The sequence below is a fragment of the Terribacillus halophilus genome (assembly GCF_900101385.1).
Taxonomy (GTDB): Bacteria; Bacillota; Bacilli; order Bacillales; family Amphibacillaceae; genus Terribacillus; species Terribacillus halophilus.
In genome coordinates this window covers 1-54062 of the sequence record NZ_FMZB01000017.1, presented here as the reverse complement: position 1 = coordinate 54062, position 54062 = coordinate 1, and the positions used below count along the sequence as shown (strand labels likewise).

The 54062-nt window shown below is 45.6% G+C and carries 61 protein-coding genes, 1 tRNA gene and 1 rRNA gene; 7 read left to right on the top strand and 56 right to left on the bottom strand.

Going from position 1 to position 54062, the window contains the following annotated elements; translation table 11 throughout:
• Positions 1–370 precede the first annotated feature (370 nt).
• From lysS to spoIIE, 13 genes are all read right to left on the bottom strand, one after another.
• Positions 371–1855 carry a lysine--tRNA ligase gene (gene lysS, locus BLQ53_RS18345; RefSeq protein WP_093728757.1) on the bottom strand — a complete coding sequence of 495 codons (1485 nt, stop codon included), beginning with the start codon at positions 1853–1855 and terminating at the stop codon, positions 371–373.
• Between the two features lie 163 nt (positions 1856–2018).
• Positions 2019–3008: a tRNA dihydrouridine synthase DusB gene (dusB, locus tag BLQ53_RS18340; RefSeq protein ID WP_093728756.1), complete on the bottom strand. Its 990-nt coding sequence runs from the start codon at positions 3006–3008 to the stop codon at positions 2019–2021.
• Between the two features lie 21 nt (positions 3009–3029).
• A complete protein-coding gene (gene folK, locus BLQ53_RS18335; protein ID WP_093728755.1) occupies positions 3030–3527 on the bottom strand; it encodes a 2-amino-4-hydroxy-6-hydroxymethyldihydropteridine diphosphokinase in 498 nt (165 codons plus the stop codon).
• The gene (gene folB / locus BLQ53_RS18330; RefSeq protein ID WP_093728763.1) at positions 3524–3886 is read right to left on the bottom strand and encodes a dihydroneopterin aldolase; all 363 of its coding nucleotides are present in this window, start codon (positions 3884–3886) and stop codon (positions 3524–3526) included. The genes folK and folB overlap by 4 nt, the downstream gene beginning before the upstream one ends.
• A gap of 3 nt (positions 3887–3889) precedes the next feature.
• On the bottom strand, positions 3890–4705 hold the full coding sequence (folP, locus tag BLQ53_RS18325; protein ID WP_093728754.1) for a dihydropteroate synthase: 816 nt from the start codon (positions 4703–4705) through the stop codon (positions 3890–3892).
• A gap of 101 nt (positions 4706–4806) precedes the next feature.
• The gene (cysK, locus tag BLQ53_RS18320; RefSeq protein ID WP_170829773.1) at positions 4807–5730 is read right to left on the bottom strand and encodes a cysteine synthase A; all 924 of its coding nucleotides are present in this window, start codon (positions 5728–5730) and stop codon (positions 4807–4809) included.
• An 85-nt stretch (positions 5731–5815) separates the two neighbouring features.
• Positions 5816–6685, bottom strand: a complete 870-nt coding sequence (hslO, locus tag BLQ53_RS18315) for an Hsp33 family molecular chaperone HslO (protein ID WP_093728752.1) — start codon at positions 6683–6685, stop codon at positions 5816–5818.
• A gap of 153 nt (positions 6686–6838) precedes the next feature.
• Positions 6839–8860, bottom strand: a complete 2022-nt coding sequence (ftsH, locus tag BLQ53_RS18310; protein WP_425288322.1) for an ATP-dependent zinc metalloprotease FtsH — start codon at positions 8858–8860, stop codon at positions 6839–6841.
• A 143-nt stretch (positions 8861–9003) separates the two neighbouring features.
• Positions 9004–9555, bottom strand: coding sequence for a hypoxanthine phosphoribosyltransferase (hpt, locus tag BLQ53_RS18305; RefSeq protein WP_093728750.1), 552 nt, complete (start codon positions 9553–9555; stop codon positions 9004–9006).
• A complete protein-coding gene (gene tilS, locus BLQ53_RS18300; protein WP_093728749.1) occupies positions 9548–10966 on the bottom strand; it encodes a tRNA lysidine(34) synthetase TilS in 1419 nt (472 codons plus the stop codon). The genes hpt and tilS overlap by 8 nt, the downstream gene beginning before the upstream one ends.
• A 62-nt stretch (positions 10967–11028) precedes the next feature.
• On the bottom strand, positions 11029–11943 hold the full coding sequence (locus BLQ53_RS18295) for a protein kinase domain-containing protein (protein WP_093728748.1): 915 nt from the start codon (positions 11941–11943) through the stop codon (positions 11029–11031).
• Positions 11924–12664 carry a VWA domain-containing protein gene (locus BLQ53_RS18290; RefSeq protein WP_093728747.1) on the bottom strand — a complete coding sequence of 247 codons (741 nt, stop codon included), beginning with the start codon at positions 12662–12664 and terminating at the stop codon, positions 11924–11926. Before BLQ53_RS18290 ends, BLQ53_RS18295 begins: the two co-directional genes overlap by 20 nt.
• A gap of 64 nt (positions 12665–12728) precedes the next feature.
• Positions 12729–15188 carry a stage II sporulation protein E gene (gene spoIIE / locus BLQ53_RS18285; RefSeq protein ID WP_093728746.1) on the bottom strand — a complete coding sequence of 820 codons (2460 nt, stop codon included), beginning with the start codon at positions 15186–15188 and terminating at the stop codon, positions 12729–12731.
• 391 nt (positions 15189–15579) lie between these two features.
• On the opposite strand from spoIIE, the gene BLQ53_RS18280 reads away from it, so the two are divergent.
• Both BLQ53_RS18280 and BLQ53_RS18275 read left to right on the top strand, forming a co-directional pair.
• Positions 15580–16026, top strand: coding sequence for a MarR family winged helix-turn-helix transcriptional regulator (locus tag BLQ53_RS18280; RefSeq protein ID WP_170829772.1), 447 nt, complete (start codon positions 15580–15582; stop codon positions 16024–16026).
• Positions 16023–17525 carry a DHA2 family efflux MFS transporter permease subunit gene (locus BLQ53_RS18275; RefSeq protein WP_093728744.1) on the top strand — a complete coding sequence of 501 codons (1503 nt, stop codon included), beginning with the start codon at positions 16023–16025 and terminating at the stop codon, positions 17523–17525. Before BLQ53_RS18280 ends, BLQ53_RS18275 begins: the two co-directional genes overlap by 4 nt.
• 36 nt (positions 17526–17561) lie before the next feature.
• Here the strand turns inward: BLQ53_RS18275 and BLQ53_RS18270 are convergent, their stop codons facing one another.
• Entirely contained in the window at positions 17562–18137 is a 576-nt protein-coding gene (locus tag BLQ53_RS18270; RefSeq protein WP_093728743.1) for a histidine phosphatase family protein, read from the bottom strand.
• 127 nt (positions 18138–18264) lie between these two features.
• On the opposite strand from BLQ53_RS18270, the gene BLQ53_RS18265 reads away from it, so the two are divergent.
• A tRNA-Met gene (locus BLQ53_RS18265) sits at positions 18265–18338 on the top strand.
• Positions 18339–18471: 133 nt separating this feature from the next.
• On the opposite strand, the gene BLQ53_RS18260 is transcribed toward BLQ53_RS18265, so the two are convergent.
• The 30 genes from BLQ53_RS18260 to metG all read right to left on the bottom strand — a co-directional run bounded on the left by BLQ53_RS18260 (position 18472) and on the right by metG (position 44448).
• The gene (locus BLQ53_RS18260; protein ID WP_093728742.1) at positions 18472–18885 is read right to left on the bottom strand and encodes a S1 domain-containing RNA-binding protein; all 414 of its coding nucleotides are present in this window, start codon (positions 18883–18885) and stop codon (positions 18472–18474) included.
• 74 nt (positions 18886–18959) lie between these two features.
• Complete coding sequence (locus BLQ53_RS18255) at positions 18960–19340, bottom strand: FtsB family cell division protein (protein ID WP_093728741.1); 381 nt, start codon at positions 19338–19340, stop codon at positions 18960–18962.
• Between the two features lie 7 nt (positions 19341–19347).
• On the bottom strand, positions 19348–19947 hold the full coding sequence (gene yabQ, locus BLQ53_RS18250; protein WP_093728740.1) for a spore cortex biosynthesis protein YabQ: 600 nt from the start codon (positions 19945–19947) through the stop codon (positions 19348–19350).
• Entirely contained in the window at positions 19944–20228 is a 285-nt protein-coding gene (gene yabP, locus BLQ53_RS18245) for a sporulation protein YabP (RefSeq protein ID WP_093728739.1), read from the bottom strand. Before yabP ends, yabQ begins: the two co-directional genes overlap by 4 nt.
• A gap of 61 nt (positions 20229–20289) precedes the next feature.
• The gene (locus BLQ53_RS18240) at positions 20290–20547 is read right to left on the bottom strand and encodes an RNA-binding S4 domain-containing protein (protein ID WP_093728738.1); all 258 of its coding nucleotides are present in this window, start codon (positions 20545–20547) and stop codon (positions 20290–20292) included.
• Position 20548: 1 nt separating this feature from the next.
• Entirely contained in the window at positions 20549–21865 is a 1317-nt protein-coding gene (gene yabN / locus BLQ53_RS18235; RefSeq protein WP_093728737.1) for a bifunctional methyltransferase/pyrophosphohydrolase YabN, read from the bottom strand.
• Positions 21862–23442 carry a putative polysaccharide biosynthesis protein gene (locus BLQ53_RS18230; RefSeq protein ID WP_093728736.1) on the bottom strand — a complete coding sequence of 527 codons (1581 nt, stop codon included), beginning with the start codon at positions 23440–23442 and terminating at the stop codon, positions 21862–21864. The genes yabN and BLQ53_RS18230 overlap by 4 nt, the downstream gene beginning before the upstream one ends.
• Positions 23443–23613: 171 nt before the next feature.
• Positions 23614–24063 carry an AraC family ligand binding domain-containing protein gene (locus BLQ53_RS18225; RefSeq protein ID WP_093728735.1) on the bottom strand — a complete coding sequence of 150 codons (450 nt, stop codon included), beginning with the start codon at positions 24061–24063 and terminating at the stop codon, positions 23614–23616.
• Positions 24064–24138: 75 nt separating this feature from the next.
• Positions 24139–24675, bottom strand: coding sequence for a stage V sporulation protein T (spoVT, locus tag BLQ53_RS18220; RefSeq protein WP_093728734.1), 537 nt, complete (start codon positions 24673–24675; stop codon positions 24139–24141).
• 153 nt (positions 24676–24828) lie between these two features.
• Complete coding sequence (gene mfd / locus BLQ53_RS18215) at positions 24829–28359, bottom strand: transcription-repair coupling factor (RefSeq protein ID WP_093728733.1); 3531 nt, start codon at positions 28357–28359, stop codon at positions 24829–24831.
• A gap of 91 nt (positions 28360–28450) precedes the next feature.
• Positions 28451–28678: an anti-sigma-F factor Fin gene (locus BLQ53_RS18210; protein ID WP_093728732.1), complete on the bottom strand. Its 228-nt coding sequence runs from the start codon at positions 28676–28678 to the stop codon at positions 28451–28453.
• A gap of 86 nt (positions 28679–28764) precedes the next feature.
• Positions 28765–29325, bottom strand: a complete 561-nt coding sequence (gene pth, locus BLQ53_RS18205) for an aminoacyl-tRNA hydrolase (RefSeq protein WP_093728762.1) — start codon at positions 29323–29325, stop codon at positions 28765–28767.
• 681 nt (positions 29326–30006) lie between these two features.
• On the bottom strand, positions 30007–30783 hold the full coding sequence (locus BLQ53_RS18195; RefSeq protein ID WP_093728730.1) for an ABC transporter permease: 777 nt from the start codon (positions 30781–30783) through the stop codon (positions 30007–30009).
• Entirely contained in the window at positions 30780–31667 is an 888-nt protein-coding gene (locus BLQ53_RS18190; protein ID WP_093728729.1) for an ABC transporter ATP-binding protein, read from the bottom strand. Before BLQ53_RS18190 ends, BLQ53_RS18195 begins: the two co-directional genes overlap by 4 nt.
• On the bottom strand, positions 31664–31861 hold the full coding sequence (locus BLQ53_RS18185) for a PLD nuclease N-terminal domain-containing protein (protein ID WP_093728728.1): 198 nt from the start codon (positions 31859–31861) through the stop codon (positions 31664–31666). Before BLQ53_RS18185 ends, BLQ53_RS18190 begins: the two co-directional genes overlap by 4 nt.
• Before the next feature lie 197 nt (positions 31862–32058).
• A complete protein-coding gene (locus tag BLQ53_RS18175) occupies positions 32059–32361 on the bottom strand; it encodes a YxlC family protein (protein WP_093728727.1) in 303 nt (100 codons plus the stop codon).
• Complete coding sequence (gene sigY, locus BLQ53_RS18170; RefSeq protein WP_093728726.1) at positions 32348–32887, bottom strand: RNA polymerase sigma factor SigY; 540 nt, start codon at positions 32885–32887, stop codon at positions 32348–32350. The genes BLQ53_RS18175 and sigY overlap by 14 nt, the downstream gene beginning before the upstream one ends.
• 109 nt (positions 32888–32996) lie before the next feature.
• The gene (locus BLQ53_RS18165; protein WP_093728725.1) at positions 32997–33632 is read right to left on the bottom strand and encodes a 50S ribosomal protein L25/general stress protein Ctc; all 636 of its coding nucleotides are present in this window, start codon (positions 33630–33632) and stop codon (positions 32997–32999) included.
• Positions 33633–33705: 73 nt separating this feature from the next.
• Positions 33706–34653: a ribose-phosphate diphosphokinase gene (locus BLQ53_RS18160; protein WP_093728724.1), complete on the bottom strand. Its 948-nt coding sequence runs from the start codon at positions 34651–34653 to the stop codon at positions 33706–33708.
• A 19-nt stretch (positions 34654–34672) separates the two neighbouring features.
• The gene (gene glmU, locus BLQ53_RS18155) at positions 34673–36034 is read right to left on the bottom strand and encodes a bifunctional UDP-N-acetylglucosamine diphosphorylase/glucosamine-1-phosphate N-acetyltransferase GlmU (protein ID WP_093728723.1); all 1362 of its coding nucleotides are present in this window, start codon (positions 36032–36034) and stop codon (positions 34673–34675) included.
• 212 nt (positions 36035–36246) lie between these two features.
• Positions 36247–36543 (bottom strand): septation regulator SpoVG, encoded by a 297-nt coding sequence (gene spoVG / locus BLQ53_RS18150; protein ID WP_093728722.1) that lies wholly within the window; start codon positions 36541–36543, stop codon positions 36247–36249.
• Positions 36544–36663: 120 nt separating this feature from the next.
• A complete protein-coding gene (gene purR, locus BLQ53_RS18145; RefSeq protein ID WP_093728721.1) occupies positions 36664–37476 on the bottom strand; it encodes a pur operon repressor in 813 nt (270 codons plus the stop codon).
• A gap of 54 nt (positions 37477–37530) precedes the next feature.
• Positions 37531–38400: a 4-(cytidine 5'-diphospho)-2-C-methyl-D-erythritol kinase gene (gene ispE, locus BLQ53_RS18140; RefSeq protein WP_093728720.1), complete on the bottom strand. Its 870-nt coding sequence runs from the start codon at positions 38398–38400 to the stop codon at positions 37531–37533.
• 115 nt (positions 38401–38515) lie between these two features.
• On the bottom strand, positions 38516–38692 hold the full coding sequence (locus tag BLQ53_RS18135) for a small, acid-soluble spore protein, alpha/beta type (RefSeq protein WP_038562461.1): 177 nt from the start codon (positions 38690–38692) through the stop codon (positions 38516–38518).
• Positions 38693–38827: 135 nt separating this feature from the next.
• Entirely contained in the window at positions 38828–39088 is a 261-nt protein-coding gene (veg, locus tag BLQ53_RS18130) for a biofilm formation stimulator Veg (protein ID WP_038562465.1), read from the bottom strand.
• A 184-nt stretch (positions 39089–39272) separates the two neighbouring features.
• Positions 39273–40151, bottom strand: a complete 879-nt coding sequence (yabG, locus tag BLQ53_RS18125; RefSeq protein ID WP_093728760.1) for a sporulation peptidase YabG — start codon at positions 40149–40151, stop codon at positions 39273–39275.
• 60 nt (positions 40152–40211) lie between these two features.
• Positions 40212–41087: a 16S rRNA (adenine(1518)-N(6)/adenine(1519)-N(6))-dimethyltransferase RsmA gene (rsmA, locus tag BLQ53_RS18120; protein ID WP_093728719.1), complete on the bottom strand. Its 876-nt coding sequence runs from the start codon at positions 41085–41087 to the stop codon at positions 40212–40214.
• Complete coding sequence (gene rnmV / locus BLQ53_RS18115; RefSeq protein WP_093728718.1) at positions 41077–41640, bottom strand: ribonuclease M5; 564 nt, start codon at positions 41638–41640, stop codon at positions 41077–41079. The genes rsmA and rnmV overlap by 11 nt, the downstream gene beginning before the upstream one ends.
• A 10-nt stretch (positions 41641–41650) precedes the next feature.
• Complete coding sequence (locus tag BLQ53_RS18110) at positions 41651–42421, bottom strand: TatD family hydrolase (RefSeq protein ID WP_093728717.1); 771 nt, start codon at positions 42419–42421, stop codon at positions 41651–41653.
• A 68-nt stretch (positions 42422–42489) separates the two neighbouring features.
• A complete protein-coding gene (metG, locus tag BLQ53_RS18105) occupies positions 42490–44448 on the bottom strand; it encodes a methionine--tRNA ligase (protein ID WP_093728716.1) in 1959 nt (652 codons plus the stop codon).
• Positions 44449–44909: 461 nt separating this feature from the next.
• Here metG and BLQ53_RS18100 point away from each other — a divergent pair, with 461 nt between their 5' ends.
• Complete coding sequence (locus BLQ53_RS18100) at positions 44910–45188, top strand: transition state genes transcriptional regulator AbrB (RefSeq protein WP_038562480.1); 279 nt, start codon at positions 44910–44912, stop codon at positions 45186–45188.
• 37 nt (positions 45189–45225) lie between these two features.
• Here the strand turns inward: BLQ53_RS18100 and rsmI are convergent, their stop codons facing one another.
• The 11 genes from rsmI to BLQ53_RS18045 form a co-directional block, all read right to left on the bottom strand.
• Positions 45226–46101, bottom strand: coding sequence for a 16S rRNA (cytidine(1402)-2'-O)-methyltransferase (gene rsmI / locus BLQ53_RS18095; protein ID WP_093728715.1), 876 nt, complete (start codon positions 46099–46101; stop codon positions 45226–45228).
• The gene (locus tag BLQ53_RS18090; protein ID WP_093728714.1) at positions 46079–46363 is read right to left on the bottom strand and encodes a GIY-YIG nuclease family protein; all 285 of its coding nucleotides are present in this window, start codon (positions 46361–46363) and stop codon (positions 46079–46081) included. Before BLQ53_RS18090 ends, rsmI begins: the two co-directional genes overlap by 23 nt.
• On the bottom strand, positions 46350–47093 hold the full coding sequence (locus tag BLQ53_RS18085) for a tRNA1(Val) (adenine(37)-N6)-methyltransferase (protein WP_093728759.1): 744 nt from the start codon (positions 47091–47093) through the stop codon (positions 46350–46352). The genes BLQ53_RS18090 and BLQ53_RS18085 overlap by 14 nt, the downstream gene beginning before the upstream one ends.
• A 72-nt stretch (positions 47094–47165) precedes the next feature.
• Complete coding sequence (gene yabA / locus BLQ53_RS18080; protein WP_093728713.1) at positions 47166–47516, bottom strand: DNA replication initiation control protein YabA; 351 nt, start codon at positions 47514–47516, stop codon at positions 47166–47168.
• 15 nt (positions 47517–47531) lie between these two features.
• Positions 47532–48356: a PSP1 domain-containing protein gene (locus tag BLQ53_RS18075; RefSeq protein ID WP_093728712.1), complete on the bottom strand. Its 825-nt coding sequence runs from the start codon at positions 48354–48356 to the stop codon at positions 47532–47534.
• A gap of 8 nt (positions 48357–48364) precedes the next feature.
• On the bottom strand, positions 48365–49351 hold the full coding sequence (holB, locus tag BLQ53_RS18070; protein ID WP_093728711.1) for a DNA polymerase III subunit delta': 987 nt from the start codon (positions 49349–49351) through the stop codon (positions 48365–48367).
• A gap of 24 nt (positions 49352–49375) precedes the next feature.
• Positions 49376–49813 (bottom strand): YaaR family protein, encoded by a 438-nt coding sequence (locus BLQ53_RS18065; RefSeq protein WP_093728710.1) that lies wholly within the window; start codon positions 49811–49813, stop codon positions 49376–49378.
• 18 nt (positions 49814–49831) lie between these two features.
• Entirely contained in the window at positions 49832–50161 is a 330-nt protein-coding gene (locus BLQ53_RS18060) for a cyclic-di-AMP receptor (protein WP_093728709.1), read from the bottom strand.
• 27 nt (positions 50162–50188) lie between these two features.
• Positions 50189–50833: a dTMP kinase gene (gene tmk, locus BLQ53_RS18055; RefSeq protein ID WP_170829771.1), complete on the bottom strand. Its 645-nt coding sequence runs from the start codon at positions 50831–50833 to the stop codon at positions 50189–50191.
• Positions 50830–52251 carry an aminotransferase class I/II-fold pyridoxal phosphate-dependent enzyme gene (locus tag BLQ53_RS18050; RefSeq protein ID WP_093728708.1) on the bottom strand — a complete coding sequence of 474 codons (1422 nt, stop codon included), beginning with the start codon at positions 52249–52251 and terminating at the stop codon, positions 50830–50832. Before BLQ53_RS18050 ends, tmk begins: the two co-directional genes overlap by 4 nt.
• A gap of 71 nt (positions 52252–52322) precedes the next feature.
• The gene (locus BLQ53_RS18045; protein WP_244499398.1) at positions 52323–52502 is read right to left on the bottom strand and encodes a sigma factor G inhibitor Gin; all 180 of its coding nucleotides are present in this window, start codon (positions 52500–52502) and stop codon (positions 52323–52325) included.
• 316 nt (positions 52503–52818) lie between these two features.
• Here BLQ53_RS18045 and BLQ53_RS18040 point away from each other — a divergent pair, with 316 nt between their 5' ends.
• The 3 genes from BLQ53_RS18040 to BLQ53_RS18030 are packed head-to-tail and all read left to right on the top strand — an operon-like array spanning position 52819 to position 53766.
• Positions 52819–53376: a sigma-70 family RNA polymerase sigma factor gene (locus BLQ53_RS18040; RefSeq protein WP_093728706.1), complete on the top strand. Its 558-nt coding sequence runs from the start codon at positions 52819–52821 to the stop codon at positions 53374–53376.
• Positions 53373–53525 (top strand): YvrJ family protein, encoded by a 153-nt coding sequence (locus tag BLQ53_RS18035; protein WP_093728705.1) that lies wholly within the window; start codon positions 53373–53375, stop codon positions 53523–53525. The genes BLQ53_RS18040 and BLQ53_RS18035 overlap by 4 nt, the downstream gene beginning before the upstream one ends.
• A 1-nt stretch (position 53526) precedes the next feature.
• Positions 53527–53766: a helix-turn-helix domain-containing protein gene (locus BLQ53_RS18030; RefSeq protein ID WP_093728704.1), complete on the top strand. Its 240-nt coding sequence runs from the start codon at positions 53527–53529 to the stop codon at positions 53764–53766.
• A gap of 39 nt (positions 53767–53805) precedes the next feature.
• Here the strand turns inward: BLQ53_RS18030 and rrf are convergent.
• A 5S ribosomal RNA gene (rrf, locus tag BLQ53_RS18025) occupies positions 53806–53919 on the bottom strand.
• Positions 53920–54062: the final 143 nt, after the last annotated feature.

Sequence of the window (54062 nt, the reverse complement as noted above, 5' to 3'; positions counted from 1 at the left end):
GCTTTTGCTCGTTAGAGCTGACGTTGATCTTAATGATCATGTCGTTTAGTTCGTAATTGGTTGTTTTGTTCAGTTTTCAAAGATCAATTTCGTTCCGTCACTCATTTGGCGACTAGAACATCTTATCATGTTTCAACTTGCGTTGTCAAGATGTTTTTTATTTGGTTTCTTGCGTTTGCTGCTCCGTTCGAAGCAACTCTAATAATTTACCACGGATGTAATAGCATTGCAATAGTTTTTTTAAATAAATGTTATATTTTCTTACAAGCCGTTACAGAGCATTATCCCGCATTCGTTTGCATTCTATGCAAACGCCTATATAAAGGTGAAAGGAGAAGGACCGAATAGTCCTTCTCCTTTCTAATTCTAATCAGGAACGATTGCGCATTTGCGGGAAGAGTAATACATCCCGAATGGATGGCGCATTCGTCAACAGCATGATCAGACGGTCGATACCGATACCCAACCCGCCTGTAGGAGGCATACCATACTCGAGTGACTCCAAGAAGTCCTCATCCATTTCATGCGCCTCATCATTACCTTGTTCTTTTTCTTTCAACTGTGCTTCAAAACGCCCACGCTGATCAATCGGATCGTTCAGCTCGGAGAAAGCATTACCATGCTCTCTTCCTACGATGAATACTTCAAAACGGTCAGTAAACCGCTCATCTTCTGGATTCTTCTTCGCAAGCGGTGAGATCTCAACAGGGTGACCATAGATGAACGTCGGTTGGATGAGCTTGTCCTCTACACGCTGTTCAAAGAATTCATTTACAATATGTCCGAATGTCATTGTATCTTTGATTTCAATTCCGTTTTCCTTCGCGAGTGCTTTTGCTTCCTCATCGCTCATATGACTCCAGAAATCTACGCCTGTATACTCTTTTACAGCATCGACCATGTGCAGACGTTTCCACTTCGGCTCAAGATTGATTTCATATTCGCCATAAGGGATAACGGTTTTACCTAGTACATCTTTCGCTACATGGGCGATCAGATTTTCTGTCAGTTCCATGATCGTATCCATGTCACCATATGCTTCGTACAGCTCGAGCATGGTGAACTCAGGGTTATGGCGCGTAGATACTCCCTCGTTACGGAATACACGGCCAATTTCATACACTTTCTCCAATCCGCCGACAATAAGGCGCTTCAAATGGAGCTCAATCGCGATGCGCATGTAAAGCGGTATATCCAAAGCGTTGTGATGGGTAATGAACGGACGAGCCGCCGCTCCACCCGGTATGCTGTGCATCAATGGCGTTTCCACTTCCAAGTACCCGATATCGTCCAAGTAACGACGGATACTTTGGATGATTTTACTGCGAGTGATGAATGTCTGCTTCGACTCCGGATTTACGATCAAATCAAGATAGCGCTGACGATAACGCTGCTCGATGTCCGTCAAGCCATGGAATTTATCAGGAAGCGGACGAAGTGCCTTAGACAGGATATCAAATGTTGTTGCCTTAACGGAAAGCTCTCCTACATTCGTTTTGAACATAACTCCTGTCACACCGACGATGTCACCTAGATCTGCATTGCTGAACAGCTCATAAGCTTCATCCCCAACCTGATCTTTTCGTACATATAGCTGAATCTGGCCGCTTAGGTCCTGCAAATGCGCAAAACCCGCTTTACCTTTTCCTCGCTTCGTCATCAGACGGCCCGCAATCGTAACTTCCGCTTTTTTCTCTTCCAGTTCTTCTTTACCGAAAGCATCAAAAGCCGCTATAAGCTCTTCAGATTGATGTGTACGCTCAAATCTGGCACCGAATGGGTTATAGCCTTGGTTCATGAGCTGTTCCATCTTATCGCGACGCACCTGCATCTGATCGTTTAATTCTTCACTCATCCTGTTCACTCCCATTTCTTCTATATTCAGTCTCCAACATGCTAAAAAAACTGCCAGCATGACTGGCAGTATTGTTCGTCCTCGTATAATGCGAGGCTTATCGCATTGCTACCTCGTATTAGTATAGAAAAGCAGCACTGCTGTGTCAATAAAGCACGCCCGTTCAAACCATTGCCATGGAAGCTTCCACTTGATCCGCAAAATCATACAGCACATCGAGCATATCTTCCTTCGTGCTTGTTTCATTGATCAGCTTGCGCGCTTTCCCATTACCATCCAAACCTTTCAGGTACCAGGCAGCATGCTTTCGCATTTCCATGATCGCTACTTTTTCGCCTTTAAGGCGAATCAGACGATCCATATGCAGCACACAAACGTCAATCTTTTCACGTGGTTTTGGTTCATCCAACATCTCGCCTGTTTCCAAGTAATGAACAGTTCGATATATCATCCAAGGATCCCCAAGAGCGGCTCGTCCGATCATAACTGCATCTACACCCGTCTCTTCCAATCGCTGCTTGGCGATTTGCGGAGTTGTGATATCTCCATTTCCGATGACAGGAATGGAGACAGATTCTTTCACTTGGCGAATGATGTCCCAGTTGGCAAGTCCTTCATAATGCTGCTCACGTGTACGACCATGCAATGCTACTGCTGCTGCGCCTGCTTCTTCAAGCGCTTGCGCGTTTTCCACAGCATAGATCGTGCTATCATCCCAACCTGTGCGCATTTTGACGGTAACTGGCTTATTTACTTCTTTTACAACTGCAGAAACCATTTCGTATATCTTCTCAGGCTGCAGCAGCCAACGGGAACCTGCCATATTCTTCGTAATCTTCGGTGCTGGACATCCCATATTTATATCGATGATATCAGCTGTCGTATTTTGGTCGACAAACTTAGCAGCTTCCACCAGCGTCTCTGGTTTAGCCCCAAAGATCTGCAAGCTCATTGGCTTTTCTTGTTCATCTATATACAGCATGTTCATCGTTTTTGCATTCCGAGTCACAATGCCGTTGTCACTGATCATTTCCGCACATACAATCCCCGCACCGAATTCCTTTACGGTCAAACGGAAAGCAGAGTTACTGATACCAGCCATCGGCGCCAATACTACTCGGTTCTTAATGGTGATATCACCAATCTTGAACAACGTCGTTACCTCCCATGCAGTCTATATATTTAAAGTACCCCAGAACCGGATGCTTCGCACGTCTTGTTCAGCCATACTATCGAGCCATTCTTTGATCTGTTTCCCCTTTAATAGAAGGTCAGGTGCGATTTCAGCTAATGGCACTAGCACAAAAGCACGCTCATGCATACGCGGATGGGGAAGGATAAGTTCCTCAACATTCATATTTTCAGTACTATACAGCAAAATGTCAAGGTCGACAGTCCGCGGGCCCCATCGGATGACCCTCTCCCGTCCCAATTCCTGCTCGATATTTTGGCAGATATGGAGAAGTTCCATAGGTTCCAAACTTGTTTCCACTTCCACCACCAAGTTAAGGAATTGATCTTGATCTTCATAACCGACTGGATCAGTTTCATACACTGTCGAAACTTGCTTCAATCGAATACCGGGTCGCTCTTTTAATTTCTGGGCAGCTTGCTCCAGGTATGTCTCTCTTGGGGATATATTTGACCCCAGCGCAATCCAAGCCTGTTTCATGGACGTTCCCGCCGTATTTCCACCGCAACCGATTCATAATGGCCAGCAATCGGGGGATCGGGTTTGATGACTTTCACCGTGCATGCTTCCAATAATGTGAATGTGGCAAATAATTGCTTGGCAATCTCTTCTGCCACAGCTTCCACCAAATTCTTTGCCCGTCCTTCCACAATGCCTTTGATGACGTCATATGCCTGTCCATAATGGATTGATTGTGTCATATCATCCGATTCGCCCGCTTGGCGAAGATCCAGTTCCAGTACAGCATCCACTATAAAACGCTGACCCAATTTATTCTCTTCTGGAAATAGACCATGATAGCCGTAGAATTGCAGTTGATTCATATATATTTTATCCATCATTTACTCCTCCCTAACCAGCGCATCCATCATTTTCACCATGCGTGCTGTCTGCTTTACTTCATGCACTCGTACCATGTGCACGCCCTTTGTAATGCCATACGCTGTCGTAGCCGCAGTACCTTCATCCCGTTCCTCAGCAGGCAGATCCAGCACCGTACCAATAAACCTTTTTCGGGACGTACCGAGAAGCACAGGATAGCCCATGGCCGTTATCTTATCCAGCTGACGCATTGCAGTCATATTTTCCTCAAAGGACTTAACAAAACCGATGCCCGGATCAAGCCAGATATCCTCCTGCTTCACACCCGCCTTCAAAGCAATTGCGATACTTTCCTCCAAATCTGCAATCATGTCTGGAATTAAATCGTCATAACGAGCTTCCTTTCGATTATGCATCAGGATGATCGGAACTCCTGTGCGTGCTGCAACATCAGCCATTTCAGGATCGTATTTCGCTCCCCAGATATCATTGATGATGGATGCACCTGCCTCAATTGCTGCTTCTGCCGTATTTGCTTTGTACGTATCTATTGATATCGGCAAATCCACCACTTCTCTTATTGCCCGTATGGCCGGTGCTACACGTGCAATCTCTTCATCTGCCGATACCGGCTCGAATCCAGGCCGGGTCGATTCTCCGCCAATATCCAGAATGTCCGCACCTTCTGCTGCAAGCTTTTGCGCTTGTTTGACAGCTGCTTCTACCGTTGTATAACTGCCTCCGTCCGAAAAAGAGTCAGGTGTCACGTTAATGATCCCCATTACGAGTGTCTGCTTGGAAAGATCATATTCCTTACTGCCTATTCTGCGTTTCATGTCACGTCAACCTCTCGTTCCATCTATTATTTATACTAGTGTACACGAATTGCTGCATAAAAAAACACCCCTGCCTATTCAAGCAGGGGTTTTCCGTTCTATTAGTCTTCGAATTGGTATAGCGGTGTGGAGAGGTAACGTTCGCCGTTACTAGGAACGATCGCCAACACCTTCTTGCCTGGTCCAAGTTCTTTGGCAACCTTTTTAGCTGCGAAGATGGCAGCTCCAGTTGAAACGCCACCCAGCAAACCTTCTTTGGCAGCTGTTTCCCTGGCAGTCGCGTATGCTTCGTCGTTCTCCACTTGAATGATATCGGAATAAATATCCGTATCCAGGATTGCCGGAACGAATCCTGCACCAATACCCTGAATTTTATGCGGGCCTGGCTTACCGCCGGATAAAACCGGTGAGTTGGAAGGCTCTACTGCCACAATCCGGATATCCTTATTCAATTCTTTCAGAACTTTACCGACACCGGTAATGGTGCCGCCTGTACCGATCCCAGAAATGAACGCATCAAGATCGCCGCCGAACTCAGCTGCAATCTCTTTACCAGTCGTACGTGCGTGAATGGCAGGGTTGGCTTCATTATTGAACTGCTGAGGCATGAAATAGCCGTTTTCCTTCTGCAATTCCTCCGCCTTCTGAATGGCACCCTTCATTCCTTCAGCACCAGGAGTCAATACGAGCTGCGCTCCATACGCACGAAGCAGGTTACGCCTCTCCATGCTCATCGTATCAGGCATGACAAGAATAGCTTTATACCCTTTGATCGCCGCCACCAAGGCAAGACCAATTCCGGTATTGCCGCTCGTCGGCTCGATAATCGTGTCACCCGGGTTCAATTTGCCATTTTCTTCTGCATCTTCAATCATTGCAAGAGCAATCCTATCCTTAACAGATCCGCCTGGATTCTGGAATTCAAGCTTTACATAGATCTCGGCACTATCTGCGTCCGCTGTTCGATTAAGCTTCACGATTGGTGTGTTTCCGATCAATTCAGAAATGGATGATGCAATTGCCATGATTATTCCCCCTAATTCCCACTATTTTAATTGGATTTATTTAACTGTAAGCAAATTTCTGCTAAAAGTCAATCCAAATGAGTGGTCATTGGAGTAATGCTTTTAAGTCCTCTTCAGTAAATGTATACGTCTCATTACAGAAATGGCAGCTTGCCTCAGCTCCATGATCTTCGTCGATCATAGCTTGGATTTCTTCGTTTCCAAGACTCTTGATTGCATTCTCGATGCGATCCTTGGAGCATTGGCACGTGAAACTAACTGGCAAATTGTCCAGGAAGTGAATATTCTCTTCTCCGATCAGCTTCTCAAGGATTTGCTCAGGTGTATTCCCTTCCCGGATCAAGGTAGATATCGGCGCAATGGAGCCGATTCGCTCTTCCAATTGCGTGATAATGCTGTCATCGGCCCCCGGCATTACTTGAAGGATAAAACCACCCGCTGCAAGAATGGTATGATCTGGATTGACCAATACCCCCGCACCGACTGCAGAAGGCACCTGCTCGGAGTTAGCGAAATAATAAGTGAAGTCATCACCGATTTCGCCAGACACAATCGGTACCTGACCGGTGAACATCTCTTTCAGCCCAAGATCTTTGGCTACGCTCAATGTACCGACAGTACCAACTGCCCGGGAAACATCCAATTTCCCGATGGAGTTCAGTTCAAAGTCGACATGCGGGTTCGTGATATATCCTCTCACTTCACCTTTGGCATTACTATCTACGATTATCGGTCCAACTGGTCCATCGCCTTCGACCTTCACAGTTAGCTTGTCTTCTCCTTTTAGCATGGCACCCATTATCGCACTGATTGTAAGTGTACGTCCCAGGGCTGCTGACGCCGTTGCCCAAGTATCATGACGGCGGCGCGCCTCTTCCACTAATTCTGTCGATTGGATGGCGTATGCCCGGATAGCTCCGTTAAATCCTGTTGCTTTAATTAAATAATCACCCATAAGAGCAATGTCACTCCTTTTGTATATCAACCGTTTACGGTCTTTTGTCCACAAGGTATTGTTTATCTTATCATAATCCAGCAGGTAAATCCCTTTATATGTTTACTATACCCAAACAGAGAAAAAAGGCCTCCCGATAGGAGACCTTTTCTTTTATGATCTTGGACGATCATCCGAACCGCCGTTTTGGCGCGGTTCATCTTCTGGTATACCTGACTGCTCCCGCGGAGCGGAAGTATCCTCATCGATGGCATTATCATCGGCTGGTGTTACTTCCTTTTCTTCCTGCGGCTGGATTGTGACAGTTACTTCCTCATCTTCATCCTTTGTCAGGTTGGATTTTTTATCGGATTTGCTGCGTTCAGCGGCAACCTCTTCCTCTGTTGGCAGACGTCCTTTATCAAACAATGTTTGAATTTGGAAAGCATCCAATGTTTCGATCTCAAGCAATGTTTGAGCGATAAGCTCCAGCTTCTCTTTGTTTTCCGTAAGAATCTGTTTGGCACGCGCATAACATTGGTTGATGAAGTTTTGTACTTCCTGATCGATTTCATAAGCGATTGCATCACTGTATGTTTGTTCATTCTGGATATCACGGCCAAGGAACACATTCCCGCCATTGCTTGTGAACTGCAACGGACCGATCTTATCACTCATACCGTACTCGGTAACCATTTTGCGGGCGATATTCGTCGCTCGCTGGAAGTCATTATGTGCTCCGGTACTTACTTCCCCGAAGATGACCTCCTCGGCAACACGTCCTCCAAGCAATCCGGTAATCTTATCAAGCAATTCCGGCTTGGTCATGAAGTAACGATCTTCCCTCGGCAGCATGACTGCATAACCGCCAGCCTGACCTCGGGGAACGATAGTCACTTTATGCACCATGTCCGCATCGTCGAGCACCATACCGATGACAGTATGTCCGCTCTCATGATAAGCGACGATATTTCGTTCTTTCTTGGAGATGACACGGCTTTTCTTCGCAGGACCGGCAATGACACGATCAATCGCTTCATCGACATCAACCATGACGATTTTCTTACGATCATTTCGTGCAGCTACCAGTGCAGCTTCGTTCAATAGGTTCTCCAAATCCGCTCCGGAGAATCCTGGCGTACGCATTGCGATTGTACGCAGGTTAACGGACTCATCAAGCGGTTTGTTGCGGGCATGTACCTTCAAGACAGCTTCACGTCCGCCTAGATCCGGGCGGTCGACTGTGATCTGACGGTCGAAACGACCAGGACGGAGAAGGGCTGGGTCGAGAATGTCTGCACGGTTTGTCGCAGCGATGATGATGATACCTTCATTGGCACCGAAACCATCCATCTCGACAAGCAATTGGTTCAATGTCTGTTCACGCTCATCGTGACCGCCGCCCAGACCAGCTCCACGCTGACGACCTACAGCATCAATCTCATCGATAAAGATGATACACGGAGAATTTTTCTTCGCATTTTCGAATAAATCACGCACACGGGATGCACCGACCCCAACAAACATCTCTACGAAGTCCGAACCACTTATAGAGAAGAATGGAACGCCAGCTTCCCCTGCCACCGCACGGGCAAGCAACGTCTTACCAGTACCTGGAGGTCCTACAAGCAGGACACCCTTCGGAATGCGGGCGCCGACAGCAGAGAATTTACGAGGGTCTTTTAGGAAGTCGACAACTTCGACAAGCTCCTGCTTCTCTTCGTCCGCTCCGGCTACATCGCGGAACTTCACTTTCTTCTTCTCTTCGTTGTACATCTTCGCCTTGCTCTTACCAAAGTTCATCACTCGGCTGCCGCCACCTTGGGCTTGGCTCATGAAGAACAGGAAGATCAAGACAAGCAGCAAGATCGGGAAGATGGATGTCAGCAGCGTCTGCCAGAAACTTGGCTGCGGCTCTTCATCTGCATTCAACTTAACACCTTGTTCATTTGCAGTATTGAGGATATCACTCATCAGCTGTTCGTTCTGAGGTATCTCAGTCTGGAACTGCTTGTTATCCTCCGTCTCTCCTCTTAACGTATAGATATTGTTAGTAGGCTGGACGGTCATGCTTTGTATGTCACCACTCTCAAGTGTGGTCCTGAATTTGTTAATGTCATACTGTTCGACTTCATTCGTCTGATTCCTGAATAAGTTGATCACACCGATAATGACTACAAATATAATTATAACCATTAGGGTATTACGGAACACTTTGCTCATTGCCTACCTCCTCCCAAACGAGAAAACTATAGTAAATACTACCATACGAAAAACATGCTATACAACTAAATACCCTTTACCTTATGTAAAAGGATGCTATTCCATGCCGATACCGTTTATTCGGTTTGGGCGCCGCCATACACTTCCGGTTTCAGAACACCGATATATGGCAAATTACGATACTTCTCCTGATAATCCAAACCATAGCCGACGACGAATTCATTCGGCACGTGGAAACCGACCAAGTCCGCCTGGATCTTCGCCGTACGGCCCGAAGGCTTATCAAGCAGTGTGACAATCTTAATCGACTTCGCTTTCCGGTATTTGAACAAGTCAACCAGATAGCTCAGTGTAAGACCGCTGTCGATGATATCCTCAATGATCAGAAGATCTCTGCCTTCCACTTTTGTATCCAAATCCTTGACGATCTTCACCTCACCGGTAGATGTCATGCCCCCGGCATAACTGGACACATCCATGAAATCCATCTCAAGATGTGTATCCATATGACGGAGCACATCGGACATGAACGGAAGGGCACCTTTCAACACACCGATAGCAAGCGGGAAGGAATCTTTATATTCCTCTGTAAGCTGTCTGCCGATCTCAGCACATTTTGCTTCGATCTCTTCCTTCGTAATCAATATCTTCTCAATCTCATCATGCATTGCTCGGTCCTCCTGTTTGTTCCCCATTTTTCGCTTGGTAGCACAGACACAAATAGCTGCCTGTTTCTCCTGTTGTTCTGCCTGTTTCCCCTTTTCTCAAACCGATAAGCCATAAAATAGTGCCAGTCGCATCCTCCACAATCGGCCAAACCCGCCGCCTAGAAACGGGAATTTTTTCATCAATGAAAATATCTTTTACTTTTTTCGTCCCTCTCATTCCGCGCAGCTTCATTTTGTCGCCATTTTTCCTTGTGCGTACCTGTAACGGCAAGGTGACATCGTCAACGGGCAATACGAAGATATTGGAATTGTTTTCATTTGGGTGAGGGGTAAAAGTAGCCTTTAATAGAGATCCATCAGGTAACGTGACGCATCCGGGAGCGTGTAATGTATAGTGGAATAAGTCTTTTTCCTCATTACGGAAAGAAACCGTCATATGGCCATAAGACTTTGTCAGTTGTAATCCTGCCGGAAAATCTAGTGAGCTGTTTGCTTTAGAGCTAGCTATCAGTTCAAAAAATTGCGCTTCGTGCCGATGATGCAAATCCACCGGAAGCGCTTGATACAGATACATCAATATTAGATGATACACTCTTCTTTGTAAAGCAATCGGGTATGTAGAAAATCGTTCTATTTCAAAGGCTGCTGACTGTTTCGCAGCATCATATTCCACCAGCTCTTTGAACAACTTTGCAGCCTGTCCCTCAAGGTATGCCTCGTCCGCTTTAAGAGCTTCACTAAAGCGTTGGGCATGTTGATGAAAGGAAGGAAATTCCTTTTTTATCGGAGCCAGTACCCGATGCCGGAAGAGATTACGCGTGTAATCCTCCGTGGCATTGGAAGGATCGATGCGATACGGTATATCGTGTTGTTCACAATATTGTTGAATTTCCGATTTGCTGCACGACAGCATCGGCCGGATGATTTCCCCGCCAGCAAATGACCTCCGGATATCCATACCACTGACGGCCGCGGGATTGGAACCGCGCGCCAGACGCATCAGAATCGTTTCTGCCTGGTCATCACCATGGTGGGCGAGAAACAAAGCGTCTGCTTTATGATGATGCATGCACTCCTCAAAATAGCGATAACGCATCTCCCTGGCTGCGACTTGAGTACTTTGCTGATATATTTCTTTCCAGGATGGAACGTCCACTGTTACAGCTTCTGCGCTAATTCCCCATTTTTCGCAAATTGATTTCACGAATGCGGTATCCTGCTTGGATTCCTCTCCACGCAATCCATGATCGACACTCAACGCAATGATATGCCAGCCTTTCTGCCCCCTATGTTCCTTCAGGAAATGGAGAAGTGCCATCGAATCCGGTCCACCGGATACACCTACCAGGATAGTCGTGTTTTCCTTCCATAAATCATGTCTGTCCATAAATGCTGCCACAGTCTGTTTCATTTACCTTCATCCTTATGTAATTGCTGCTTTTATCGTACCATTGATGTGATTAGACAAAAAGTTTATTGCAGCAGATATATCACATAGCAAATGATAGCATAGACACTTAGTACGATGCTTTCTCCAAGTCCTGTCTTGCGTCGGTTGCTTTTTGTCATTCTCGAAGGCGGAGAGACTGGCGTCGGCGACTTCTTTTTCATCAAGAGCTTCACCAAATCTTGCTTCATTCCGATACTGTCGGTATATTTGCCCGTCAATGCTTTCTCCAAAAGGGGGCGCAGCTTCCCGGCGCCGTGTAATGCCTTCTTGATCGAATTTTTCGGTGTTTCGCCTTTTGCAAACCTTCCGCCATTCAAAATTTCCAACGCAGTCATGGCAAGCGCGAACAAGTCATATGACGGTTCTGCTTTCCTGCTTCCCATCCCCCAGTGTCCGCGGTCATAAAACTCGGTATATTCCTTGATTGCACGCCCCAGCTGTGTCGTCCCCCCTACATCCACCCATCGGAGCCGGGCCGGTTTTTCGCTGACGACCAGATTATCAAGCTTCAAATCACCGAAAATCCACCCCGACCGGTGAAGATGGTCTAAGTCATCAAGCAGTCCCAGCAGCAATACCGGCAGCCACTCTGGTCCTTTTGCTTTGATGTACGTATCGAGCCGGCTCCCTTGGATATATTCCATGACGTAAAAGGTATATAGCTGACCGCTCGGGCTGACATAGTCATCGGTATCAAACAAACAAGGCCCGAGGAAATATCCCTGGACCTTTTTCAGTGATTGCAGCACTTTCACTTCCATTGTCATCGAGGTGCGTTTATCACTGATTTTCAAGGCTGCATGGATGCCATTTCTTTCTGTCAGATACACAGAGCCGATTGCCCCGCTTCCGAGTTTTCGAATCAACGGGTAATCCCCATGGTGCCATTTCCCTGACAAACGGATGCCAGTACGTATTTCAGCTGCCGAATTCTTCATATTCGGTCATCCCGTCATTTGCCGACCGCTTCCCGAGCGTCTGGCGGCTGAATTCATGCAACGCTTCCCGCAGCGCAGGCCCGGTCGGTGTCACGCCGCCTGTAGCAAGCTTCGGAAAGACAGAAGACACATTTTCCAGCCGCTCGGTCCAATCCATCACCTTTACAGCCGCCTCTCTTTTTCCAGGGAAACCAAATATGGCGAACTTGTTATTGCCAAGTCGTGCATTCATGCTGATCGACAAATCGATCAGTGCTTCTTTCACCACTTGGAGCTTATGGTGCATGCTGGCGCTCGTATCGACAAGGATAAGCACTTCCAGATTAGCCGTTTCACTAATATCCTCGACAACCTCCAGCACGTCCCCTCTTTTATCCGGCGGCAGGTCGTCCAATGTATTGCCAGGTCCTAGAATCTGCTTCAGTTCCTGATTGACGACACCCTCGATTGTCTGGGTCATCGCCTGCTTTGTCACCATTTGGACGGTCTCTGTCAACGCTTGCTTATAGATCAGCTGACTGACACCGCCTCCTGCTTTTGCAATATTCTCCACTTCCTCGAGGCTGACTGAATGTTCAGCATGTCCCTCCTCCAGAATACCGATTACATTGACCGTAATATGTTGAGCATAAGCTAATGCAGCAACTGCTGCCGGGTCTTCCCCGCGGTTGGAGCATCCATCTGTTATGAGCAGGATTTGTTTCAGCGTACTCGGTTTCATCGTTATCCCTCTTCTCCATTCGTTATCTCCATCTTCGACGGGAAAAGAAGATAATATACGTTTCCTACGCCTCCTTCACTTTCTTTTTATAAGTAGGAATGGAAGCCCATTCCGGCATGTTCCTGTCAATGGAGGCCACCATGACGGTCATGTCATCCTCTATCTCTCCCTCGCGGTGGCGAACAACTTCCTCCAATAGCAAATCGGCCATCTCCTGCGGCACGGTTGTTTTCATTTCCTTGATCTTTCGCTTCAGCCAGATATCTGTATTCTCCACATGGCGTGGAGCTTCAAAAATACCGTCACTCATCATGACGAGCAAATCGCCCGGCTGCAGCTGCTCTTTGACAACATCCACCTCCAAATCCTGCACGATACCAATCGGCAAATTGCCAGACTCTATTTTAATGACCTGATCACCTCGCTTGATGAAGCTTGGCGTCGATCCGATTTTTAGGAATTGGACCGCTGCGTCATGCAAATCGATGACTGCCAGATCCAATGTAGCGAATATCTCCTCATTGGAGCGGAGCGAGAGGATCGAATTGATTGATTTGATTGCCACTTCTTCCCTGATTCCGGACTGCAGAATCTGCTGCAGCAGTCGTAGCGTCTCGGTGCTTTCCTCATGTGCCCGATCTCCATTTCCCATACCATCACTGATTGCGATTGCATACTTGCCCGCCCCTAGTTCGATCGTGGAAAAGCTATCCCCCGAAACGAACCCCCCACCTTTTGCGGCATGTGCCACCCCTGTATCCACAATGAATTTTTTGATGGATGAAAACGCCAGGAAACAGGATTTATCCGGAAACGGCGCTATTTCTTCCTTCGTCACGACGACACTCTCCCCCAGAATGTCGGATAGAATGGGACCGATCAGCTTTTGCCCCTCGCCATGGTACCCTTGTATGGATACATGCATTTCGATATCAATGCCGCCTTTGGTCAGAGAAAACACATCCAGCTTGTCCACGACTAAGCCAGCCGCCCGTAAAGCGGCCATCATTTCCACTTCCTGATGTTCGTGATTCTCCTTCTCCTTGACGATTTCTTTTGCGAAGTCTCCCATTACCTCCGATACACCATTCAGCTGGTCTGCGACAAACCTGCGACTTTCCTGTACTTGCCGCCGGAGCATTTGATTTGCTTGGTGGAAACTCAGCTCATGCTTCATCGTTTCCACCACTTTTTTCGATTTGACACAGTGGGATTCCAGGTTCCGCTCCAGCAGCTTATTCGGCGGCCCGCCGTCCTCCATATCCTCCTTCAGACTCTCCATTAATTGATAGGTACGATCAAACTGCTGCGCCCCCCAGCATCGATCCTTTTTAAAGCACAGCTGACACGTCTGCTCCGTCACATTGCCAAGCAGGAAATCAGTCTCTCGATTCCGCACATCTTCTGCCGCCCGATCCGGCGTGGTGAAGCTCTTTGCCAATGCATCAAATACATTGGAGAACTGCTGCACGCGATTAGCCGTAACATCGCGCACTTTTTGCAAATATTGCTCTTGTTCCTGGCTGTGCTCAGCAGTGCCAGGAACGAAGCGGGACATACGCCGAATCCAGCTGTCCGGCGTCAAAACGAGCAGCAGAATACTAATTGCCGATGCAAGCAAGGATGGATACACCTCCTGCATACCCTGCTCCTGTCCATACACACCGATAAGTAATGTTCCTATAATTAGACCGATGCTCACACCGAATTTCTTCCCATCCTTCAATAGACCGCCAAGCAATCCAGCAAAAGCCAGGAGACTCATCTCATAGAGACTGGCAACATTGGCTAGACTGAGAATCAACCCAGCAACTACCCCGACTGTCGAACCCATCGCCGCACCCCCGATCAAGGCCAGCAGCAGGACAAAATAACGGGAGAAAATTTGCTCGACCCCAGCGCCTTGAAGCTGCCATCCGATCGTGCCCGTCAGAACCGAGGCAAGTAAAATGATCAAACAGACAATTTCTTCATTCTTTAATGCCGGATAATATCTTTTAACGGATAATAGCGGAATGCTTTGCATAAAGATGATAAAGAGCACAGAACCAAGAATGCCTTCGACGCCGATCATCATCCAATCGAAGCTGGACAATGTATTTTCATAAGAGAAGGCCAGCATCCTCGGCAGTGCACTTGCCAGGAAAACGAGCACCGCCATCACCCGAATTTGGTGCGGAATCCTCTTACAAAGCATAGCTAAGAAATAAAGGACAAATGCAGCACCTGCTATATACAAGCCGTGTGTCCACTGGTAGGTACAAGCACCTGCAACTGTAGCCAGTGTGATCGGCAGCATTCTTTTTCTTCTAGTTAGCCAGATGGATGCCAGGAATGCCACTGCGAAAGGTGAAACTGTGGTCAATACCACTGCCCGTCCAAGTAAGAAGCCTACTAGTGCCAAAAGCCATGCCTTCTCGATCAATAACAGTTTCGCAAGCTCAAACCCCTTCTTCTTCCAATTCTCGAATCGCTTTTGCTCCACACCATAGATGCCCCATTTCTTTCTTGATACCGTCTCCATTTCATTGAACACTCCTATCCACATATTTACCGAGGCTCTGTGTACATACCATGGCCTACCCCGGGACAAACTCTTATTTGAATAAGGTCATTTAACCACATCCACTCTTCACAATTTGTCAAAAGAACCGAGCGAGACCTAAAAACATTTCGACTTAATCCCATACCTTCTCACCGGCTTCAACACAGCTTGGACACCAAAAGCTCTTTTGCGGCAATTTTCCTTGTCGTAATAAGCTCTTGTTCCGTACGTCTTGTCAGAAAACTTTTATTTTTCGCAGGAAGCGTTTTCTACGAAATTTCTATATTGCATTTTTACAAAAGAGGAGTAGAATGGTTCCTACTGAAACAGTTCGCATGCGAACTATTTTTTTGTTGAGGGGATGACAACTTTGACTGATGAGGAAAAAATCAGCCAAGTCGTCCAATCATTTCGCTGTTTGAACCAAGCTTTTCACAAGCAATTCTGGCACAATGCTGATCAATTGGGTGTGACCGTCGTGCAGCTGCACATCCTGAAAGTATTAGCGGACGAGCCTGGAACTGGCTTAAACGATCTTGCTCAAAAGGTAAATGCGAGCAAGAGTACAGTTAGCGAAACGGTTGAAAGGCTTGTACAAGCTGAATTGGTAAAACGGGAGCGCTCGACACACGACCGGCGAGCCATCGTACTGTCACTGACTCCAAAGGGACTGGAGCAGAAAAAGACAGCTTACCGAACCTATTTGCAAAGATTGGAGAGCATTTCTGAATTCAGCACGGAGGAAATCGAGACATTATTGTCTCTTCACAACCGTTTGCTAAATAAGATCATAACTCAAGGAGATGAGACAACATGAAAGATCGTTCTGCTTATGTAGATCCGCAGACGTTAAAAAGAGGCCCGATCGTCGCGATCTTGGTTCTAGGCGCATTCGTAGCCATCCTGAACCAGACGCTCATGAATATCGCGCTGCCAAAAATGATGGTGGATTTGGATATACAAGAAAACTCAGCCCAATGGCTGACAACAGCATTCATGCTGGTTAACGGTATCCTGATTCCAATTACTGCTTTCTTTATGGAAAGATTCACAACTCGTAAGCTATTTATCACCGCCATGAGCTTGTTCGCAATCGGGACACTCATTTGTGGAGTCGGACCCGAATTCACAACAATCCTGATCGGTCGTATTGTACAAGCAGCAGGCGCTGGTATCATGATGCCATTATTATTCAATACTGTATTGAGCTTGTACCCGATCGAGAAGCGAGGCAGTGCAATGGGTGTCATCGGTCTTGCGATGATGTTCGCTCCGGCTATCGGACCAACACTATCCGGATTCATCGTGGAGCATGCATCTTGGAGATGGTTATTCTTCATCATCTTACCGATTGCCATCATCGATGTTATCTTGGCAGTCTTAGTATTACGTAATGTAACAAAAACACAGAAATCCACAGTCGATGTTCTATCCGTCATCCTTTCTACGGTAGGGTTCGGCGGATTGCTATACGGCTTCAGTGTCGCAGGAGATAAAGGTTGGGGCTCCGCACCAGTCATCTCTACTCTGACAGTGGGTGGAATTGCCTTGCTGATTTTCATCATCCGTCAGCTGACAATCAAAAAACCGATGCTCGAGTTCCGTGTATTCAAATATTGGATGTTCTCGTTATCGACAACAATCAACGTTGTCATTACGATGGCAATGTTTGCAGCGATGCTATTGATTCCAATTTTCACACAAAACATGCTCGGTTACTCACCGCTTAAATCAGGTCTGCTGCTATTGCCTGGTGCGCTAGTATCAGCGATCATGTCACCAATCACTGGTAAACTGTTCGATAAAATCGGTGCTCGTCCGCTTGCATTGATCGGACTTTTGATCACGACGATCACAACTTACTTCTTAAGTACGTTGTCCATTGATACAACTTACACGTATATGATGACTGTTTATACCTTCCGTATGGTCGGTGTATCCATGGTCATGATGCCAATCATGACAGCTGGGTTGAATCAGCTGCCGAAACGTTATTATGCACACGGAACTGCGATGGCAAATACACTTCGCCAAATGGCCGGTGCAATCGGTACTGCTTTGCTTGTTACCGTGTTCTCCACTCAATCCAAAGAACATGTCACAGACCTTATGACGACTGGTACACCGCAGCAGCAAGCAACATTGCTTGGTTCCATCGAAGGTATCAATGATGCCTTCTGGATTGCAACGATCATCGCAGCAGTCGGATTCCTGCTTTCTTTCTTCTTGAGAAAAGTACGCCCTGCAGATGAAATCGAACAGGAACAATCGACAGCTACAACGACGCCTGTCGGAAAACCTACTGAAACGCATTAAAATAAAAACCTGCATCCGAGCTGGATGCAGGTTTTTTTATATATTCGCTAAGTGATCGGAAAAATTGAAATTATGTACTTTCCATTTTTCTTCGATGAACTGGATATTGCTGATGCAAGCATTCACAAGACGCGTATTCTCCACATCATACTCCCCATCCGAGATGGTGGATAAAATCGCGGAAATCACTGCCCCATGTGCAACGAGTAATATTTTCTTGTCTCCATATTTCGCATTCACTTCTTGCAGCGCCTGCATTACCCGTGCCACTAAATCCTCCCATGTTTCCATACCAGGAAAATCAAAGCTAGGATATTTAGCTTCTCGTTCTTCCCTCGTAAGACCTTCTGCTTCGCCAAATCCCCTTTCAACAAAACCTTCCATTTCCACGATCGGCAGCTGCAATGCTTCATTAATGATAGCAGCAGTCTTCCTTGCCCGCTTCATCGGACTTGCAATGATCAAATCAAAATCACTACCTGCCAGATAGTCACGAGTAGCCTGCGCCTGTCTGACTCCTGTTTCATTCAATGGGATATCGGTACTCCCCTGCACTTTACCCAGCTTATTCCAATCTGTTTCTCCATGTCTAACAAGACAAATCATCCTGATCCCCTCCCCTATCTATATACTTACTATACCGTAATCTTCCTGCCAAACGATATTAAAAAATATTGTTGACATATGACGTAGGCTGTTATATTATATTACTTGTGCTTTGAAACATTTAATTTCATATGGCGGTGTAGCTCAGCTGGCTAGAGCGTACGGTTCATACCCGTGAGGTCGGGGGTTCGATCCCCTCCGCCGCTATCCTTAAACAAGGAATGCAGATTGCATTCCTTGTTTTTTTGTATACAAAAAAATCGGATGCTTAATGCATCCGATTCCATGTTTTGTATCTTAAGATTTGCATTTTTATCAAATCCCAATATAGACAGCAAGTTTAACCTTTTTTAGCGCCTCTGCCACCGCGTTTTGATTCTGTGTGTTTCTTAAGGGACGCAAGACGGTCCTCTGAATCCTTCAGGAAGCGATTCATTTTAGCTTCGAATGATTCCGTACGATCGCGGTGACCACCGCCATGTCCGGATCCTCTGTTGTTGTTACGGCGTGCTGGTGGCGGATTATCTTTTGCTTTCTTTATGGAAAGCCCAATCTTTCCGTCCTTTTCATTAATGACCTTGACTGTGATCATATCACCGACAGACAAATGTTCATTAATGTCTTTTACGTAATTATCGGCAACTTCACTAATATGCACTAGTCCAGTAGATCCGCCTGGCAGTTCTACGAATGCACCGAAATTAGTGATTCCTGTTACCTTACCCTGATACTTGCTGCCTACTTCAATTGACATAAAAAAAATGCTCCTCCTTAAAGTTTGAAAGAAATATACTACTTATATATTATATAAAAGCTTGGAAAAGGGTGTCAATAAGAGGGTTCTTCTTCAGTGATCTTAAAAATGGTCTCACCGTCTTTAGAATAGAAATAATTAGTCCTGGCGATTTCCAGTACATAACTTTTATCATTCAGAAGTTCAATTTCCTCTTTGAGATCCTCTTCTTTATCTTGCAAGCTTGCTAACTCTTCCTGCTTCTCTTTGTATTCTGTCTGCTTCTGGGCATAAACACCGCGCTGATGAATATGATACCCTGTCATCAAACCTAACAGAACAACTGCAAAAGCGGCGAACAAGATCAAACGCCGAAAGAGTCTTTTTTGCTTTTTCCGCTGCCGTTCCGTATATGCATCGTATTGTCTCGTGTAGCTGGACTCCATCTTCGTTACGTTTCGTTTCTTTCTTGCCACGCCAGTTTTACCTCCTTGTTCTGCGCAGTGATTCGTATACCTTCCTTGCTATATTCTTCATTCTACTATAGATACCTGCTAATTTGGAGTAATTTTTTCGGTACCTTTCCGGTGTCAGCTTCCACACGAGCCGACCAATGAGACGTATCGGGTAAAAGAGGACGACCAACACCAATCGGATCAATTTCCATAAGAGCGCAATGACTCCCCCTGCCAGCATCAGCAGTCCTTGGATCACCAGTCGGATTGGAGTCAGGATAAGCACCTGTAAAACCCTCTTCGTGATGAACATCGTTCGTCGTATGATACGGATGAGCCATTCGAGCACCCGCCGATAGCTTGTCTGAAATAAGGCTCTATATCCTGCAAAACCACATAATAATGCTAAAAGGATATAAAAACGCATTTCCCCCTGATTCACTTGGAACAGCAGGAAAAACAACAGCAGAGTCTGCATCAGCCAGAAACTGCACTCCATGATATAACGCATGACGACCTGCTTTTTCCAGTGCCGTTCAAAGCGGCGGAACGTATCCATGGCTGCACCAAGATAGACTCCGCCGGCAATCATCGACACTATAGTTAGGAACTGGACGGTCAGCGTCATTTGAAGAGCTTGCTAAAGAGTCCTTTAGCCTTCTCCCCATGATGCTCATCCAAATAGGACAGCTCCTGGATTTTGCCTTTGATCGACACCTTCCCCTCCTGCAAATCGAGATTCTTCATATGCAGGTTACTCCCGCGAATAATCATATAACCCATTTCTGTCTGAAGCAGGAATTCTTCGCTATCGAAGCTGTCCACTTCCTTGACACCGCTTATCTCGAGCGATTTCCGACTGAACATCTTTATATCATGATCCGCTTGTACTTTCCGGGTTTGATCCATCGTTACCGCCTCCCTTTATCCCTAACAATCTATGAGGGCAGGGACAAGGTTAGAACGGTTTTTATTGTACAGGTTCTTCCTTTTTCACTTTGTACAGTGTCGCCGCATCTTCCTTCTTAACAGCTTCCCTCAGCTGCTGCACCTCGATCGTAAGCAGTTTCTGACCGAAGCGGATCGCCATTTCATCCCCCACAGCTACATTCGTGGATGCTTTCGCTTGGATACCATTGATTGTGATACGACCCTGATCGGCTACTTCTTTAGCCAATGTCCGCCGTTTGATCAATCGTGACACTTTTAGAAACTTGTCTAAACGCATGTCATTCACTTCCCTTATCCGTACTTTTATTACCCTCTATTGCCTGATGTAAAGCAATTTCGGGATTTATTTTATAATAGCCTGCATAAGAGGCAATAGCAAACAGAAGCTCTCCGACGACTGTTTCATCCAGTGCCGCTTCTGATGCTCTTCTGCTGAATTCGGACAGCAGCTGTGCCATATTAGCAGGAGATGCCATCTGCTTGCCAAGCGCTGCTGCTTTCATCAGCTCCGGCTGCAGTGATTTTTCTTCTTGCTCCTGGTTGTGCTCTGCTTTTTCTTCCTGCTTAATAGCTTCCCAGCTCGTTTGTAATTCTTCTTCTGTTTCCAAGACCGCATCCCCGAAAACATGTGGATGACGGCGAATCATCTTTTCCGTCACACTTCTGATAACGTCATCGATGGTAAAATATCCATCATCTTCGCCGATTTGACTGTGCAGCATGACTTGAAGCAATACATCCCCCAGTTCCTCGATGAGATTCTCATCATCTTCCTTATTAATGGCATCAATGAGTTCATAAGCTTCTTCAATTACATATCGTCGCAGTGATTCATGGGTTTGCTTCTGGTCCCATGGGCAGCCTCCCGGCCCGCGAAGCGTCCGAATCACCTCACGCAATCTGTAAAACTTGTGGTTCAGCTCCAGTGATACTGCCGGCGGTACATAAACACTCATGAGATTACTGAATTCCACACTTCTATCCAAGTCTTCAAGCATGACGGTCTTGATGCTCTCATTCGCGCTTCCTACAGCATCTACGATGGTAACTGGATATTCTGGCGGCAAATCCTCCAGCAATTCCAATTTCACTTCCGATGCTACCATTTGATCGTATACTTGGCAGAAGATGAGATGTTGCCTGTACTCCAGCTCATCACGCCGGAACGATGTAGCGTCGACAAACTGGAAGCCATCGATTGGATCAATCCGCAGAGCGGAGAATAAATCATCAAGAAAACTTTGTCCCCCAATGATTTTCACGTCGACTTCTTGTTGTGCCAGCAGGAGTTGAACTGTCATTTCCGCCAGCATCGGATGTCCAGGAACTGCATATATCAATGAACCTTTTTCAGCTTGACGGAACAAGCTGTTAGCTATTTCTTCGTAAACCGACTGAAAATCGGGATAATTTTCGTAGATTTCGTCATAGGAATGGAATTCCACCCCTTCTTCTTGCAGCGTCTGTACGACAGGATGGTCCTTTGTCCTGACAAAGATGGGTTTTCCGTGACCTTTTAATTTCTTGTAGATTCCTAGTGATAATTGATTTATATCTCCACCACCAAGTCCGACCACTTCAATGGTATGCTTCATTTCTTATTTCTCCCTTCCAAACGCAATAATCGTTTGCTGAATGGCATCGACACTAGCTCTGCATGGCTGAATGCCCCTGTCCGGATCAAAGTTACGCCATACACTGCAGCACCGGCGAGTACAGCAAACAATACATATATCAATAACAAAATTCGTGTTTTCACGTGAAACAATTCGACAGCAGCTATATAGAATAGCCCAACAGCGACAAGCATGGACAACAGTCCGACAATCAGACTCTTCCACGGAAGCTGGAACAATTTAATCTCCGGCAGATAGCGATTCAGCAAGTACAAATTACCTGCCAGTATGCAAGCTACCGTAATGACGGTCGCCAATGAAGCACCCATGATGCCGTAAATTGGTACGAGCCATTCATTCATCAACCACTTAAGAAGAAAGCCGGATGCGATGATAACTGCTGTTTGCTTCCATTTCCCTAACGTCTCCAGCATCGATGCTGTCGTCAATGTCAGCGAACAAACAAAGATCGTCAGCATGAATACTTGTAACGAATATGTACCGACATCTGCTTTAAATAATAATTCATTGACAAGCGGAAACAGAATGATCAATCCAGCTGCTGCTGCAATGGATAGAAGAAAACTAAGCTTCCATCCGCTCTGCATCAGTTTAATGACAGCTTTCTTTTCACTTTTGAGCTGTTTTTTCGTAATGGACGGTACGAAAGCTAATGCCAAGGAAGAGCCGACGACAATACCTAATTGGACAAGCGGCTGACCGCGATCATATATCCCTTTCCATTCGCGTGCTGCATCCAAATCAAAACCATGATCAAGCAGGCCGGATACAAGAGTGAAAGCATCCGCAAACTGTAAGAGCAGTAATAGCATATAGTTTAGACAAATAAAGAAGCCATATACGAGAATCGTCTTTATGATATATATCCACGAAAGCCGCTGCTCGACCGTAGAGATGATCGGTTGTTTTCTCATATAAATGCAAAGTACCACGATACCGAAGCAAGCTCCCACTAATGACGCCAGTGCGGCTTTAGCTCCAATATCATACAAATCACTCCCCGTACGTACAAGCAGGAAAGTGACAAGAAGAATCAAGCCAACCCGGACAATCTGCTCCACTACTTGTGAAACAGCTGTCGGTGTCATGTTTTGTTTCCCTTGATAAACGCCTCGCAAAATCGAGGTGAACGGCACAGCCAAGAAAATGTAAGCCGCTGCCCGAAGCGGTTTCTCTAAAGCACCATCCCCCATCAAAGCAGCTATTTGCGGAGCAGCTAGATACAGCAAGCCAAACGCGATCATGGCCAAACCGAACAAAAATGTTCCTATTGGTAAATAAAATGAACGCAATGATGGGGATACATTGCGATAACGTTCGGCAACAAGCCGGGACACCGCCGCCGGAATACCGTATAATGCCAAACTCGCTGCTATCCCCAGGAATGGATATACCTGCTGATAGATGTAAAAGCCCTTATCTCCTACTATATTTTGAAATGGGACCCGGTAGCCCGCACTTAATACCTTACTGATCAATCCAGCGACCGCTAGCACAAAAGCACCATGAAACAGTCGCTTCATTCCTAATCCCATCCAATGATTCCTCCAACCTTTTCCTATTGGGATTATACCATGAGACAAATGCCATATCTTGCTTTAACTTCGTGCAAGAAATGATACGACCAGCTTCTCTTTGGGAGATATGCTGATATACGAGGTGAACAGCATGTATAAAGAAGTGTTGCACAATAAGAAAGCAGCCTATTACTTTTGAGGAGGAGCCATTTCCCGCATTGGCGATGTCTGCTGAATCAAACTGTTCTCAAGCCACATTGTTTGTTCCGATTCTGTTGCCATTCCCCAATAGAAACGCGTTGTCGACCATTGGTGTATGATCGGATGTTTACATGTAACCAATGCGAACATTGGATCCGCTGTATATTTTCCTACTTCTTGTGCCAGTTCCGTTACAAAGCCAGGTCGTAATTCAACAATCCATTTTTCAGTGGAATGGTGGAGTTGTTTATGTAGGTCATGCGGGTTCAGGAAGATGGCTTCCCCTTGAGACAATTCCACCTTTTGTTGCGGAAATTGATAGATGGCATGACCTTTGGGACTGAATACCAATTTATAAGTATCATCATCACGCCAGTTCCTCTCACCAAGCATCGTTGTCCGGTTCAATAAAAGGCCGTTAGCATGCTCCTCGATCATAAGCTCCCCTCCCCTTAACTTTTAGCTTAGCATAAAAGAAATCCCGCAACATGATCGTTACGGGATTCCTGTTCATTATTCCATCTGTCTCGCAAGGAAATTGGCAGCTGTTTCTGCTGCTTTTTCCTCGACCTTGCTAAGCTCTCCATCGTTGCGGCTGACAATGACGACACACCCGATCGGATCGCCACTGGCGATGATCGGACTGACCACATATCCCTGCACTTCGTCATCCTTGTCTTCCACAAGCTCTACATTACCCGCTTGATTGATCGTAGCGGTTGTTCTGTCCTGCATTGCTTTTTCCACCACAGAACCAATACCTTTATTCATGTATTCTTTCTTCGACTCACCTGCAACTGCAATGTATTCATCGCGGTCACAAATCAGGACACCATGATCGATCGACGTAAATAAAGCTTCCGCGTATTCTTTCGCGAAGTCGCCTAGCTCACTGATCGGAGAGTACTTCTTCAAAATGACCTCACCATCACGGTCAACAAAGATCTCCAGCGGATCCCCCTCTCGAATGCGCAATGTCCGGCGTATTTCCTTCGGGATGACAACACGTCCCAAATCATCGATCCTACGTACGATTCCTGTAGCCTTCATCTTCGATTGCCTCTCTTTCTGTATCATAAACTGCTCTGGGGTATTTTCTACTTATTATGAAGAAAAGAAGAATTCACCAGTTGTGGTGTTAGTATGATACGAATCGGCATTACTATACATTTCCTGCTAATTTTTTAGAGTAAATCGGAAGAATCAGCCGGCTCGTTTCAGTTCGCGCATTGCTTGAATGAACTCTTCCGCTATTTCATAACGGCGCTCATACGATTTTCGGTCCCAATTGAAGACGATCTTCAATTTCTTATCCTCGGTACCAAGCTGTACCATGCGCCCGTATTGATTAGCGAATTCAAACAATTTACTGCCGTCAACATGCTGACTCATATCGGGATCGATCAAAATTTCCATGCGCTGTTTTTTCTTCTTCTCGCTGATGGATTCGATTTTCTCCCGTTTTGCATACATCTTCAACGATGTCACATGGAAGAGGTTGCCTACTTCCTCCGGATAATCACCGAATCGGTCGATCAGCTCCTCCCGTAAATCATGGATTTCCTCTTGTGATGTACAGCTCTGGAATCGTTTATACATATCGATTTTCTGTTTTTCGTCCTTGATATACGACTCTGGAATATAGGCATTGATATCCAAATCAAGTTCCACTTCGAATGGTTTGATTTCCTCTGCAGGTTTACCTGCCTTACGTGCTTCCACTGCTTCGGTGAGCATTTGGGAATACATATCAAAACCGACCGAATCGATGAAGCCATGCTGCTGGGACCCAAGCAAATTACCGGCACCCCGGATCGATAAATCACGCATGGCGATTTTGAATCCAGATCCCAGTTCCGTGAACTCTTTAATGGCCTGCAGACGTTTTTCTGCCACCTCTGTCAGAACCTTGTCCTGCTGATAAGTGAAATACGCATAAGCTACTCGATTGGAACGCCCTACACGACCACGCAGCTGATAGAGCTGGCTGAGCCCCATTCTATCTGCATTGTCGACAATCAATGTGTTCACATTCGGAATGTCGACGCCTGTCTCGATGATTGTCGTACTGACAAGGACATCATACTCTCCTTCCAAAAAGGCCAGCATGACACTTTCCAGCTCTGATTCATTCATTTGGCCATGTGCGAAGGCCACCCTTGCATCATCGACCAGCGCTGCAATTTCCTGTGCTTTCCGTTCGATGTTCTCTACCTTGTTATACAGGAAGAATACCTGTCCATCCCGGGCCATTTCCCTTTCGATTGCCTCCCGGATGAAGACTGGATTGTACTCCATGACATACGTTTGAATCGGGAATCTGTTTTCAGGCGGCGTCTCGATGACGGAAAGATCGCGAACACCGAGCATGGACATATGCAATGTACGAGGGATAGGTGTCGCAGTCAACGTCAGCACATCCACATTCGTCTTCAGCTGCTTCAGTCTTTCTTTGTGTTTTACACCAAACCGCTGCTCCTCATCCACGACCAATAAACCAAGGTCCTTATAAACGATATCCTTGGACAAGAGGCGGTGCGTACCAACGACTACATCGATGACACCGCTCTTCAGACCGGAGATCACTTCATTTTGCTGCTTACGCGTCCGGAAACGGCTCATCAGTCCTACATTGACCGCATAATCCTGGAATCGCTCCAGAATCGTTTCATAATGCTGCTGCGCCAAAATAGTAGTTGGCACTAAAATTGCTACCTGCTTGCCATCCGCAATTGCCTTGAAGGCTGCTCGGATTGCCACTTCGGTTTTCCCATAACCAACATCTCCGCAAAGCAGTCTGTCCATTGGTCGTTCCCGTTCCATATCCTTCTTGATTTCATCAATCGTACGAAGCTGATCCTCCGTTTCCTGATAAGGAAAGGCCGCTTCGAATTCCCGCTGCATCTCCCCATCTTCGGAGAAGGCATATCCTTTGGAAGCTTCCCGTTCGGCATACAGCTTGATCAATTCATCCGCAATATCCTCCACAGAGGATTGAACCCGGCTTTTTACCTTCTTCCACTCTGTCCCGCCAAGCTTGTACAGCTTCGGCTCTTTTCCTTCCGAGCCTACATATTTTTGGACAAGATCAATCTGATCGATCGGTACAAATAATTTATCGTCCCCGGAATAATGGATCAGCATGAAATCCTTATGCACATCCTGAACCTGCAATGTCTCGATACCGACATAGCGCCCGATTCCATGGTTTGCGTGAACAACATAATCCCCTACAGAAAGCTCTTGATAACTCTTGATCCGCTCTGCATTTGATATTTTCTGCTTACGCTTCGGTCTTGCAGTACGTTTTTTGAACAGTTCGCTCTCTGTCAGTACGGCCAGCTTATGGAATGGCAATTCAAAACCACTGCTGATATTTCCGATCATGATCGTCGGGGTGCTTACTGGAAGGGAAATGTGCTCAGCAATGACCGCTTCCATTTCATAATCAGCCAGAACAGCCTGGATCTTCTCGGCGCGCTGCTGGTTAGGGGCTATTAAAATAGTAGAATAATTGCTTTTTTCCCATCGCTCCAGCTCACTCTTCAGCAAATGCATTTGGCCATGGAATTGCTGCATCGCCCTGCATGTCACGTTTACGATATTTTGTGGTTGTGTATTCGGTATATGTCGCAAGAAGACACTTAAATAAAGTCGCGGATGCTTCATCCTCTGCAGCACTTCATGCCAGTCAAATGACAATTTCAGCTGTCTGACAGTCTGATGTGCCTCCAGCAAGCTTTGGTGCCATTCTGCTTCTTCTTCGTCGAGGCGGTTGGCCGTTTCTTGGATTCGGCTCATTTCATCCAAGATGATATAACCGCCCTGTCCGAGATAATCTAATAGACTAGCTGGCTCTTCATAGAAATAACCCGCATACTTGGCCATCCCTTGAAAACGCTCCTGCTGGCGCAATCGTTCCAAGTCTTGGCTGACGGCTTCAAGTACTTGCTGTTTATGTTCATCCGCCTGCAGCTTGCTAATCGTTTCCCCTAAAGCCTTCTCCAGCCGATCGGCTGCCCTGGCAATGTCTTCCCTGTCAACAAGTAACTCTGTGGCGGGACCCACTTCTACAGTATCCCTTTTTTCCAAAGACCGCTGCGTATCAGAATCAAAATAACGGATCGAATCTACCTCTGTATCGAATAATTCGATCCTTATCGGATTGGATTCCGTCAACGGATAGATATCCAATATCCCCCCGCGCAAACTGTATTCTCCCGGTGATGCAACCATGTCAGTACGTTCATATCCCATATCGACCAACGCACGTAAATATTGATCCAATTCTATTTCTTCCCCAACACGAAAAGCCAGCTGATAGCTTTCCCATTTAGCTGGTTGTGGCAGTATTCGTTTTAATGCTGCAGCCGGAGCAATCAATATGCCATTCTCACTTTGCATCCAGTTCCGCAATGCATCCAAGCGCTGGCTGCGAAGCTCTGGACTGGAGATGGCAATCTCGGATGCCAGTAATTCATTCACAGGATACAGGTACACATTCGAATGCGTACTCAGTTCCAAGACGTCTTCATAAAGTGTTTGTGCCTGTGTCAGCTGGTGCGTTACCAGGATCACCTTTCGACGTATTGCATCTTGCAATACTGTCGCCAGGACTCCTCTTGCGGAACCAGACAATCCTGTCAATAGCTGTTCGTTCATCCCGGACTTTATCCCATTGATGACAGATTGTATATCATCTTGGGTTGAGATGAATTGCTTGATCTCTTGCATAATGCCTCCTTCTGCTAGTACATGTCATAAGCAAAAAATGCCTTGGTTGATGCACCAAAGCTTTTTTATGACAATATTATTTAGCTATACGTTATTGCATGAAATGATCCAGCTCGTGATAATGCGGATACTGCTGCAGTGCATTTTCACATTCCTCACATGCCACCTGGCAGATAATATGACCCGAATCGATCTGCACCATTTCCTGATAGTCCGCTGCGGATAACCGATCCCACCCGAGCGCTTTGATATCAACCTTATATTCATCAAGTTCTGCCAACTTTGCTTTGCAATGCCGACAACGATATACAATAGCCATGATTCACGCCTCCGGGACTCAGATTTGACTCTGTCAAAGTCTGCCCGAAAGCGCTCAGATTCATACACAATCACTGGCACTGATGTTCATCGGTTAAAATCGTTCATGACATTCAGGAACGGCTCTTTCAGCCATGCCTCCGCAGCATCTGCAGCCTTCTTTACGCTATCGACGATGTCCGGTACTTCTTCCTGGTGGAAACGCTGGAGCACATAGTCCACTATTGGCTGCTGATTGACCGGGCGGCCAATTCCAAGCCGCATACGCTTGAACTCTTTTGTACCAAGATGGTCAATCAATGACCTTATGCCGTTATGACCGCCGTGACCGCCTTTTTCCCGCAAACGGACCTTACCAGCGGGCAAATCTAAGTCATCATAAATGACAACCAAATCCTCAAGCTCCACATTATAATAATCCATCAGTGGACGTACTGCCTCTCCCGAAAGATTCATAAATGTTGTAGGCTTAACCAAGATGACCTTCTCGCCATTTATCAAGCCAGTCGCATACACACTATTGAATTTTTTATTAGATAACGGCAAATTGTGCCGATGTACCAGTTCATCAATTGCGATGAACCCAATATTATGCCGTGTCTGATCATATTTCTGACCTGGGTTCCCAAGTCCGACAATCATTTTCATAATCATAAACGCCCTTTACTCATAGTCCATTCCAAAAAAATCATACCCCAACACAAGCCCAAAAATCAAGGAATCCGAAAACACACATGAAAAGCGGAAGAAACCGCTTAGAAACGAAAGGATAAGGAGGGAGCCCGAAGTGGGCGTCTTACCCCACGCAGGGATTCATCACTTATACTGCAGTTTCTGGTTTCTGGTGCTAGACAACACCGAAAAGCGGAAAAAACCGCTTAGAAACGAAAGGATAAGGGAGGGAGCCCGAAGTGGGCGTCTTACCCCACATAGGGATTCATCACTTATACTGCAGTTTCTGGTTTCTGGTGCTAGACAACACCGAAAAGCGGAAAAAACCGCTTAGAAACGAAAGGATAAGGGAGGGAGCCCGAAGTGGGCGTCTTACCCCACATAGGGATTCATCACTTATACTGCAGTTTCTGGTTTCTGGAGCTAGACAACACCGAAAAGGAAGAAACCGCTTAGAAACGAAAGGATAAGGGAGGGAGCCCGAAGTGGGCGCCTTACCCCAAACTTATCATCCAACTCCTTATCCTTCTCCGACAGGCCGGAAAATTCCTTCCCGCCTGCACAAAAAGCACATCAAGGATGCTTCCTTTCCCATCCTCGACATGCTTTGCCTTTACCTTATGGTATCCTTTGCGTATTGGTAATAATCCTACTCCATTAAAACTTAACACTTTTCTCGAATTGTTTAATCATTGTTAAGAGTAATAGAACAATAAGGACGACGGTTGTAGTGAGCACCGCTCCTATATGTGTATTCCCGTCATTCTTATTCAGCAGCTCTGTTGACAGGTTGAGGAGTTCCGAGGGCAAATATATAGCTATATCAGGCACAATATTCGATAATATGGCGATGCTCGCTGCTATCAGGATAGATATGCCAGCTACTCCCCCACTGCGGCGGAGAAACGTACCAACAAACAATGTGACAGTTATGATCAGTACAATCCAAAGGCAATAAATGACACAGCTTTTCCAAACGGAGCTGAACGAGACATCAGAAAAAAGGATGTTTGTATAGTACCATGCTGCTCCATAAGAGATTGTAAAGGCACCCAGATGAAGCAGTACAAGCATCGTCCACTTGCTGAAGATATAAGTGCCAGTATGTACAGGTCTGGAGAAGAGTTGCATAAGAGAGCCGTTGTTTCTCTCCTGCACAATTACATTCATGCAAGCCAGTACAATGATGGCTGTACCGATTGTATGGAACTGAGATAAAGTTCCCGCCAGCACTTCATTCCCACTTGGGATCGGCAGTTCAATCACTGCTCCTGACGGAAGGTTATTTGAATTCTCCAAAATGGCGGGCATAAAATATAAACTGATTGGCTGCAGAAGCGTCACCAACAAGATCACAGCAGGCAGCCAAACCAACTTCTTTTCTCTCCAAGCTTCTGTCCATTCTTTATGAAACAGCGCGTTGAACTTCTTCAACCTTCTATCACCTCTATATAGTGTTCTTCTAAGGTTTTTTCCTCAGCTCCGAAGTACCGGATGCCTATATCTTGCCGAATGCATTGCTGCAGCAGCATATTTGGTGTTACCTTATCCCGTAAAGTACCAACAATCAATTTTGGTTCCCTTATATCGATTTCTTCGTACAGATTCTGCAGTCCCTCAATCGGCAAAGAAACAGATGTTTCCAAACGATAGCGTTCACTTGACTGATTTCCTCTCCATTCCTTGATGTTTTCATAGGAAACACTTTGACCTGATTTCATGATTAATGCTCGATCACATATCTGTTCCGCATCATGCAATACATGGGTAGAAAAAAGGATAGCCTTATCCTTTTTCAATTCTTCCAATATGTTCATGACATCAATCCTTCCCGCTGGGTCAAGAGCGGATACAGGTTCATCCAGCAAAAGTATTTTCGGTTCATGCATGATTGCTTGCGCTAAGCCGAGACGTTGTTTCATTCCTCCGGAAAAACTTCCTATTTTTTGTTTCCGCGCTTCTAGTAAGCCTGTCATTTCCAATACTTGCAAGCTTCGTTCTTTTATAGTTCGTTTCGTCATCCCTGATAATGTTCCTGCTAACAGGAGATATTCCAGAGGGTACATCCAATCGAAGAAGGCAGGATGTTGGGGCAAAAATCCAATTGTATCCCTGTTGAGTATTTTGTTATCACTTAGTATCACTCCAGCAGTGGGAGGAATCAGTCCAGCCAGCATATGCAATGTTGTTGTCTTGCCAGCTCCATTTGGTCCTAGAAGTGCAATGCACTCCCTCTCCCTCAAGTGCAGATCAAAGTCTTTTACTGCAGCATGATTTCCGTATCGTTTCGTCAATCCTTGTGCTTTTAGTATGGTCATTTATATGTATCCTTTCTTTGCCCGATCACGAAATAAAGGATAGGACCGATGATACTGATACAGAAAATGATTACCATCCAAGCCCATTTGGGTCCCAGTGTTTCTTCTGCACGAATACAGCTTATAAGTGCAATGATGAGTAAAAGAAACTGTATCGCGATGATTGGCAGCAGCAATAATACAATATTCTCCATCTATCCTTGCCTCCTTTTATCTCTGCGAATGATAAAGAGATAATATAAAAGCAGCGGCGACGGGAATTGAATCAGTCCGAGAATCCCCCATGCCCATGCATAAGTACCTCTTTTTTTTGCATCGATGTACAGCCAGATTCCTTGTACCAGCAATAAAGGAATAACCAAGATTAATATTAGCGGTTCATTTTTTGACATCATGTGATCCTTCCTTTGTTTCTTTCAACTAGTAATAGGATGAAAACAGCAATAAGTGAGATGATCTGCACAACATAGAAAGCCCATGTGATGTGTACGGCCACCAGAATGTACAACGACATCAGTACACATGCCAGGACGATGAACCTCAGTAGTTCCCTGCGCATCCTTTCCCGATATTTCTTTTCACCAGAGCTTATCTGCTGCATGATTTCATCGGTTTCAGGAACTTCGACATGTAGTTTTTTATCCACGTCAGTCCATGTTTCGTCCATTTTCTTTATCCAGTCATCTTGCTTCATCTGACCACTCCTCCCTTATTTTCTTCAATGCGTAATGGATGCGAGACTTCACTGTACCTTTTCTTAATTTTGTCATAATGCTGATTTCCTCTAATGAATAGCCATAATAATGACGAAGCAATATTAGTGTCCTAGTTTCTATGGATAGCGATGCAAAAAGATCCATATGTAATGACCAATCCATGTTGCCTTGTTCCAGCTCCCATTTCATTTTTCGTTTCTCATTATCTGTCAGCTGCTGCTGCCTTTTACTATCTCTCTTTCGCTTTCGCTGTTCATCCAGATACAAGCGTGTTGCGATGGCCATGAGCCATGTCGAAAATTTGGATTGATAACGAAATTTGGGCAAATTCATATATGCCCGGATCATCGTTTCCTGCAGTAAGTCTTCTGCCATTTCTTTATTCATCGTGAGTTTGAAAAGATAACGATATAAGAAAGTATAGTATTGCTGGAAAAGTTGACCGAAAGCCGCCTTATCTTGCTTGGCCTTTTCGATAGATATGGATTCTGTTGATTCTTCCATCTCACTCCCCCTTCCTTCCTGACTATATGACGTTTGAGCACGATGAATAGTTCAATCAAAACAAAAAAAGCTGCACCTTTTCAGGCACAGCTTTGTGTAATGTAATTACTTAATCTTCTTTATCGTTTTTAGACCCTTCTTCGATTGCTTCCACATCATCCGCATCACCAGTTGTTGTATCGTCTGTCTCTATTTCTGCGGTTGGAGCAGTAACAGTAGCGATTGTTGTTTCGGCATCGGTCAAGATCTCGTAAGCACCGTCTGTTGGCAGGTCACCAACACTGATGCTGTCACCGACTTCCAGTTTGGAGACATCGACGGAAATCTGATCCGGTATGTCATTCGGTTTTGCACTGATTTCCAAGTCGTATAATGGCTGCTGAAGAACGCCGCCTTCCTTGGATCCCGGTGCTTCCCCTTCAAGCTGGATCGGCACTTCGACATTACGCGCTTCTGACATATTGACTACGTAAAAGTCCGCATGCACAAGGCTGCCTTTCAAAGGATCGGTTTGGTAATCATGCAGCATGACATCCACTGCGTTACCTTTGATATCCAGTGAAATAATAGCGTTCTTCCCTTCGTCACGTACAGTCTTCAGCAAGTCGACACTATCTACCGCGACGCTGACAGGCTCTTTCCCATTGCCATACACAACTGCCGGCACGATACCTTCTTCACGCAGTTCTTTAATATAAGATTTCGTATTGTTATCTCGTTTGTCTGCTTTAAGTTTTACTGCCATCGTAATCACCCTCCATAGTTTTTACGCATCTACAGGTAATGATTCCCTTACGACTTCAGTACTAAACATCAAATCAATCAAACAGGATACTAACGGATTGCTGTTCGTGGATACGAACGATTGCTTCACCGAACAATGCTGCTACAGAAAGCTGTGTGATGTTGTCGATTTGTTTCTCTTTAGGAAGAGGAATTGAGTTTGTAACGACAAGCTCTTTAATTTGTGAATTTTGGATTCGCTCGATTGCCGGACCGGATAATACCGGGTGAGAACATGCTGCATATACTGCTGTTGCGCCTTTTTCGATCAACGCATTGGCAGCTAGCGTCAATGTTCCAGCTGTATCGATGATATCATCGATGATGATCGCTGTTTTGCCTTTGATTTCTCCGATGATGTTCATCACTTCGGCCACGTTAGGACGCGGGCGGCGTTTATCGATGATAGCGATTGGTGCTTTCAAGCGATCTGCCATACGGCGTGCACGGACTACGCCGCCGTGGTCAGGAGATACAACCACGATATCTTCCAGGTTCTTTTTCTCGAAGTAATCGGATAGGATTGGTACACCTACCAAATGATCGATTGGAATATCGAAGAAGCCTTGAATCTGCGGTGCATGCAAGTCCAATGTCAGAACGCGTGTTGCTCCGGCGGTTTGCAGGATATCGGCAATCAGTTTGCTTGTGATTGGCTCACGAGCACGGGCTTTACGATCCTGACGTGCATAACCGTAGTAAGGCATGATGATATTGATTGTCTTAGCTGAAGCGCGTTTCAATGCATCGATCATGATGAGCAGTTCCATCATATGCTGGTTGACAGGCGCACAAGTGGACTGGACAACATAAACGTCACAGCCGCGGATACTTTCTTCAATATTGATCTGGATTTCGCCATCGCTAAAGTGGGAGACAGTGATTTTACCTAGTTCTACGCCAATATGGTCAGCAATTGACTTAGCTAACTCCGGATTGGAATTCAAAGAAAAAACTTTTAACGATGGATCATTATAAGGCATGTCGAGTAACCCTCCAAAATTATTTATTCTTAAAATAAGAATCTTTGTTTTCTTGTCTTGCTCTGGCAATCGATAAAGCGTCTGCTGGGACATCTTTCGTTATGGTTGAGCCTGCAGCCACCAAAGCACCTTTGCCGACTGTCACTGGCGCAATTAAGTTCGTATTGCAGCCGATAAAAGCATTATCCTCTATTTTGGTCAGATGTTTATTCTTTCCGTCATAGTTCACTGTTATTGTACCACAACCGATATTGACATCTTTACCAACCTCAGCATCGCCAACATAGCTTAAATGCGAAACTTTGCTTCCATCAGCGATGACTGCTTTCTTCACTTCGACGAAGTTCCCGATCTTCACTTTATCTCCAAGCTGTGCTTGCGGACGAATGTGAGCGAACGGGCCGACATTGACATCATTTCCAATTGCGCTGTCATGTGCTACACTTTGCTTCACAACGGAACGGCTGCCGATGCTGACATCCTTCAATTCGGAGTTCGGGCCAATGACTGCATCTTCTTTGATCTTTGTCTTACCAAGGATCATCGTGTTCGGCAAGATGGTGACATCCGGCTCAATTACAGCATCTGTACTGATATAAGTTGAGTCTGGATCGATAATCGTAACACCGTTACGCATATGATGTTCATTGATGCGGCGTTTCATGATGCGTTCTGCTTGCGAAAGCGCCACGCGATCGTTCACACCCATCGTTTCATCGAAATCCGGCGTTTGGTAAGCAGTCACTAGCTTATTATCCTTCTTCAAAAGCTCCAGCACATCCGGAAGATAATACTCGCCTTGGGCATTATCATTCGAAACATTATGCAGTGCTTGGAACAATAGTTTGTTATCAAAGCAGTATGTACCCGTGTTGATTTCATCAACCAGAAGCTCTTCGGCATTGGCATCCTTATGCTCGACGATGCGAAGAACTTCTCCAACATCACTGCGGATGACCCGGCCATACCCTGCAGGATCTAGAGCTTTTGCCGTCAGCACTGTGGCGCTTGCTCCCTGCTGTTCATGATGATCAAGCAAGGCTTGGATGGTATTGCCTGTGATCAGTGGTGTATCTCCGCTTAATACGACTGTCACACCTTCTTTGTCTTGCAGGAATGTCTCGGCCTGAAGGACCGCATGTCCCGTACCGAGCTGTTCTTCTTGGAGAGCGTACTCACTTGCATCTCCAAGCTGGGCTTTCACGTCTTCTGCCCCATGCCCGACAATTGTGATCAATTTATCTAATTGTAAAGAATTTAACTGGTCAGTAACATGCTGTACCATCGGTTTACCCATGACAGGATGCAGTACTTTGTACAGCTTTGATTTCATCCTGGTGCCTTTACCGGCAGCAAGGATGACTGCATATCGGTTTGACATGCGAACCCTCCATTCTTTTATCCTCTGTAAATATATCTTAAAATAATTGTCATTTCAACAGGAGCCAGGCTTGATTTCACGTAATTCGAGACAAATTTGCTTGTATTCAACCGGGTTTCATGCATAAAAATAACAGCCATTCCATATGTTAGAACAGCTGTTAATTACACCTTTATGAAAGATGACGCAATTGTCATCTATTAAGTACCATATCAAGAAGCGCCAGCGGCTTCCTCATACTCCACTTCTATTTCTTCTCCTACACGGTGATATTCCTGCAGTACAGCATCCTGAATCTTACTCCGGGTACCGGAATTGATCGGATGTGCCACATCCCGGAATTCACCATCTGGTGTCCGTTTGGAAGGCATAGCGACAAATAAGCCGTTATTTCCTTCGATGACACGAATATCGTGTACTACAAACTCTTGATCAATTGTAATAGAAGCGATAGCACGCATTCTTCCCTCGGTATTAACGCGGCGTAATCTTACGTCAGTTACTTCCATTATGCTTCACCACCCTTACCTTATTTAGAACTTATTACCAGTAATTCTACATAAAGCTGGAAAACCCTGCTCGATATATAACTTTTTTTAAAAATTTATAGAAAGGGTGGGAAAGCTCTGTCAGTTGAAATAATTGCCCTTTTGTACCTCGATCCGCTGATTGCGTACATCAACATTCTGAATCTTGATCAATGATGTGTAATCCTCGACGACGCGTTCTTCTTCTTCATCTTCCGCTTCGGCCAATACGCCGATTGCCGTGACATTTGCATTGAATTCCTGCAAAAGGCTCTTCATTCCATTGATCGTTCCGCCTGCTTTCATGAAATCATCCACAATGCAGACATTGGCTTGATCCGGGATGCTGCGTTTGGATAATACCATCGTCTGTATTTTTCTTGAGGATCCAGACACATAATTCACGCTGACTGTCGACCCCTCTGTCACTTTCGGGTCTCGTCTGACTATGACAACCGGTACATTCAAATAAGCAGCGGCCGCATAAGCAATCGGAATACCTTTTGTTGCAACCGTGACTACCACATCGATTTCCCGATCGTGGAATGCCGTTGCAAATAGGCGGCCAATCTTATCAACTGTCGCCGGTTCACCAAGTATATCACTCATGAATAGGTATCCCCCCGGCAGTAGTCTGTCGGAATCCGCCAGTTTGCTGCATAGCTCCTCAATAAAATCAGCACTATTTTCCTTCGAGTACACGGGAATATAGCGCACTCCGCCTGCAGCACCTGATACAGATTGTAAATATCCGATACCCTCATGCTGGAACATATCATTTATAATCGACAAATCCTCACTGACGGAGGATTTGGCAGCAGCGTACGTTGTCGAGAAATATGGCAAAGACACCAATTGCTGCGGATGAGTCATCAAATAATTCGTCATCGCAACCAAACGTTCACTTCTTTTCATCTCTACACCTCAAAACCGAATGTTATTGTTAGATAATAACATTCTCGTACGGTTTTAATCAAGCTCCGTCCGCCCTCCGAGCATCCGTACAACATATACATGTTCACAGAAGCCCCTAAGGCTGTTATAGATCCGATAAGCCCGGCTTTCTTGTGATACGAGGGAAAAGACTGTCGGTCCGCTTCCGCTCATAAGCACCGCGTCCGCGCCAGCTTCGACCATCTGCTGCTTGATTTGCTTCACTTCCGGGCAGAGTTTAAGCGTGACAGGCTCCAGTACATTGTCGACTTTGTCACAGATTGATTGGAAATCGCCTTGCTCAATGGCATTTACCATTCCCTGTGTATCAGGATGCTGGATTGTATCGATCTTTAATTGCTGATAGATTGTTTGCGTGGATACCCCTATGCCGGGATTCGCCAATACAACCCAGCATGCCGGGGGGGCTGGGAGTTCTTTGATCTTTTCTCCGCGTCCAGTGGATAATGCTGTCGAACCATATACACAGAATGATACATCCGATCCAATCTTGGCCCCGAGCTCCGCCAGCGTATCCAAGGATAGCTGCAAGTCCCACAATGTATTCAGACCGCGCAAGACCGCTGCTGCATCACTGCTCCCTCCAGCAAGACCCGCTGCAACCGGTATTTGCTTATCTATGTATATCCTGACACCTTTGTCGATATTATATGTATCTTTTATTAATTGCGCCGCACGGTAGGCAAGATTACGCTCATCGTTCGGCACAAAGCGATTGTCCGATTCGATTTCGATCTTGTTCTCCTGTAACACGATTAACTCTATCCGGTCTGCCAGGTCGATCGTTGTCATCACCATCTCTACCTCATGATAGCCATCCGGGCGTTTATACAGTACGTCCAACGAAAGATTGATCTTAGCTGGCGCCTTTTCGAGCAAATGCATGTCATGTCACCTACTTTAGTTGAATTTCTCCAAAATTGTATCATAAAAAGGTGGTACAGGCTATTCTGCCTACAAGAAGGAACCCTCCTCTTTATAAAAAGAGAAGGGCCCCGACTTATTGCTTATCACGCATCGACTGTTCGGCCATGGCAATGGCGTACTTGACCATGTTCCCGGCATCACGGGAACGAATGCCGCCCCAGCCTTCCTTCTGTACAGTGTCGTAAAATCCAAGCTCCTTTGCAATTTCCTCTTTCAGTGCATCAGACATGATTCCTCTTCTTCTGCCCAAAGAAAACAGCTCCCTTCTGAGATTATTACGACATGTTTATTCTCTGTTCCGAACGGTTTTGCTATGCCTGTAAGATGTTTGCAAAAAAAGGCAAAACAAAAAGCAGGGGAGCATTCCCCTGCTTTCCTTCAAGCATTATTTTGCAATTTCGTTCAAATCATCCGTATCAAAATCCAATTCGACTGTTTCGGTTAAGACATCTGCATAGCTATAGGAGACACGCTCAAACGCATTCTCATCTTGATCGAGTTCTACGATGAATACAGCTGGATACGTTTCCGCAAGTACTCCGCAACGTTCGATGGTTTTCTTTCTCCCACCATTAGCTTTCAATTTTAAACGTTTACCAATTTGTCCTTCCAGACCCTGCTTAATTTCCACTAATGTTTTAGCCACTGCACTCCACCTCACTGATCTAATCATAGCATATTTTAGGTATAGAGTCAAATAAAACTTTTTATTATAACAGCATACCATTTTTGATGTCAATGAAAAGATTAAATGTTTCTTATTTCACTTTATTCTTTCAAATCCATACAAAATTATGCATCAGTGGCAGAATTACGATAAAACAGGGGGTTTAGACACTTTCATCTGCTTCATCTGGATCAACAAAAGGCAACCCTGTCCGGAGCAGGCCACGCGTTTCGATCCCGCCAAGCCCGCGTTCACCAGTCAGTGTATTGCGGAGTGCCTCCCATACTCCCACTTTTTCCATAAATGGTGTGAATGCGATTTTAGCAACAATATAAACAGGGTCCAAGGCATGGATATTAATCCTGCTCGGAGAACTGGCAAAATTTGCGCCCGCCCGAATCAAGGATTCAAAATGAGACTGGCACGCACCGGCAAATATGATCAATTGATCCAGATGGGGATGAATCCGCCGTGCCTCCCTCACCGTTTCGACAAAATACTGCGAGTTCCGGTAAGCACGGATATCGGATTTGTCTCCTTTGCTTTTTTGAAAAGCATCGTGTCCTGTAACGACAATAATATCTGGTTGTATCTTCTCCAGAAGGGTAGCAATTTGAAGTGGCATTTCTTTCTCCTGCAAATGGACACCATGTACCTGGATTCCGAAACGCTGATAAAAATCAATGCATTTTTTCAAATATGTCTTATCTCCATCGACATGGAGCACCTTTGCAGGAATTTGGAAGTAATTCGGGCTATGCTGATAGCCTGAGGTTGATTCATAATCCCGCTTATCCTTCATCAGCAGGTAATCCTGGCGAAAGAGGCGGTAGGAGTAGTCTTCTTTATCCTGCCATGTCTTTTTGCGTTTCGTTATTTCACGTGTTCCAGCCTTTACCAAGTCATTCTGAGGAGCATCAGCGATAAGACGCATATCCTCGCCATGCAGGATGACTTTATGGCTCGTGAAGCTGGAGACACGGAACAATAAATCGTGCTGATATGATTTTCTAGTGACGATATCACCAATCGCCAAATCCATTCCGTTCACCTCACCCACCAAAGCTTTCTTCTACAGCGTATGATGGTTGGGCAAAAAGGTTCAGCCTCTGGCTGTAAAGGTATTCGCCAAGGAAGCGAATTCCGCCATTGTAAGTGACTCTCCCCGTCTTGTTCCATCGATTCCGGCGGCGCTCATGATATCCTCCAGCTCTTCCTTTGAAAAACGGGAAGCAAACTGTCTGTTCAAGTTGTTACGCAGCGTTTTCCGGCGCTGTCCGAAAGATGCCTGAATTAAGTCAAAGAAGAATTTTTCATCTTCAACATGGACCGGTGGTTCCTTGCGTAGCTCAAGATGAAGGACAGCAGAATCCACATTCGGCTGCGGCATGAATGCTGTTTTCGGGACGGTCATTACAACTGCTGCTTCTGTATAATACTGAATTGCAAGCGATAAAGAACCATAGCTTTTCGTGTTGGGAGCAGCAGCCATGCGGTCTGCTACTTCTTTTTGGATCATGACCGTAATGCTGGAAATCGGCAAGTTCCTTGTGAGCAGATTCATCAATATCGGTGTTGTAATATAATAAGGCAGATTTGCGACAATTTTTATTTTTTGGTCTCCGAAATATTGCTGCATCTCTTGCTGCACGTCTGCTTTCAGGATATCTTCATTCACGACTTTTACATTATCATACGGCGACAGCGTATCTTCCAGGATAGGCAGCAAACGCTGATCTATCTCGAAAGCCAAGACTTTATCCGCTGCAATGGCTAGCTGCTCAGTGAGTGCCCCCATCCCGGGTCCGATTTCAATCGCACCTGTATTCTCCGTCACTCCTGCGTGATGGATGATATTCCGCAGGATATTTGTATCAATCAGGAAATTTTGCCCGAGGCTTTTCTTGAAGGAGAAATCATATTTCTTAAGCAGCTCCTTCGTCCTTGTCGGGGTGGCAATATGCCGTTCATTCGTCATTGTCTTCCTCCTGTATAATTTGCTGCATCGTTTCGACAAACAACTGCTCCGGTATGCGGAACATAGCAAGTCGTTTGAGAAGCTGCTTGCCATTTGTATGGCCGATCGCCAGTCTTTCTCCAAGCTTTTCCCGCCGCAGTTTCGCTCTTGGTCCGCCAAGGAGACCGTATGCGATGACAGCTTCCCTGGAGATTTCCGGCTCGTACATCTCGCTCATCTCATACACTTGCTCCAAAGCTGTCCGAATCGATTCAGCTGACGCGTGCTCAATACCGATACCTTTGTTATTACGCGCACGCGCTTTGTCTTTTGACAGGAATGCATGCTTGCATCCGGGTACTGCCTGGGAGACAATATGCCGTATACGCTCACCTGGATAATCAGGATCAGTAAATATGATGACACCGCGCTTTGCTTGTGCGTGTCTGATTTGCTCAATGATACCATCATGGATGGCAGATCCATTCGTCTCGATTGTGTCCGCTTGGATTGCCTGGTTTATCTTAGCCGTATCGTCTTTACCTTCAACGACAATCACTTCTTTAATCTGCACGTTATACCCTCTATGATTTTATTTTATATAGTCTTTCTGCATTTCGCATTGTCAGCTCTGCCAATTCCTCGTATCCGATGCCGCGAAGCTCTGCAATTTGCTCAGCCACTAGCTTCACATAAGCAGGTTCATTGCGTTTGCCGCGGTTTGGATGAGGTGCCAGATACGGACAATCTGTTTCAATCAGCAGCCGATCAGCTGGTACCATTTTCGCTACTTCCTTCGGTGCCTTGGCATTTTTGAAAGTGACGGGACCGCCAAGGGAAATATAGAAATTCATATCCAGAAACTCCTGAACTAGATCCGCTTCATCACTGTAGCAATGCATGATGCCTCCGACTTCAGCTGCATTTTCTTCTTTTAAAATCGGGATGATGTCCTGTGTTGCTTCCCGATTGTGAATGATGATCGGCAGCTTGACGCGTTTAGCCAGCTGAATCTGCTGACGCAATACATCTTTTTGGATATCCTTCGGTGATTTGTCCCAATGATAATCCAGTCCCATCTCTCCGATTGCTACAACTTTTGGATGTGACGAAAGCTCCTCAATACGATTCAGGTCAGCATCAGTCATATCGATCGCATCAACAGGATGCCACCCGATTGCCGCGTAGACGAAGTCATATTTCTCCGCAAGCTCGATTGCTGACGTGATCCCCTCCGCATCGCAGCCAATAACGACAAGACGGGATACACCGGCATCCTTTGCCCGCTGCATCATCTCTTCGCGGTCTTCATCAAATTGCTTATCATTAATATGAGCATGTGTATCAAATAACATAGCAGATGTCCTTTCTATCTGTTAAAAAAGGAAAAACGCTTGCGTGCAAGCGTCTCCCCCCTCATTTATTATTTTACGATCGATCCATTCGGCAAATCCGACTCCACTGTTGCCAGCGCAAGTTTTCCAGCTGTACTTTCACCGGAAAGAATCATCCCTTCGGACATCTCCCCGCGAAGTTTAACCGGCTTGAGGTTCACCACACAAATCACTTTCTTGCCAACAAGATCTTCTGGTGCATAATGTTCTGCAATACCAGAGATGACCTGGCGCTTCTCTGTTCCTAAATCAAGCTGGATTTTCAATAGTTTATCTGCCTTCTTCACTTTATCGGCAGCGATGACTTCTGCCACCCGCAATTCCAGCTTCGCGAAATCCTCATACTGTACTTCCGGAAGCTTCGCAGTCTCCTGCTCTTCTTTCGGCTGTGCCTTTTTCTCTGGTTCTGGAACTTTCATCATGTTCTTGATTGCTTCCACTTCTACTTTTGCATCAAGTCGAGGGAAGATTGGACCTTCCTTCTTCACTTGACGGCCTGTTTTCACTTCTGTTGCAAGAAGCGTATCCCAATCTTGGCTAGCTTCTTCTACACCAAGCTGCGCAAAAATCTTCGCTGGTGTTTCAACAAGGAATGGACGAAGCAATATAGCTACTTGGCGCAGCACCTCTGCAAGGTGAGCAAGCACGTTTCCCAGACGATCGCTTTGCGCTTCATCTTTTGCCAGCACCCAAGGCTTCGTTTCATCGATATATTTGTTTGCCCGGCTGACCAACTGCCAAATTTTCGACAGAACAACGGAAAACTCCATGTTCTCCATTCCTTCTTCTACTTCCTTGACAGTTTGTTTTGCCATATCTTCCAATGCTTGCTCGAATGCCGTCTCGCCAGCAACGTAGGCAGGCACGATACCTTCTTTATATTGGCTGATCATTGCTACTGTACGGTTCAGCAAGTTGCCCAAATCATTGGCCAAGTCAAAGTTCGTACGATCGACGAAGCCTTCTGGCGTGAACACGCCGTCTGCACCGAATGGCACTTCGCGGAGCAAGTAATAACGAAGCGGGTCCAGTCCATAGCGTTCTTTCAAATCCACCGGACTGACGACATTCCCTTTCGATTTACTCATCTTGCCATCTTTCATCAAGATCCAGCCGTGTGCGAATACTTTCTTCGGCAGCGGCAGATCCAATGCCATCAGCATGATCGGCCAGTAAATCGTATGGAAACGAACAATTTCCTTACTCATCAAATGAACATCAGCCGGCCAATATTTCTGATAAAGACTGTCATCATCAGAACCATATCCCAATGCTGTGATGTAGTTGGAAAGCGCATCGATCCATACATAAATGACGTGCTTCGGATTCTCCAGCACTTTTGGTCCCCATTCGAATGACGTACGGGAGACAGCCAAATCTTCCAGTCCCGGCTTGATGAAGTTATTGATCATTTCATTCTTCCGGCTCACTGGCTGGATGAATTCAGGATTCTCCTCATAATACTGCAGCAGGCGATCAGCATATTTGCTTGTACGCAAGAAATAGGATTCCTCTTTCACACGATCTACTGGACCGCCGCAATCCGGGCATCTGCCATCATCCAGCTGTGTTTCCGTGAAGAAGGATTCACAAGAAGTACAGTACCAGCCCTCATATTCATCCAAATAAATATCATCCTGTTCCAATAGACGGGAAAATATTTTCTGAACAGTTTCCTTATGGCGAGGTTCCGTCGTGCGGATGAAATCTGTATTGGTAATCTCCAGCGTCTTCCACAGCGATTTGATATCTTTTACAATGTTGTCTACATATTCCTGCGGCGTCACACCTTGCTCTTCCGCTTTGCGCTGGATTTTCTGACCATGTTCATCCGTACCTGTCAAATACGCGACATCATATCCGCGCAGACGCTTATAACGAGCCATCGCATCACCAGCTACTGTCGTATAGGCGTGTCCGATGTGCAGCTTGCCACTCGGATAATAGATTGGCGTAGTAATATAAAATGTTTTATTCTCTTTCTGCATCTGCTAACCCTCCATTATAAAAAAGCTCACCAGCGTGAGCCGCTCGTATCGCTATTACACTTATTCTCTATTGTAGCGACTTTCGGTCATAAATTCCAATCCAGCAGAAATTTTTTCTTTCCATAAGCGACAAAAAAAATGAGCAGATATACGTATTTCTATGGTAATATTCCGACACATGAGGTTGATGTGTCGAAAAGTGTCGAGCATTCTACAGAACTCCACTACCATCTTTCTATTTATTTATCACTATTTATCTTACTCATTTTACATATACAACCATTATAATAGATAAAAAGACCCGAGATATTCCCTTTCTTATGTTTTTACTCCCAGCAAAATGCTGGAATTCAATTTTTTTGAATTGACACATATGTCAATCACTGGTACGATAGGCAGTAGTTAAATTGTCGAATAATGACGAATAAACATATATACTCACCCGAGAGGAGAAACAATAAATGAAATCAACAGGTATTGTACGTAAAGTAGACGAATTGGGAAGAGTCGTTATCCCGATTGAATTACGCCGCACACTAGGAATCAACGAGAAAGATGCTTTGGAAATCTACGTAGATGACGATCGCATCATCTTAAAAAAATACAAACCGAACATGACTTGCCATATCACTGGTGAGATTTCCGATGACAACTTGTCTTTGGCAAATGGTAAACTTGTTCTTAGCCGCGAAGGTGCAGAAGAGCTGATCAACGAAATCCAAACACGTTTGAACAAATAATAGAAAACCGCTTCATTTTGGGGCGGTTTTCTTCTGTTTACTCAACGTGATAAGCCTGATACACATCCCGTTTAGGGAGTTGGCGATCCACAGAAACTTGCTTGATCGCCTGCTTCGAAGGTAGTCCCTGATTTGCTATATACCATTCGACATGTTCCTGTATGCTCATATCCTGCCAAAAGGCTTGCTCCTCTTCCAGCTGTTCCGCTTCTGAAGCTCCTTCCACGACAAGGCAGAACTCTCCTCTCACTGTCTCAGAGGCAGCCCAATCCAATGCTTCCTGCACTGTTCCTCGCAGAAATTCCTCATATCGTTTTGTAAGCTCCCTGCCTAGTGCAATCCTTCTATCACCGAAACTATCCAGCAAGGCAGCTAACGTCTCTTTCAAACGATGCGGACTTTCATAGAAAATCAGTGTTGCTGCCACTTTTCGAAGCTTTTCCAATTCGCCGGTCAATTCCTTCTTCTTTCGTGGAAGGAAGCCATAAAATTGATACGCATCTGTCGAAAGCCCGGAACCGACCAATGCGACGAGTGCTGCATTTGCCCCTGGCAGTACAACGACCGGAAACCCAGCTTCAGCTGCCGCTTGGACCAATTCCTGGCCCGGGTCGCTAATAGCCGGCATACCCGCGTCACTGACCAGACCGACATCTTTTCCCTCTTCCAATAGATTGAGAAGCATTTGTTCTCGTGCTTTCCGATTATGCTCATGGTAACTGATAAGCGGTGTCGAAATGTCAAAGTGGTTAAACAGTTTTTTCGTATTTCGTGTATCCTCTGCAGCAACAGTATGTACTTGTTTTAAAGTCTCCAGCGCCCTTAGCGTAATATCCTGCAGGTTGCCTATAGGCGTCGGTATGATGAAAAGTGTGCCATTTTCATGCTGATCAAAACTTTTCTGTGATTGCATACTGCTTTCCTCCTTCCTGGACAAGTGCCCACTTTCGATGTTTTGACAGCTGTTTGATCCGGTATTCCTCACGAAGCGCCGCTTCTCGGGAATCAAAATACCTTATATATACAAGGATAAAAGGACCCCTGCCCTTTGTATATTTTGCCCCTTTACCAGCACTATGCTGCCTCAAGCGCTTAGCCAGCGCGTTTGTATACCCTGTATATAGACTGCCATCCTTGCATTTCAGCATATAGACAAGATGCTTATTTGCTGCCATACAGGATTTCCTCTAATTCTGCCGTATATCCTCCGTCTTCTTTGTGAGAATAAAGCGGCGGCAGGATTTTCAAACCCGGACTGCCATTACGGACACCTTCAATCAAAAGGATGTTTGCTTCTTTTCCAGGTTTCGGATACACAAGCCGCATCCGTTTCGGTTCGATTTTCTGCTCACGCATGGAAGTGACGATATCCAACAAGCGATCCGGCCGATGCACGAGACTGACCTTTCCTCCTGGTTTGACAAGTTTCCGACAGGCAAGAACGACATCATCCAGTGTGCACATGATTTCATGACGGGCAATGGTCAAATGCTCGTTCAGATTCTGCTCGCGTTTTCCCGGTGTCTTGAAATAAGGGGGATTGCACGTAATTGCATCAAATGGACCATTCCCCAAGACAGCTGGCATATCCTTCAGATCACCATGTATCATCTCCAACTGATCCTCCAACCCATTCAGTGCAACATTCCGTACTGCCATATCATAAAGGCGTTCCTGAATCTCGACGCCAGTCATCTTTGCTTTTGTCCTCCTGCTGAGCAGCAAAGGAATCACAGCGTTACCGGAGCATAAATCCAATATCCTTCCTCTAGAAAGAGGAATCGATGCAAAATCAGCCAAGAGAACTGCATCCAATGAGAAAGCAAATACAGTCGGGCTCTGGATAATGCGCATATTTTCTTCTGCAAGCAAATAATCCAGCCGCTCATCTCCTTTTAGTTCCACCATATTGTTAATTCCCTTCTCGTTTTTTACAAAAAAGGACCTTCCCTACAAAGTGTAAGAAAGGCCGTCACATCATTTATTCTTATTCAAGAACGTCAAACAGAACAAGCAATCTTCATTTCGTCTCGGACTGCCGAAGTGGACATTACAGATATGGAAACCTTCTTCGTATAAGCGCGCCAGGTTATCATATCCCTCACCAATCGGTGCTTCCTTGGACTGTGCTGCCTTGCCGCCAGCCTTCTGTTCCTGTTCAGCTTGTCCGTCAAGACGGTTGCGCAGGTGATGGTTTTCCACCGTCAGACGGTTATTCTCTTCCAATAGCTTTGCCACATGGCCCTTCACATCACCCAATTGCTTGTATAGCTGTCCGATTTGCTCTTCCATCTGTGTGACATGCTCTAATATTTCCTTCTTATTCACCGTCTCTCCACCCCATTATTCCATGGCTTGCGTTGAGATAACTCCTTCTTCGATCAGTTCATCTAAGGTGTACTCGATAACCCGTTCCTTTTCCGGCACTTCAATCTGAATCAGCCGTTCCAAAATGTTCAAGCCAACTACCTTACCCGATCCGTAAGAAGTCCGAATCGCTTCACCTAAATCCGGTAGCTCACGTTTCGCCTCTTCATACTCATCATTTTCATACTTCAGACAGCACATCAGCCGTCCGCACAAACCAGAAATCTTCGCTGGATTCAACGATAGATTCTGATCCTTCGCCATCTTGATCGACACTGGCTCAAAATCTCCCAGGAAAGTGGAACAGCATAGCATTCTTCCGCAAGGTCCAATACCACCAAGGAGTTTCGCTTCATCACGCACCCCTATCTGTCTCAGTTCAATCCGTGTCTTGAAGACTGCAGCCAGATCCTTCACCAGGTTCCTGAAATCGACACGGCCATCTGCCGTAAAGTAGAATATGACTTTATTCCGGTCGAAAGTATATTCGACGTCAACCAGATTCATTTCAAGCTTATGTTCCCGAATCTTTTTCTCACAAATCTTATGTGCTTGCGCAGCGTTCTCTGTATTTTCTGCCACGCTGAATTTATCTTTGTCTGTTGCGATACGAATTACTTTTTTCAGAGGGAGGACAACATCCTCTTCATCCACTTGCTTATCAGCAAGCACAACTCGTCCGAATTCAACGCCGCGAACAGTCTCTACAATAACATAATCGTCCAAAGCAACCGAAAGTGTGCCTGGATCGAAGTAATAGATCTTACCCGCCTTTTTAAAGCGGACACCAATGACTTGCATCTACCCATTCACCTCTGCATCTGAAGTGTTAATTTCTCCATAACAAGTGCAGGATGGACATTCTGGTCTAATTGGCGTTTCGCTTCCATAACGGACTGCAGAGCATCTGTGGCCCGCTGTCTCGTCCAATGGCGAAGGCTGTTCTCAAGCCTGTCTTTCTCCTGTATATAGATAATGGAATCCGGCCTGTCAGCATAAAGATAGATAATGTCTTTAAACCACAATAATAGCAGATGTAACGCCAGCTGCTGCAGCTCGCGATCCTTCATCACAGGCATCCATTGACTATGGATAAACAAAAGCGCTTCATTAGGCCTGGTTTCCAGCACTTCTACTAATTGTACCACTAGTTTTCGCGCTTTAGCAAACCACTCTTGACTGGAAATTTCCATTGCCTCATCATAATTCTGCGTCAGCTGGGATAAAAGCCGTGCCGATGACTGCGGCAGGCCCTCCGAAACGAGTAGTTTCTCAAACTGCCCTTCATGCAGTGGCTGCAATGCGAGGATCTGACATCTGGATTGAATCGTCTGAAGCAGTGCCTGACTGTTTTCAGTCAAAAGAATTGCTGTCGTCTGGGCACCAGGCTCCTCGAGGAACTTGAGCAAACGGTTGGATGCATTGGCTGTCATCTTATCCGCATCTTCCATTACATATACTTTACGGTCCGATTCCATACCCGTATAGGAGAATTCTTTTTGGAGCTGGAGTATCTGGTCATTTTTTATCGAGGCGCCATCCGGTGCGATCCAATGGAGATCCGGATGGTTGCCCGAGTCGATGCGGCGACAATCCTTGCAGTCATTGCAAGGCTCGGCACCATGACGATTCCTGCAAAAGATACTCTTGGCAAATAAGCGGCTCAATGCCGATTTGCCGGTTCCGCGCGACCCTTGGAATATGTAAGCATGAGAAATACGGTCGCGTTTTAGGCTGTTGACGAGCATCTTGCTGACAACAGGCTGTTTAGTAGACATTTCAGCCCAATTTGACATAATGTTCTTCCTTTATCAGTTACTTCATGTGTAAAGATTGAAGAGAAGTCCTTTTATCTCTCCGATCAGACCGAGAACACCGATCTGCTGCTTTTCCTGATTCATCAAAATCTCAGTCAGCTCCATCAGCTTCTCATCGATCTGCCGCACGGTCGTAAGCTTCCTGGAGCCATGCTGGTTCCAGGAATGCTCGTGATGCAGCTCCATCCCATTGTCCTTCACATCTTCCATGAACTTCTTAATCTTCCGTTTATACAAAGCAAGCTCGCGGAATGAACGTGTGCGTGCGAGTCGTTCTCCTTGCTTGGTGATGTCTGAGATCAGCTGCTGTAATTCCTGTCCTTGCAATTTCCGGCTTTGGGACTGCACCAGCTCTTGAAACCTTTTTGGCTCAGCTGATGCCTGTGTCGTATTCTTACGTGCAGCATCCAGCTGCGCACGTATATCAGGACCGATTTTCAACGGTATTGTCTCCTTTATTTAAAACTTGAAAAAGGAATCGACAGGCAGTACGAAAACAGTAGCTCCTCCTACCTCCACTTTGACCGGGTTCGGGATATAGGAATCCGCATTGCCGCCCATAGGGGATATCGGTGCCACCATTTGATTACGCTGACTGCAATTGTCCTTGATGATATCTAGTACATCATCGACTTGATCATCCTCACACCCGACCATCAGCGTTGTATTACCTGCTTTCAGGAAGCCGCCAGTCGTGGACAGCTTGGTCGTTTTGAAATTCTGGTCTCCCAGTGCATCTGTCAGCCTGTTGCTGTCTTTATCCTGAATGATTGCCAATACTAGTTTCATCTTATTTCCTCCTCCAAATCTTCTTCATTACTTTTCTTTGCCTTGCAAAAAAGCCATGATTGCTTGCACAGCATGCGCAGCAACATCGGCAAGCGGTTTGGAAGCATCAAGTGTCACATAGCGGTCTTTGTATTGTTCCCGAAGAATCTGATACCCTTCATAGACACTTTCGTGGAAGGATAACGCCTCCAAGTCCAATCGATTCTGCTCTCTACCTTTATTCTCCGAAATTCGTGCCAATCCTGCTTTTGGAGAAATATCAAAAAATAATGTCAAATCCGGCATGGTAGTTTCGACAGCGAATCGATTGATCTCCAATACCTCTTCCATTCCCAGACCACGTGTGTAGCCTTGATAAGCCAAACTGCTGTCGACAAAACGATCGCATAGTACAATCATTCCCTTTTTCAGCGCTGGCCACACCTTCTCCACCAAATGCTGTCTTCTGGCAGCTGCATAAAGCAGCGCCTCCGTACGGCCATCCATGCTTGTATTGGCTGGATCCAGAATCACTGCACGAATCGCTTCAGCTATCTCGATCCCTCCTGGCTCACGTGTAGCAAGCACTTGGTAGCCCTCTTTTTCCAATCGAGCTGTCAGAAGCGGTATAGCGGACGTTTTGCCTGCACCTTCTCCGCCTTCCAGCGTAATAAACAATCCCGTCAAAATCATTCTCCTTCTTTTAACCCTCGATAGGTAAACATCCCCTCTTCAATGTGTTCATTTTGAAAAGAGATGTTGTTATTCTTCCATAATTGTATCATTTCCACATGCTGTTTTGTAACGATTTCTCCTTTTGCCAACACTGGTATCCCTGGCGGGTAAGGAATGATCGCTTCTGCTGCAATACACCCGACAGCATCGGACCACTCCGTGAAATACGGCTGCTGATCCTCCATCTCTGCATAACTTACAGCAAGCCCCTGTATCGGCTCGGAAAATAGATGAGCTGCTTCCTGAGTCTCAAACTGAACGGGCGTCTCCATGTTGTTTATTGCAACGCGAACACGATCCAAATCATATTTTGATAATGCTTCCAATCCATGCACAAGCAAAATATGCCGATTGGTAACTAATTCCGGAAAAATACCGGCAGATTCCAGCATACTCGCAATCTGTTTTGGCTGATATCCAGATTGTACGCGCAACACAATTTTCAGCCAATCGCCGCCTTGTCTTTCCACTTCCCATAAATTCGATGCAGCAAGCAGCTCCCGAAATGCACCAACGGCCTTATACAGATGATCCATATCCGCAGGCGTGCGGGTAGCCAAGTACTTTCTGGCTGTATCTAGGGAAGCCAGCAGTAAGTAAGATGGGCTGCTGGACTGCAGCATCCTCAAATAACGATCGATAGAGGAAATGGAAACGTACTCGCTATTCAAATGCAGATACGATGCCATCGTGAATGCCGGTGCCATTTTATGAGCTGATTGGACAATGACATCTGCTCCAGCCTCTAAGGCAGTCATAGGCAGTGTGTCTGCAGTCCGAAGATGAACCCCATGAGCCTCATCCACCAACACTGGTATATTATGCTTATGTGCTTCTTGTACTGCTTCCTTCAAATCAAAAACCGTGCCGAAATAATCCGGATACGTCATTATCAGTGCTTTTGCCTCCGGATATATGGATATGGCTTCCTTTATCGTTTCCTGCGTGGGATGTGTATATCTCTCTTTGTCATCATCATATACCGGCGCTAAAAAGACCGGTTTTGCTCCAGCAAACTCTAAACCATTCAATACCGATTTATGGCAGTTGCGCTGTACAAGCACTACATCATTCCTGTTAATGACTCCTAGTATCATCGCCAGATTCCCAACAGTGCTCCCCCCCACCAGGAAGCGTGTTTGCTGTGCTCCAAAATAAGACGCTGCTAACAGCTGCGCCTCTGCAATCACATCTTCAGGAGCATGCAGATCATCCAACCCTGTCAGCTCCGTCTGATCAAGCAACGCTGCATGCCGCAAGAATGATTCTTCTTCAAACAGCGCTCCATTTTTATGACCTGGTACATGGAACGAGATTGGTTTTTTCTTAGCAAACTGCACCAGCCTAGTATATAAAGGCGTATCTAACTGATTCATTTCGTTCTTCCTTTAGCTTTTTCCATTCATTATACGCATACATACAGAAAGAAAAAAGCCTTGTACAGGCTTTAGTGGAATGTCATTTGATTCAAGTTCCGAAGTTTTTTTACAAAGTAATGATATTGCACTTCCTTCGGTTCTGTCTGGATGATCTTCTGCTCGCATTGTTTGCAGATAAATAAACGATACAGATGTATCCCTTCTTGTTTCTCTTGATCACAGATTCCGCATAAACAGTGTTTGCTCATCATACTCCACCTCCGTTAGGTTAGTTTCTCCTAAACTAACGAACTTCATACCTGTCAATCTTGCATTCTAAGTTTATGTTCACCTTTCAAAGATGTTGTTTGTACGCTTTGTACGTATTGACGTTGTCAAAGGGGGAATTTCTTTCCTTTTATAAACTATAGGGTATAGGAGGAAACCCACCTATAATTCCTACAGCTGGCAGCCCAAATGGACAAGCTGGTTGGGACTGTCCGAAAAAGTCTTTTCAAAAAGGCTGATTTTTTTTACACTTAAACAGAACATATGTTCGTTTACTAGTTGAAAGGGGGAACATCAATGTGCGGCAATGAAAAGCCTAATAACATAATTCATCCAAATACAGCTTTGATGCAAGGCTTCTTGAAAGAGGAACAGCACCGGTTGATATACGAACAAGCGACACGTTATCCTTCTGCGGCTAATTTGCAAAAGCTTAATTCTGCTTTCCAGCAATTCTATACAGAAATACAGTTAACGAATTACCTTACGATGACTCTTAGTTATTACGCCAGGAATTACAGCAAACAAGCAGCAAAACTTTCAGGCAGGGAATTATCCATCCTGGACCAGCCAGCAAGCGAAGAACAGGAAGACACCAAAAAGGATATGCTTGTCGCCAGAGAAGATCAAACTGTATACAGATGGGAACAAGCAATACACGAACCAGCTCTCTTGATTGCTATTCAAGAGCTGCCCATGAAGCAGAGACATTATTTAGAGCTTCATTTCATCCATCAGCTGACTCATACCGAGATTGCCGAGAAACTGAATATCTCACAGCAAGCTGTTTCCAAATCGATTAAAGCTGCGCTTAAAAAGCTCCGTTCAGTTTTGTCGAAAGGAGATGCACCATGACAACAGAAAGCATTATTTCCATGATCGGTAACCTTGGGTTCCCTATTGTAGTATCGTTTTATCTGCTCATACGTCTTGAGCAAAATATCAAGCGCCTGGAACAAACACTCCAGGCGCTGATAGATCAGATACAAAAAGGAGGAGACTGAATTGAACACATTGCTTGATCTGACAATCAGAGCAAAAGAAAACGATATTGCAGCAATGGAAGCTGTCCTTATTCGCTTTCAACCCAAGATTAAAAAATTAAGTAGCTCCGCTCCCTATGCTTGGAAAGAAGATATGGAGCAAGAACTGTGTATTCAGCTAATCAAAGCCATCCACCGATTTGAGATCAAAGAAGTGGAACCCCAGTGGAATTTCTCACATCGCCTTCATTCGGCCATATAAAAAATCCCTGATCCTTATGTGGATCAGGGATTTCATCTTGCCTGGCAGCGTCCTACTCTCGCAGGGGCGAACCCAACTACCATCGGCGCTGAAGAGCTTAACTGCTGTGTTCGGCATGGGAACAGGTGTGACCTCTTCGCTATTACCACCAGACAATGCAAGCATTCAATTGTATGAACCCTCAAAACTAGATAAGAAACTTTTCATGCTTTACATCTCATGCGTGCCAAGCACCGGAGTGCTTGGTCTTTGGCGTTGACTTACTAATGACTAGCGCTGCGGCTAGATCCAGCTCC

Excerpts from the sequence above, each read along its gene's own strand:
- lysS (WP_093728757.1), bottom strand. The coding sequence starts at position 1,855 with ATGAGTGAAGAATTAAACGATCAGATGCAGGTGCGTCGCGATAAGATG.
- folK (WP_093728755.1), bottom strand. The coding sequence starts at position 3,527 with ATGAAACAGGCTTGGATTGCGCTGGGGTCAAATATATCCCCAAGAGAG.
- folB (WP_093728763.1), bottom strand. The coding sequence starts at position 3,886 with ATGGATAAAATATATATGAATCAACTGCAATTCTACGGCTATCATGGT.
- folP (WP_093728754.1), bottom strand. The coding sequence starts at position 4,705 with ATGAAACGCAGAATAGGCAGTAAGGAATATGATCTTTCCAAGCAGACA.
- cysK (WP_170829773.1), bottom strand. The coding sequence starts at position 5,730 with ATGGCAATTGCATCATCCATTTCTGAATTGATCGGAAACACACCAATC.
- hslO (WP_093728752.1), bottom strand. The coding sequence starts at position 6,685 with ATGGGTGATTATTTAATTAAAGCAACAGGATTTAACGGAGCTATCCGG.
- ftsH (WP_425288322.1), bottom strand. The coding sequence starts at position 8,860 with ATGGTTATAATTATATTTGTAGTCATTATCGGTGTGATCAACTTATTC.
- hpt (WP_093728750.1), bottom strand. The coding sequence starts at position 9,555 with ATGCATGATGAGATTGAGAAGATATTGATTACGAAGGAAGAGATCGAA.
- tilS (WP_093728749.1), bottom strand. The coding sequence starts at position 10,966 with ATGAAACAGACTGTGGCAGCATTTATGGACAGACATGATTTATGGAAG.
- BLQ53_RS18295 (WP_093728748.1), bottom strand. The coding sequence starts at position 11,943 with ATGAAGAATTCGGCAGCTGAAATACGTACTGGCATCCGTTTGTCAGGG.
- BLQ53_RS18290 (WP_093728747.1), bottom strand. The coding sequence starts at position 12,664 with ATGAAACCGAGTACGCTGAAACAAATCCTGCTCATAACAGATGGATGC.
- spoIIE (WP_093728746.1), bottom strand. The coding sequence starts at position 15,188 with ATGGAGACGGTATCAAGAAAGAAATGGGGCATCTATGGTGTGGAGCAA.
- BLQ53_RS18275 (WP_093728744.1), top strand. The coding sequence starts at position 16,023 with ATGAAAGATCGTTCTGCTTATGTAGATCCGCAGACGTTAAAAAGAGGC.
- BLQ53_RS18260 (WP_093728742.1), bottom strand. The coding sequence starts at position 18,885 with ATGTCAATTGAAGTAGGCAGCAAGTATCAGGGTAAGGTAACAGGAATC.
- yabQ (WP_093728740.1), bottom strand. The coding sequence starts at position 19,947 with ATGACGCTGACCGTCCAGTTCCTAACTATAGTGTCGATGATTGCCGGC.
- yabP (WP_093728739.1), bottom strand. The coding sequence starts at position 20,228 with ATGGATCAAACCCGGAAAGTACAAGCGGATCATGATATAAAGATGTTC.
- BLQ53_RS18240 (WP_093728738.1), bottom strand. The coding sequence starts at position 20,547 with ATGCGTTTAGACAAGTTTCTAAAAGTGTCACGATTGATCAAACGGCGG.
- yabN (WP_093728737.1), bottom strand. The coding sequence starts at position 21,865 with ATGAAGCATACCATTGAAGTGGTCGGACTTGGTGGTGGAGATATAAAT.
- BLQ53_RS18230 (WP_093728736.1), bottom strand. The coding sequence starts at position 23,442 with ATGGGATTAGGAATGAAGCGACTGTTTCATGGTGCTTTTGTGCTAGCG.
- BLQ53_RS18225 (WP_093728735.1), bottom strand. The coding sequence starts at position 24,063 with ATGATCGAGGAGCATGCTAACGGCCTTTTATTGAACCGGACAACGATG.
- spoVT (WP_093728734.1), bottom strand. The coding sequence starts at position 24,675 with ATGAAGGCTACAGGAATCGTACGTAGGATCGATGATTTGGGACGTGTT.
- mfd (WP_093728733.1), bottom strand. The coding sequence starts at position 28,359 with ATGCAAGAGATCAAGCAATTCATCTCAACCCAAGATGATATACAATCT.
- BLQ53_RS18210 (WP_093728732.1), bottom strand. The coding sequence starts at position 28,678 with ATGGCTATTGTATATCGTTGTCGGCATTGCAAAGCAAAGTTGGCAGAA.
- pth (WP_093728762.1), bottom strand. The coding sequence starts at position 29,325 with ATGAAAATGATTGTCGGACTTGGGAACCCAGGTCAGAAATATGATCAG.
- BLQ53_RS18190 (WP_093728729.1), bottom strand. The coding sequence starts at position 31,667 with ATGACCATACTAAAAGCACAAGGATTGACGAAACGATACGGAAATCAT.
- BLQ53_RS18185 (WP_093728728.1), bottom strand. The coding sequence starts at position 31,861 with ATGGAGAATATTGTATTATTGCTGCTGCCAATCATCGCGATACAGTTT.
- BLQ53_RS18175 (WP_093728727.1), bottom strand. The coding sequence starts at position 32,361 with ATGAAGCAAGATGACTGGATAAAGAAAATGGACGAAACATGGACTGAC.
- sigY (WP_093728726.1), bottom strand. The coding sequence starts at position 32,887 with ATGGAAGAATCAACAGAATCCATATCTATCGAAAAGGCCAAGCAAGAT.
- BLQ53_RS18165 (WP_093728725.1), bottom strand. The coding sequence starts at position 33,632 with ATGGCAGTAAAACTTAAAGCAGACAAACGAGATAACAATACGAAATCT.
- BLQ53_RS18160 (WP_093728724.1), bottom strand. The coding sequence starts at position 34,653 with ATGCCTTATAATGATCCATCGTTAAAAGTTTTTTCTTTGAATTCCAAT.
- glmU (WP_093728723.1), bottom strand. The coding sequence starts at position 36,034 with ATGTCAAACCGATATGCAGTCATCCTTGCTGCCGGTAAAGGCACCAGG.
- spoVG (WP_093728722.1), bottom strand. The coding sequence starts at position 36,543 with ATGGAAGTAACTGACGTAAGATTACGCCGCGTTAATACCGAGGGAAGA.
- purR (WP_093728721.1), bottom strand. The coding sequence starts at position 37,476 with ATGAAAAGAAGTGAACGTTTGGTTGCGATGACGAATTATTTGATGACT.
- ispE (WP_093728720.1), bottom strand. The coding sequence starts at position 38,400 with ATGCATTTGCTCGAAAAGGCGCCAGCTAAGATCAATCTTTCGTTGGAC.
- yabG (WP_093728760.1), bottom strand. The coding sequence starts at position 40,151 with ATGGATTTGGCGATTGGTGATATCGTCACTAGAAAATCATATCAGCAC.
- rsmA (WP_093728719.1), bottom strand. The coding sequence starts at position 41,087 with ATGACGAATGAACGGCATATTGCCACCCCGACAAGGACGAAGGAGCTG.
- BLQ53_RS18110 (WP_093728717.1), bottom strand. The coding sequence starts at position 42,421 with ATGTTATTTGATACACATGCTCATATTAATGATAAGCAATTTGATGAA.
- metG (WP_093728716.1), bottom strand. The coding sequence starts at position 44,448 with ATGCAGAAAGAGAATAAAACATTTTATATTACTACGCCAATCTATTAT.
- BLQ53_RS18100 (WP_038562480.1), top strand. The coding sequence starts at position 44,910 with ATGAAATCAACAGGTATTGTACGTAAAGTAGACGAATTGGGAAGAGTC.
- rsmI (WP_093728715.1), bottom strand. The coding sequence starts at position 46,101 with ATGCAATCACAGAAAAGTTTTGATCAGCATGAAAATGGCACACTTTTC.
- BLQ53_RS18090 (WP_093728714.1), bottom strand. The coding sequence starts at position 46,363 with ATGGCAGCAAATAAGCATCTTGTCTATATGCTGAAATGCAAGGATGGC.
- BLQ53_RS18075 (WP_093728712.1), bottom strand. The coding sequence starts at position 48,356 with ATGCAAGTCATTGGTGTCCGCTTTAAAAAGGCGGGTAAGATCTATTAC.
- holB (WP_093728711.1), bottom strand. The coding sequence starts at position 49,351 with ATGTCAAATTGGGCTGAAATGTCTACTAAACAGCCTGTTGTCAGCAAG.
- BLQ53_RS18060 (WP_093728709.1), bottom strand. The coding sequence starts at position 50,161 with ATGAAACTAGTATTGGCAATCATTCAGGATAAAGACAGCAACAGGCTG.
- tmk (WP_170829771.1), bottom strand. The coding sequence starts at position 50,833 with ATGATTTTGACGGGATTGTTTATTACGCTGGAAGGCGGAGAAGGTGCA.
- BLQ53_RS18050 (WP_093728708.1), bottom strand. The coding sequence starts at position 52,251 with ATGAATCAGTTAGATACGCCTTTATATACTAGGCTGGTGCAGTTTGCT.
- BLQ53_RS18045 (WP_244499398.1), bottom strand. The coding sequence starts at position 52,502 with ATGAGCAAACACTGTTTATGCGGAATCTGTGATCAAGAGAAACAAGAA.
- BLQ53_RS18040 (WP_093728706.1), top strand. The coding sequence starts at position 52,819 with ATGTGCGGCAATGAAAAGCCTAATAACATAATTCATCCAAATACAGCT.
- BLQ53_RS18035 (WP_093728705.1), top strand. The coding sequence starts at position 53,373 with ATGACAACAGAAAGCATTATTTCCATGATCGGTAACCTTGGGTTCCCT.